The following is a 56,138-nucleotide window of genomic DNA, read 5'->3' on the forward strand; positions in this document are numbered from 1 at the left end:
TAGGTCATCGTCAAGATTCATTTCGCAAAACCCCTATCTGCGCATGCAGGTAGGGGTTTTGTCTTTGTGGGCAAAAAGCATGGCCTGCCACTGCTTCTCTCTGTGGGTGGCGATACAAGGACTCTCCTGCAGGCCCTTTTCCTATGCAAGCCAACAGCCCATGGCTATCATGCCTGCCTTATTCCAAGTCGAGACTGGCATGCTGAAGTTGTTGAATCTCCTCAAGGACGGTCGGTTCCATTCCGGAGAAGCTCTGGGGGCAGCCCTAGGGGTGAGTCGCAGCGCAGTTTGGAAGCAGCTGCAGCATCTGGAAAGTGAGCTGAACCTCACCATTCACAAGGTTCGTGGGCGCGGTTACCAGTTGGCCGCGCCACTGGCTTTGCTTGAGGCGCAGGCAATCGCCGAGTTCGCCGTGGGCGAACAGTGGCCGGTATTCATCCACGAAACCATCGATTCGACCAATGCCGAAGGCTTGCGCCTTGCCAGTGAAGGACAGGCGGCTCCATTCCTGGTTCTAGCTGAGCGCCAGAGCGCCGGACGCGGTCGGCGTGGCCGGCAGTGGGTCAGCCCATTTGCTGAAAATCTCTATTACAGCCTGGTGCTGCGCGTCGATGGAGGCATGCGTCAGCTCGAGGGGTTGAGCTTGGTAGTGGGGTTGGCGGTCATGCGCACCTTGCAGGCGTTCGGTGTAAAGGATGTCGGGCTCAAATGGCCCAACGATGTGCTGGTGCGTGGGCAGAAAATCACCGGGATTCTCCTGGAGTTGGTGGGCGATCCTGCAGATGTCTGTCATGTGGTGCTAGGCATTGGTATCAATGTAAACATGCAGGTAAACGAACAGGTCGATCAGCAGTGGACCTCCATGCGGCGTGAGGTTGGTGCAGCCATAGATCGCAATCACTTGGTAGCGCTGCTCAGTCAGCAGCTACAGCACGAATTGGCGCGCCATCGCCGCTACGGCTTTGCTGCATTCCAGGAGGAGTGGGAGCAGGCGCACTTGTGGCAGGGGCGCAATGTATCGCTGGTTGCTGGTAGTACACGTATTGATGGCGTGGTTCTTGGCGTCGACGGGCAGGGTGGTTTGCGCCTTGAGGTGGACGGGATGGAAAAGAGCTTCAGTGGTGGTGAGCTCAGTTTGAGGTTGCGTGATGATTCTTGAGCTCGATTGCGGTAACAGCTTCATCAAGTGGCGGGTGATCCATGTCGCCGATGCTGTGATTGAAGGTGGTGGGATCGTCGATTCCGATCAGGCGCTGGTGGCCGAAGTGGCTGCGCTCGCTTCAGTGCGCCTTACGGGTTGCCGTATTGTCAGTGTGCGCAGCGAAGAAGAAACCGATGCGCTTTGCGCGTTGATTGCTCAGGCATTTGCCGTGCAGGCGAAGGTTGCCCACCCTGTCCGTGAAATGGCAGGTGTGCGCAATGGCTATGACGACTATCAGCGTCTGGGTATGGATCGTTGGCTGGCGGCGCTGGGGGCATTTCACCTGGCCAAGGGCGCGTGCCTGGTGATTGACCTGGGTACCGCGGCCAAAGCGGACTTCGTGTCTGCAGATGGCGAGCATCTGGGGGGCTACATCTGCCCGGGTATGCCATTGATGCGTAGCCAGCTGCGCACTCACACCCGTCGTATCCGCTATGACGATGCCTCCGCGGAGCGCGCATTGAACAGCTTGTCACCAGGTCGCTCGACTGTCGAAGCGGTGGAACGCGGTTGCGTATTGATGCTCCAGGGCTTTGCCTACACCCAGCTTGAGCAGGCTCGTGTGCTATGGGGTGAGGAGTTCACCGTGTTCCTCACTGGCGGTGATGCGCCGCTGGTGAGGGAGGCCCTGCCACAGGCGCGGGTCGTGCCTGACCTGGTTTTCGTTGGCCTGGCAATGGCCTGCCCATTGGATTGAGGTGCCTATGCGCTGGTTGTTTCTGCTGTTACTGGTGCTCAACGTCTTTTATTACGTATGGCATCAGCAGGAAGCCCCGCTGAAGGTCAAGGAAGTCGCCCCATTGTCGCTGTACAAGGGGAATCAGCAAGAAATCCGACTGTTGCGTGAGACAGGTGTGTCGGCACCGCCCAAGCGTCGTGATGAATGCCTGGTAGTCGGAGGCGTGAAGGGGCAGGAGCAGTTGGATGCGCTGCGTCAGCGCCTGCTGAGTCTGGATATTGCCACCTCGCCGGTGGCAGGACAGCTGCCTGGGGCGGATGGTCGCTGGCTCAAGGTTTCTCCGGAAAGCGAGCGTTTGTTGGACCAAACGGTGCTCTTGGCTCTTTCCAATGATTTCAAAGACTTAAAACATAAAATTATTTTCTGCCAAGGTATTGCAACTGGCGAATAGCTTGATAGAATGGCGCCCGCTTCACAGGGAACACCACTCAGGTGGTAGAGCTGGAAGCGGTGTCAAAGCAGCTAAGTTTCAGATTTGATTGAAAAAATTTGAAAAAACGCTTGACACTAGGACGGCAGACAAATAGAATGCCGGCCACATCTGGAGGGATTCCCGAGCGGTCAAAGGGGACGGACTGTAAATCCGTTGCGAGAGCTTCGAAGGTTCGAATCCTTCTCCCTCCACCAGTTTTAGCGAGAGCCGCAAGCTCCGCGGGTATAGTTTAGTGGTAGAACCTCAGCCTTCCAAGCTGATGATGCGGGTTCGATTCCCGCTACCCGCTCCAAGTTTGCCGGATTTTGCACAAAGTGTTTCGCTCTTGTAGCTCAGTTGGTAGAGCACACCCTTGGTAAGGGTGAGGTCAGCGGTTCAAGTCCGCTCAAGAGCTCCATATAAACAAGGCAGATATGAAAATATCTGCCTTTGTTTTATCAGCGCAAGACTATTTCTTCTGCGGAGGATTGTATCGATGGCTAAGGAAAAGTTTGATCGTTCCCTTCCCCACGTTAACGTCGGCACTATCGGCCACGTTGACCACGGTAAGACCACTCTGACCGCAGCTCTGACTCGCGTTTGCTCCGAAGTTTTCGGTTCGGCAATCGTTGAGTTCGACAAGATCGACTCGGCTCCGGAAGAAAAAGCGCGCGGTATCACCATCAACACCGCTCACGTTGAGTACAACTCGACCATTCGTCACTACGCTCACGTTGACTGCCCAGGTCACGCTGACTACGTGAAGAACATGATCACCGGTGCTGCCCAGATGGACGGCGCGATCCTGGTTTGCTCGGCCGCCGATGGTCCGATGCCACAAACCCGTGAGCACATCCTGCTGTCCCGTCAGGTGGGCGTTCCGTACATCGTGGTCTTCCTGAACAAGGCTGACCTGGTAGATGACGCTGAGCTGCTGGAACTGGTCGAGATGGAAGTTCGCGACCTGCTGTCCACCTATGACTTCCCAGGCGACGACACCCCGATCATCATCGGTTCGGCTCGTATGGCGCTGGAAGGCAAAGACGACAACGAAATGGGCACTACCGCTGTTAAGAAGCTGGTAGAAACTCTGGACAGCTACATTCCTGAGCCAGTTCGTGCTATCGACCAGCCGTTCCTGATGCCGATCGAAGACGTGTTCTCGATTTCGGGTCGTGGTACCGTTGTTACCGGTCGTATCGAGCGTGGTATCGTCCGCGTTCAGGATCCGCTGGAAATCGTTGGTCTGCGTGACACCACCACCACCACCTGCACCGGTGTTGAGATGTTCCGCAAGCTGCTGGACGAAGGTCGTGCTGGCGAGAACTGCGGCGTTCTGCTGCGTGGCACCAAGCGTGACGACGTTGAGCGTGGTCAGGTTCTGGTCAAGCCAGGTTCGGTCAAGCCGCACACCAAGTTCACCGCAGAAGTCTACGTCCTGTCGAAGGAAGAAGGCGGCCGTCACACGCCGTTCTTCAAAGGCTACCGTCCACAGTTCTACTTCCGTACCACTGACGTGACCGGTAACTGCGAACTGCCGGAAGGCGTTGAAATGGTAATGCCAGGTGACAACATTCAGATGACTGTTACCCTGATCAAGACCATCGCAATGGAAGACGGTCTGCGCTTCGCTATCCGTGAAGGCGGTCGTACCGTCGGCGCCGGTGTCGTAGCAAAAATTATTGAATAAGTAGTTGATTTACTTGATCAGGCCGGTATAATGGCCGGCCTGATACAGCGTTACAGGTCAGTAGCTCAATTGGCAGAGCGACGGTCTCCAAAACCGTAGGTTGGGGGTTCGATTCCCTCCTGACCTGCCATTTCACCTCGGTGTGATGGCTTTCTTCTTACAGGATCCTCCTCGATGACCCCCAAAACTGAAGCCCAAGAATCGCGTTTTGATCTGTTCAAGTGGCTGGCTGTAGTGGCTTTGGTGGTTGTTGGTGTCGTGGGTAATCAATATTACTCCGCCTCTCCAATTCTGTATCGCGTTCTTGTGCTTCTCGTCCTTGCTGCTGTCGCGGGCTTTGTAGCTCTGCAGACTGCGAAGGGCAAGTCGTTCTTTGCGTTGGCGAAGGAAGCTCGTACCGAGATTCGTAAAGTCGTGTGGCCGACCCGCCAGGAAACCACCCAGACCACGCTGATTGTCGTGGCTGTCGTGCTGGTTATGGCACTGCTGCTGTGGGGGCTCGACTCCCTGCTCGGCTGGGCGGTCTCCTTGATCGTTGGCTAAAGGTGTCCCGTGGCTAAGCGTTGGTATGTTGTGCATGCTTACTCGGGTTACGAGAAGCATGTAATGCGCTCCCTCATCGAGCGCGTCAAGCTGGCTGGCATGGAAGACGGTTTCGGCGAGATCTTGGTCCCGACCGAAGAAGTCGTCGAAATGCGCAACGGCCAGAAGCGCAAGAGTGAGCGTAAATTCTTCCCTGGCTATGTACTGGTCCAGATGGAGATGAATGAAGGGACTTGGCACTTGGTCAAGGATACCCCTCGCGTGATGGGCTTTATCGGCGGTACTGCTGACAAGCCTGCGCCGATTACCGATAAAGAAGCTGAGGCCATCCTGCGTCGCGTTGCCGACGGTAGCGATAAGCCGAAGCCCAAGACGCTGTTCGAGCCAGGTGAAGTGGTTCGAGTCATTGATGGTCCGTTCGCTGACTTCAATGGTAGTGTCGAAGAAGTTAACTACGAAAAGAGTCGCCTGCAGGTTGCGGTGCTCATTTTCGGTCGCTCTACTCCGGTGGAGCTCGAGTTCAGCCAGGTCGAAAAGGTCTAGGCGGACGAAGCATCCCATACCCCGCAGCCCTGTGTGCTGCGGGGTTTTGTCGTCACTGGGATAAAACGCAAGTCATCCGGGGAGCCATCAGGCGTTCGTACCCGATTTTGGAGTAGCTCATGGCTAAGAAGATTCAGGCTTACATCAAGCTGCAAGTTAAGGCCGGCCAGGCCAACCCAAGCCCACCCGTTGGTCCAGCTCTGGGTCAACATGGTGTGAACATCATGGAATTCTGCAAGGCCTTCAACGCCCGTACCCAGGGTCAAGAAGCCGGCCTGCCGACTCCAGTGATCATCACTGTCTACAGCGACCGTAGCTTCACCTTCGAGACCAAGAGCACCCCTGCCTCGGTTCTGCTGAAGAAAGCTGCTGGCCTGACCAGTGGTTCGGCTCGCCCGAACACCGTTAAAGTCGGTACCGTTACCCGTGCTCAGCTGGAAGACATCGCGAAAGCCAAACAGGCTGACCTGACTGCCGCTGACCTGGACGCTGCTGTACGCACCATCGCTGGCTCTGCCCGCAGCATGGGCCTGAACGTGGAGGGTGTGTAATGGCTAAGCTGACCAAACGCCAAAAGGCAATCGCCGAGAAAATCGAAGCAGGCAAGGCCTACAACTTCGAAGAAGCGGCAACTCTGCTGGCCTCGCTGCCTGCTGCCAAGTTCGTCGAGTCCTACGACATCGCCGTTAACCTCGGTGTTGACCCGCGTAAATCCGACCAGGTCGTACGTAGCGCTACCGTGCTGCCACACGGCACTGGCAAGACCGTTCGCGTTGCTGTCTTCACCCAGGGTCCAGCTGCTGAAGCTGCTCTGGCTGCCGGCGCTGATCGCGTAGGTATGGATGATCTGGCTGCCGAAATGAAAGGCGGCGACCTGAACTATGACGTCGTTATCGCATCGCCTGATGCCATGCGCGTTGTAGGTCAGCTGGGTCAGGTTCTGGGTCCTCGCGGCCTGATGCCTAACCCGAAAGTTGGTACCGTGACCCCAGACGTAGCCACTGCCGTGAAAAACGCCAAGGCTGGTCAGGTTCGCTACCGTACCGACAAAAACGGTATCATCCACACCTCCGTTGGCAAGATCGGCTTTGAAGCTGACAAGCTGAAGGAAAACGTTGAAGCCCTGATCGCTGACCTGAAGCGTATCAAGCCAGCTTCCTCGAAAGGTATCTACGTTAAGCGCGTTACCCTGAGCACCACCATGGGCCCAGGTCTGGTCATCGATCAGAGCTCGCTGAACGTGTAAGAACATGGCGGCGCGACCAGTCGCGCCGCCAGCAAAAATTGGGGTCCCTGCCTGGCGGGGGCTATCCAAGACCGTAGGCGGCGCAAGCCTTAAAATATCAGCCCACGCAGATGGTGCTCCCGATTCGTTACCGAATCAGACACCAAAACGACATCCGGCCTCGGCCAGATGAAACGGTAAAAACCAGGAGTAAACCCGTGGCAATTAAACTCGAAGACAAGAAGGCCATCGTCGCTGAAGTCAACGAGGCTGCCAAAGTCGCTCTGTCCGCTGTCGTGGCTGATGCCCGTGGTGTGACTGTAAGCGCAATGACCGGACTCCGTAAAGAGGCCCGCGAAGCTGGCGTATACGTACGTGTAGTGCGTAATACCCTGCTCAAGCGCGCTGTTGAAGGCACCGAATTCTCGATCCTCAACGACGCGTTCAAAGGCCCGACCCTGATTGCTTTCTCCAACGAACACCCGGGCGCTGCTGCTCGTCTGTTCAAAGAGTTCGCCAAGGGTCAGGACAAGTTCGAGATCAAGGCAGCTGCGTTTGACGGCAATTTCATTGCAGCGAACCAGATCGACGTGTTGGCTACCCTGCCGACCCGCGACGAAGCTATTGCACGACTGATGAGCGTTATTCAAGGCGCCACCAGCAAGCTGGCTCGTACTCTGGCAGCCATTCGCGACCAGAAAGAAGCTACCGCCGCCTAAGGCGTGCGAACTCTTTCAAAATCATACGTTTAATTTGATGGCTGCGTAGGCTGTCACCCCAATACAGGATTGAGTCATGTCTCTGACTAACGAACAAATCATCGAAGCAATCGGCCAGAAAACCGTTCTGGAAGTTGTTGAGCTGATCAAAGCAATGGAAGAAACCTTCGGCGTTACCGCTGCTGTTGCCGCTGCTGGCCCAGCTGCTGCTGCTGCCGTTGTTGAAGAGCAGACCGAGTTCAACGTTGTTCTGGTTGAAGCCGGCGACAAGAAAGTGAACGTGATCAAAGCCGTTCGCGAACTGACCGGTCTGGGCCTGAAAGAAGCCAAAGAGAAAGTCGATGGCGCTCCTCAGGTTGTAGCTGAAGGCGTTTCGAAAGAAGCCGCTGAAGACGCTAAGAAGAAGCTGGAAGAAGCAGGCGCTAAAGTCGAGCTGAAGTAATCTCGACCTTGCGATGCCAGCCTGAGCGTTGAGCGAAAGGCTGATGGCTGGTGGCTTATGCCACCGGCCTTTTTCCGTTATTGGTGGCCGGTCAGGCCGGTCCCGATAACGAGCTGCAAGACACCCATGTGGGTGGCGCAAACCAAGGGGTTTGCACGATTTTCTGGCTGCTCCCGCCGGGAGAAGCCAAACAAGCAGGTGACCAAGCTGGGGAACGCTGATGGCTTACTCATACACTGAGAAAAAACGTATCCGCAAGGACTTTAGCAAGTTGCCGGACGTCATGGATGTGCCTTACCTCCTGGCCATCCAGCTGGATTCGTATCGCGAATTCCTGCAAGCGGGAGCATCCAAGGATCACTTCCGCGACGTCGGCCTGCACGCGGCCTTCAAATCGGTATTCCCGATCATCAGCTACTCCGGCAATGCTGCCCTGGAGTACGTAGGCTATCGCCTGGGCGAACCCGCCTTCGATGTGAAGGAATGTGTCCTGCGTGGCGTGACCTTCGCGGTCCCACTGCGGGTCAAGGTGCGCCTGATCATCTTCGACAAGGAATCGTCGAACAAAGCGATCAAGGACATCAAAGAGCAAGAAGTCTACATGGGTGAAATCCCCCTGATGACTGAGAACGGTACCTTCGTTATCAACGGTACCGAGCGTGTGATCGTTTCCCAGCTGCACCGTTCGCCTGGTGTGTTCTTCGACCACGACCGTGGCAAGACCCACAGCTCGGGCAAGCTGCTGTACTCCGCTCGCATCATCCCTTACCGCGGTTCCTGGCTGGACTTCGAGTTCGACCCGAAGGACTGCGTGTTCGTGCGTATCGACCGTCGCCGCAAATTGCCGGCCTCGGTGCTGCTGCGCGCCCTGGGTTACAGCACTGAAGAAGTGCTGAATACCTTCTACACCACCAACGTGTTCCACATTTCCGGCGAAAAACTCAGCCTGGAACTGGTGCCACAGCGTCTGCGTGGTGAAGTTGCAGTCATGGACATCCATGACGAAACCGGCAAAGTCATCGTCGAGCAAGGCCGCCGTATTACCGCGCGCCACATCAACCAGCTCGAGAAGGCCGGCGTCAAGCAACTGGACGTTCCAATGGAATACGTCCTGGGCCGCACTACCGCCAAGGCTATCGTGCATCCGGCTACCGGCGAAATTCTCGCCGAATGCAACACCGAGATGACCACCGAGCTGCTGATCAAGGTCGCCAAGGCGCAGGTTGTCCGTATCGAGACCCTGTACACCAACGACATCGATTGCGGTCCGTTCATCTCTGACACTCTGAAGATCGATACCACCAGCAACCAGCTGGAAGCTCTGGTCGAGATCTACCGCATGATGCGTCCAGGCGAGCCGCCAACCAAGGATGCAGCCGAGACCCTGTTCAACAACCTGTTCTTCAGTGCCGAGCGTTACGATCTGTCCGCCGTAGGCCGCATGAAGTTCAACCGTCGTATCGGTCGTACCGAGATCGAGGGTTCGGGCGTGCTGAGCAAGGAAGACATCGTCGAGGTTCTGAAGACCCTGGTCGATATCCGTAACGGCAAAGGTATCGTCGACGACATCGACCACCTGGGTAACCGCCGCGTACGTTGCGTCGGCGAGATGGCCGAGAACCAGTTCCGTGTTGGCCTGGTGCGTGTGGAGCGCGCGGTCAAGGAACGCCTGTCGATGGCGGAAAGCGAAGGCCTGATGCCGCAAGACCTGATCAACGCCAAGCCGGTAGCGGCGGCGGTGAAAGAGTTCTTCGGTTCCAGCCAGCTGTCCCAGTTCATGGACCAGAACAACCCTCTCTCGGAGATTACCCACAAGCGCCGCGTCTCTGCACTCGGCCCTGGCGGTCTGACCCGTGAGCGGGCCGGCTTCGAAGTCCGTGACGTACACCCGACCCACTATGGCCGTGTGTGCCCGATCGAGACCCCTGAAGGTCCGAACATCGGTCTGATCAACTCCTTGGCGGCCTACGCCCGCACCAACCAGTACGGCTTCCTGGAAAGCCCGTACCGCGTGGTGAAGGAAGGCGTTGTCAGCGACGACATCGTGTTCCTGTCGGCAATCGAAGAGGCGGATCACGTCATCGCACAGGCTTCGGCCGCGATGAACGACAAGAAGCAACTGATCGATGAGCTGGTAGCAGTTCGTCACCTGAACGAATTCACCGTCAAGGCGCCGGAAGACGTCACCCTGATGGACGTTTCGCCGAAGCAGGTTGTTTCCGTTGCAGCGTCGCTGATTCCGTTCCTCGAGCACGACGACGCCAACCGTGCGTTGATGGGTTCGAACATGCAGCGTCAGGCTGTACCAACCCTGCGTGCCGACAAGCCGCTGGTAGGTACCGGCATGGAGCGCAACGTTGCCCGTGACTCCGGTGTCTGCGTGGTTGCTCGCCGCGGTGGTGTGATCGACTCGGTCGACGCTAGCCGTATCGTTGTTCGCGTTGCCGACGACGAAGTGGAAACCGGCGAAGCAGGTGTGGATATCTACAACCTGACCAAGTACACCCGTTCGAACCAGAACACCTGCATCAACCAGCGTCCGCTGGTGAGCAAAGGTGACAAGGTTCAGCGTGGTGACATCATGGCCGACGGCCCGTCCACCGACATGGGTGAGCTGGCTCTGGGTCAGAACATGCGCATCGCGTTCATGGCGTGGAACGGCTTCAACTTCGAAGACTCCATCTGCCTGTCCGAGCGTGTGGTTCAGGAAGATCGCTTCACCACCATCCACATTCAGGAACTGACCTGTGTGGCGCGTGACACCAAGCTCGGCCCAGAGGAAATCACTGCGGACATCCCGAACGTGGGTGAAGCCGCACTGAACAAGCTGGACGAAGCCGGTATCGTTTACGTAGGTGCTGAAGTTGGCGCTGGCGACATCCTGGTTGGCAAGGTCACGCCAAAAGGCGAAACCCAACTGACTCCGGAAGAAAAACTGCTGCGCGCAATCTTCGGTGAGAAGGCCAGCGACGTTAAGGACACCTCCCTGCGTGTGCCAACCGGCACCAAGGGTACTGTCATCGACGTACAGGTCTTCACCCGTGATGGCGTGGAGCGCGATAGCCGCGCGCTGGCCATCGAGAAGATGCAGCTCGACGAGATCCGCAAGGACCTCAACGAAGAGTTCCGCATTGTTGAAGGTGCAACCTTCGAGCGTCTGCGTTCTGCCCTGAACGGTCAGGTGGTTGATGGTGGTGCGGGCCTGAAGAAAGGCACCGTGATCACTGACGAGGTGCTGGACGGTCTGGAGCACGGCCAGTGGTTCAAACTGCGCATGGCTGAAGATGCACTGAACGAGCAGCTGGAAAAGGCTCAGCAGTACATCGTCGACCGTCGCCGTCTGCTGGACGACAAGTTCGAAGACAAGAAGCGCAAGCTGCAGCAGGGCGATGACCTGGCACCGGGCGTACTGAAGATCGTCAAGGTTTACCTGGCAATCCGCCGTCGCATCCAGCCGGGTGACAAGATGGCCGGTCGTCACGGTAACAAGGGTGTTGTCTCGGTCATCATGCCGGTTGAAGACATGCCGCACGATGCCAACGGTACTCCGGTTGACGTCGTACTGAACCCGCTGGGTGTACCTTCGCGTATGAACGTTGGTCAGATCCTTGAAACCCACCTGGGCCTCGCGGCCAAGGGCCTGGGCGAGAAGATCGACCGCATGCTCGAAGAGCAGCGTAAAGCCGCTGAGTTGCGCGTGTTCCTGACCGAGGTCTACAACGAGATCGGCGGTCGTCAGGAAAACCTCGACGAGTTCACCGACGAAGAGATCCTGGCCCTGGCTAACAACCTGAAGAAAGGCGTGCCGATGGCTACCCCGGTCTTCGATGGTGCCAAGGAGCGCGAGATCAAGGCCATGCTGAAGCTGGCCGACCTGCCAGAGAGCGGCCAGATGGTGCTGTTCGACGGCCGTACCGGCAACAAGTTCGAGCGTCCTGTGACCGTTGGTTACATGTACATGCTCAAGCTGAACCACTTGGTGGACGACAAGATGCACGCGCGTTCCACTGGTTCCTACAGCCTGGTTACCCAGCAGCCGCTGGGTGGTAAGGCACAGTTCGGTGGTCAGCGTTTCGGGGAGATGGAAGTGTGGGCGCTGGAAGCATACGGCGCGGCATACACCCTGCAAGAAATGCTCACAGTGAAGTCGGACGACGTGAACGGCCGTACCAAGATGTACAAGAACATCGTGGATGGCGATCACCGTATGGAGCCGGGCATGCCCGAGTCCTTCAACGTGTTGATCAAAGAGATCCGTTCGCTCGGTATCGATATCGATCTGGAAACCGAATAACACGTGACGCGAAGGGGAGTGGGGCAGGTAATGCCCGCTCCCTGCTCCGCCAGGAGGAAAGGCCTTGAAAGACCTACTGAATTTGCTGAAAAACCAGGGTCAAGTCGAAGAGTTCGACGCCATCCGCATCGGTCTGGCGTCGCCTGAAATGATCCGTTCGTGGTCGTTCGGTGAAGTTAAGAAGCCGGAAACCATCAACTACCGTACGTTCAAGCCTGAGCGTGACGGCCTGTTCTGCGCCAAGATCTTTGGCCCAGTCAAGGACTACGAGTGCCTGTGCGGCAAGTACAAGCGCCTCAAGCACCGCGGCGTAATCTGCGAGAAGTGCGGCGTTGAAGTTGCCCTGGCGAAGGTTCGTCGTGAGCGCATGGCGCACATCGAGCTGGCCTCGCCGGTTGCCCACATCTGGTTCCTGAAGTCGCTGCCGTCCCGTATCGGCCTGCTGATGGACATGACCCTGCGTGATATCGAGCGCGTGCTCTACTTCGAGAGCTATGTCGTTATCGACCCGGGCATGACTACCCTGGAAAAGGGCCAGCTGCTGAACGACGAGCAGTACTTCGAAGCGCTGGAAGAGTTCGGTGACGACTTCGATGCCCGCATGGGTGCCGAGGCTGTCCGCGAGCTGCTGCACGCTATCGACCTGGAGCACGAGATCGGCCGCCTGCGCGAAGAAATTCCGCAGACCAACTCGGAAACCAAGATCAAGAAGCTTTCCAAGCGTCTGAAGCTGATGGAAGCTTTCCAGGGCTCGGGCAACCTGCCTGAGTGGATGGTCCTGACCGTTCTGCCAGTGCTGCCGCCGGACCTGCGTCCGCTGGTGCCGCTGGATGGTGGCCGTTTTGCGACCTCCGACCTGAACGACCTGTATCGTCGGGTGATCAACCGTAACAACCGTCTGAAGCGCCTGCTGGATCTGTCGGCGCCGGACATCATCGTGCGCAACGAAAAGCGCATGCTGCAGGAAGCGGTCGACGCCCTGCTGGACAACGGCCGCCGTGGTCGCGCCATCACTGGCTCGAACAAGCGTCCGCTGAAGTCCCTGGCCGACATGATCAAAGGTAAGCAAGGTCGCTTCCGTCAGAACTTGCTCGGTAAGCGTGTTGACTACTCCGGCCGTTCGGTAATTACCGTAGGTCCGACCCTGCGTCTGCACCAGTGCGGTCTGCCGAAGAAGATGGCCCTCGAGCTGTTCAAGCCGTTCATTTTCGGCAAGCTGGAAATGCGTGGTCTGGCGACCACCATCAAGGCTGCCAAGAAGATGGTCGAGCGCGAGCTGCCAGAGGTTTGGGACGTTCTCGCCGAAGTGATTCGCGAACACCCCGTACTGCTCAACCGTGCACCGACTCTTCACCGTCTGGGTATCCAGGCGTTTGAACCCGTACTGATCGAAGGTAAGGCTATCCAGCTGCACCCGCTGGTCTGTGCTGCGTACAACGCCGACTTCGACGGCGACCAGATGGCCGTTCACGTGCCGCTGACCCTGGAAGCCCAGCTCGAAGCGCGTGCGCTGATGATGTCGACCAACAACATCCTGTCGCCAGCCAACGGTGAGCCAATCATCGTTCCGTCGCAGGACGTTGTACTGGGTCTGTATTACATGACCCGTGAAGCGATCAATGCCAAGGGCGAGGGTCGCGTGTTCGCCGACCTGCAGGAAGTCGACCGCGTATTCCGCGCCGGCGAAGCCGCCCTGCACGCGAAAATCAAGGTTCGTATCAACGAAACCGTGAAAGAGCGTGATGGCTCGGTGGTCAAGAACACCCGCATCGTCGACACCACCGTCGGCCGTGCGCTGCTGTTCCAGGTTGTGCCAGCAGGTCTGCCGTACGACGTGGTCAACCAGCCGATGAAGAAAAAGGCGATCTCCAAGCTGATCAACCAGTGCTATCGCGTGGTTGGTCTGAAAGAGACCGTTATCTTCGCCGACCAGCTGATGTACACCGGTTTCGCTTACTCGACCATTTCCGGCGTTTCCATCGGTGTTAACGACTTCGTTATCCCGGACGAGAAAGCCCGCATCATCGGTAACGCTACCGACGAAGTGAAGGAAATCGAGAGCCAGTACGCCTCCGGTCTGGTAACCCAGGGCGAGAAGTACAACAAGGTCATCGACTTGTGGTCGAAGGCGAACGACGAAGTGTCCAAGGCGATGATGGCCAACCTCTCGAAAGAGAAGGTCATCGACCGCGAAGGCAAGGAAGTCGAGCAAGAGTCCTTCAACTCGATGTACATGATGGCTGACTCGGGTGCGCGGGGTTCCGCAGCCCAGATCCGTCAGCTGGCCGGTATGCGTGGTCTGATGGCCAAGCCGGACGGCTCCATCATCGAGACGCCGATCACTGCGAACTTCCGTGAAGGTTTGAGCGTACTTCAGTACTTCATCTCGACTCACGGTGCTCGTAAGGGTCTGGCGGATACCGCACTGAAAACCGCTAACTCCGGTTACCTGACTCGTCGTCTGGTGGACGTTGCCCAGGATCTGGTTGTGACCGAGATCGACTGCGGCACCGATCAGGGCCTGGTGATGACGCCACACATCGAAGGCGGCGACGTTGTAGAGCCGCTGGGTGAGCGTGTATTGGGTCGTGTCATCGCCCGTGACGTGTTCAAGCCAGGCACCGAGGACGTTATCGTTCCGGCCGGTACCTTGGTCGACGAGCAGTGGGTTGAGTTCATCGAGCTGAACAGCATCGACGAAGTGATCGTGCGTTCGCCGATCAACTGCGAAACCCGCTACGGCATCTGTGCCAAGTGCTACGGTCGTGACCTGGCTCGCGGTCACCAGGTGAACATCGGTGAAGCTGTCGGCGTTATCGCTGCCCAGTCGATCGGTGAGCCGGGTACCCAGCTGACCATGCGTACGTTCCACATCGGTGGTGCCGCAAGCCGTACTTCGGCTGCCGACAGCGTCCAGGTGAAGAATGGCGGTATGGTGCGTCTGCACAACCTGAAGCAGGTTGAGCGTGCCGACGGTAACCTGGTTGCCGTATCGCGTTCGGGTGAGTTGGCGATTGCCGACGAGTTCGGTCGTGAGCGTGAGCGCTACAAGCTGCCTTACGGTGCGGTGATTTCGGTCAAGGAAGGTGAAAAGGTCGAAGCTGGCGCCATCGTCGCCAAGTGGGACCCGCACACTCACCCGATCGTTACCGAGCTGAAAGGTACCGTGACCTTCGTGGGCATGGAAGAAAACATCACCATCAAGCGTCAGACCGATGAACTGACTGGCTTGACCAACATTGAAGTACTGGACGTCAAGGATCGCCCTGCCGCAGGCAAGGAAATCCGTCCAGCAATCAAGATGGTCGATGCCTCAGGCAAGGACCTGTACCTGCCAGGTACTGACGTACCTGCCCAGTACTTCCTGCCAGCCAACGCCCTTGTCGGTGTGGCTGACGGTGCGCAGATCGGTGTTGGTGACGTTATCGCGCGTATCCCGCAAGAAACGTCGAAGACCCGTGACATTACCGGTGGTCTGCCGCGTGTTGCCGACCTGTTCGAAGCGCGTCGTCCGAAAGAAGCCTCGATTCTGGCTGAAGTCAGCGGCACCATCGCATTCGGTAAAGAGACCAAGGGCAAGCGTCGCCTGGTGATCACTCCGACCGACGGTAGCGATCCGTACGAAGAGCTGATTCCGAAGTGGCGCCACCTGAACGTCTTCGAAGGTGAACAGGTAAACCGCGGCGAAGTTATCTCCGACGGCCCGAGCGATCCGCATGACATCCTGCGTCTGCTGGGTGTGAGCGCGCTGGCGAAGTACATCGTCAACGAGATCCAGGATGTTTACCGTCTGCAAGGCGTGAAGATCAACGACAAGCACATCGAGACCATCCTGCGTCAGATGCTGCGCAAGGTCGAGATCTCCGAGTCGGGCGATTCCAGCTTCATCAAGGGCGACCAGATGGAACTGACCCAGGTGCTGGTAGAGAACGAGCGTCTCGCTAGCGAGGACAAGTTCATCTCCAAGTTCACCCGTGTGTTGCTGGGTATCACCAAGGCCTCGCTGTCCACCGAGTCGTTCATCTCCGCGGCTTCCTTCCAGGAAACCACCCGCGTACTGACCGAAGCGGCTGTAACCGGCAAGCGCGACTACCTGCGCGGCCTGAAAGAGAACGTGGTCGTGGGTCGTCTGATCCCGGCTGGTACTGGTCTGGCCTACCACAGCGAGCGTAAGCGTCGCCGTGATGCCGACAAACCGCTGCGTGTAAGCGCCAGTGAAGTGGAAGCTGCACTGACCGAAGCGCTGAATTCCAGCGGTAACTAAGTACAGGGCAAGGCCCCGGCAAGCCTCGGGCGAGCATCGGCGACATGAAATGTTGCCGATGATCGGGCGGGGAGGGCCGGGGCCTCGTCTTGACTGGGTGCAAGATCCTCTTTAGACTTTTGTACCCTTAAATTTGGTGAGGCTCCGTCTCGCCAATTTTTGGCTTTCTTGCAAGACAATAGAGTCGCAAGACAATCAGTGGAGCTAGTAGATGGCAACTATCAACCAGCTGGTACGTCAGCCGCGTAAGCGTTCGGTCGAGAAGTCCGACGTTCCTGCGCTGCAGAACTGCCCGCAGCGTCGTGGCGTGTGCACCCGTGTGTACACCACCACGCCGAAAAAACCTAACTCGGCACTGCGTAAAGTATGCCGTGTGCGTCTGACCAACGGTTTCGAGGTTTCCTCGTACATCGGTGGTGAAGGCCACAACCTGCAAGAGCACAGCGTCGTCCTGATTCGTGGCGGCCGTGTAAAAGACTTGCCAGGTGTTCGTTACCACACCGTTCGCGGCTCTCTGGATACTTCGGGCGTTAAAGGCCGTAACCAGGGTCGTTCGAAGTACGGTACCAAGCGTCCGAAGTAATCGGTCGTTTGCAGACATCCATTTTTTTGAGTCGATAAGAGTAAGGTCGGGCGTGGGTCGAATGACCTGGTCCCGGGCTAACCTGAAGACCGTTTGAGGGCTTATCATGCCAAGACGTCGTGTAGCAGCAAAACGTGAGATCCTTGACGATCCGAAGTACGGATCCCAGATCCTCGCGAAGTTCATGAACCACGTGATGGAAAGCGGCAAGAAGGCCGTAGCCGAGCGCATCGTTTACGGTGCCCTGGATACCGTCAAAGCACGCAAGAACAGCGACCCCCTGGAAATCTTCGAGAAAGCTCTCGACGCCATCGCTCCGCTGGTCGAAGTAAAGTCCCGTCGTGTCGGCGGTGCCACTTACCAGGTTCCGGTTGAAGTTCGTCCATCCCGTCGTAACGCTCTGGCAATGCGCTGGCTCGTAGACTACGCCCGCAAGCGCGGCGAGAAGTCGATGGCTCTGCGTCTGGCCGGCGAGCTGCTGGATGCTGCCGAAGGCAAGGGTGCTGCAGTCAAGAAGCGTGAAGACGTTCACCGTATGGCTGAAGCCAACAAAGCGTTCTCGCACTACCGCTTCTAATTCAAGCATCAATCTTTTTGCGAGGGCTTTATGGCTCGTACTACAGCAATTAACCGCTACCGTAACATTGGTATCTGTGCCCACGTTGACGCGGGCAAGACCACCACTACCGAGCGGATCCTGTTCTACACAGGTCTGAGCCACAAAATGGGCGAGGTGCATGACGGCGCCGCGACCACCGACTGGATGGTGCAGGAGCAGGAGCGGGGTATCACCATTACCTCCGCTGCCGTTACCACCTTCTGGAAGGGTTCCCGTGGTCAGTATGACAACTACCGCGTAAACGTCATCGATACCCCTGGCCACGTTGACTTCACCATTGAAGTAGAGCGTTCGCTGCGTGTACTCGACGGCGCGGTCGTTGTGTTCTGTGGCACCTCCGGCGTTGAGCCGCAGTCCGAAACCGTATGGCGTCAGGCCAACAAGTACGGCGTTCCGCGTGTTGTTTACGTGAACAAGATGGACCGTGCTGGTGCAAACTTCCTGCGCGTCGTAGGTCAGATCAAGAACCGTCTGGGTCACACTCCGGTTCCTGTTCAGCTGGCCATCGGTTCGGAAGATAACTTCCAGGGTCAGGTTGACCTGATCAAGATGAAGGCTATCTACTGGAACGACGACGACAAGGGTACTACCTACCGCGAGGAAGAAATTCCTGCGGATATGGTCGAGCTGGCTAACGAATGGCGCAACAACATGGTTGAAGCCGCCGCCGAAGCCACCGAAGAGCTGATGAACAAGTACCTTGAAGAAGGTGAGCTGTCCGTCGAAGAGATCAAGGCAGGCCTGCGCGCGCGCACCCTGGCCAGCGAGATCGTTCCGGCTGTCTGCGGTTCGTCGTTCAAGAACAAGGGTGTTCCCCTGGTTCTCGATGCCGTTATCGACTTCCTGCCAGCTCCGACCGAGATCCCTGCGATCAAGGGTATCCACCCTGACCTGATCGACGTGCCTAAGGACGAAGTCAAGCCAGAGCAGTTCGACGAGCGTCATGCTGACGACGACGAGCCGTTCTCGGCCCTGGCCTTCAAGATTGCCACCGACCCGTTCGTTGGTACTCTGACCTTCGTTCGCGTTTACTCGGGCTTCCTGACCTCCGGTGACTCCGTCATCAACTCGGTCAAAGGCAAGAAAGAGCGCGTTGGTCGTATGGTCCAGATGCACGCCAACCAGCGTGAAGAGATCAAAGAAGTACGTGCAGGCGACATCGCTGCTCTGATCGGCATGAAGGACGTCACCACTGGTGATACCCTGTGCAACGCCGACAAGCCGATCATCCTTGAGCGTATGGACTTCCCTGAGCCTGTGATTTCGCTCTCTGTAGAGCCGAAAACCAAGCAGGACCAGGAGAAGATGGGTATCGCACTGGGCAAGCTGGCTCAGGAAGACCCATCGTTCCGCGTCAAGACCGATGAAGAAACCGGTCAGACCATCATCTCCGGTATGGGTGAGCTGCACCTGGATATCCTCGTTGACCGCATGAAGCGCGAATTCAACGTCGAAGCCAACATCGGCAAGCCGCAGGTTTCGTACCGCGAGAAGATCACCAAATCCAACGTCGAGATCGAAGGCAAGTTCGTTCGTCAGTCGGGTGGTCGTGGTCAGTTCGGTCACTGCTGGGTTCGCTTCTCCGAGCCGGACGTGGACGACAAGGGCAACATCACTGAAGGTCTGGTGTTCTCCAACGAAGTCGTTGGTGGTGTGATTCCTAAGGAATACATCCCTGCGATCCAGAAGGGTATCGAAGAGCAGATGAAAAACGGCGTTGTTGCCGGTTATCCTCTGATCGGCCTGAAGGCCGCGGTATTCGACGGTTCGTACCACGACGTCGACTCCAACGAAATGGCGTTCAAAATCGCTGCTTCGATGGCGACCAAGCAACTGGCCCAGAAGGGCGGTGGCGTGGTTCTCGAGCCGATCATGAAAGTCGAAGTTGTAACCCCGGAAGACTACCTGGGTGACGTGATGGGTGACCTGAACCGTCGTCGTGGTCTGGTCCAGGGTATGGATGAGTCGGTCTCTGGCCGTGTCGTCCGTGCTGAAGTACCGCTCGGAGAGATGTTCGGTTACGCAACCGACGTTCGTTCCATGTCTCAGGGTCGCGCAAGCTACTCCATGGAATTCTCCAAATACGCCGAAGCTCCGTCGAACATCGTCGAAGCACTCGTTAAAAAACAAGGCTAATCCCCTTTAGGCAAGAGGTTCACTGTCGTGGCTAAAGAAAAATTTGATCGTTCCCTTCCCCACGTTAACGTCGGCACTATCGGCCACGTTGACCACGGTAAGACCACTCTGACCGCAGCTCTGACTCGCGTTTGCTCCGAAGTTTTCGGTTCGGCAATCGTTGAGTTCGACAAGATCGACTCGGCTCCGGAAGAAAAAGCGCGCGGTATCACCATTAACACCGCTCACGTTGAGTACAACTCGACCATTCGTCACTACGCTCACGTTGACTGCCCAGGTCACGCTGACTACGTGAAGAACATGATCACCGGTGCTGCCCAGATGGACGGCGCGATCCTGGTTTGCTCGGCCGCCGATGGTCCGATGCCACAAACCCGTGAGCACATCCTGCTGTCCCGTCAGGTAGGCGTTCCGTACATCGTGGTCTTCCTGAACAAGGCTGACCTGGTAGACGACGCTGAGCTGCTGGAACTGGTCGAGATGGAAGTTCGCGACCTGCTGTCCACCTATGACTTCCCAGGCGACGACACCCCGATCATCATCGGTTCGGCTCGTATGGCGCTGGAAGGCAAAGACGACAACGAAATGGGCACTACCGCTGTTAAGAAGCTGGTAGAAACTCTGGACAGCTACATTCCTGAGCCAGTTCGTGCTATCGACCAGCCGTTCCTGATGCCGATCGAAGACGTATTCTCGATCTCGGGTCGTGGTACCGTTGTTACCGGTCGTATCGAGCGTGGTATCGTCCGCGTTCAGGATCCGCTGGAAATCGTTGGTCTGCGTGACACCACCACCACCACCTGCACCGGTGTTGAGATGTTCCGCAAGCTGCTGGACGAAGGTCGTGCTGGCGAGAACTGCGGCGTTCTGCTGCGTGGCACCAAGCGTGACGACGTTGAGCGTGGTCAGGTTCTGGTCAAGCCAGGTTCGGTCAAGCCGCACACCAAGTTCACCGCAGAAGTCTACGTCCTGTCGAAGGAAGAAGGCGGTCGTCACACTCCGTTCTTCAAAGGCTACCGTCCACAGTTCTACTTCCGTACCACTGACGTGACCGGTAACTGCGAACTGCCGGAAGGCGTTGAAATGGTAATGCCAGGTGACAACATTCAGATGACTGTTACCCTGATCAAGACCATCGCAATGGAAGACGGTCTGCGCTTCGCTATCCGTGAAGGCGGTCGTACCGTCGGCGCCGGCGTTGTGGCCAAAATCATCGAGTAATCACTCGACCGATTGAAAAAACCCCCGCTCAGCGGGGGTTTTTTTTATTGGGTTGACACTAATTGGGGGCGTCTATAGAATCACGCCTCCTTTTAGCGGGCGTAGTGCGTCCGTTGGGAACAGCCTGGAGTCTGAAATCCAATGCAAAATCAGCAAATCCGTATCAGGTTGAAGGCTTTCGACCATCGCCTGATCGACCAATCCACCCAGGAAATCGTGGAAACCGCGAAACGTACTGGTGCACAAGTGCGTGGTCCAATTCCACTGCCTACCCGCAAAGAGCGTTTCACCGTTCTGGTTTCCCCGCACGTCAACAAAGACGCGCGTGACCAGTACGAGATTCGCACTCATAAGCGTGTTCTGGACATCGTCCAGCCAACGGATAAAACCGTTGACGCGCTGATGAAGCTTGATCTGGCGGCAGGTGTGGAAGTACAGATCAGCCTCGGCTAAGACTTCGGTCTAGTCGTGTAACGCTCTGAAATGGGCGGCCATAGCGGGTGAAAGCCCCGTACACTCATGAGGTTTACAACATGACTATTGGTGTAATCGGTCGCAAGTGCGGTATGACCCGCATTTTCACCGAAGAAGGTGTCTCCATTCCGGTCACGGTCATTGAGATCGAGCCGAATCGCGTCACCCAGTTCAAAACTGAAGAAACCGATGGCTACCGTGCAGTGCAAGTCACTGTCGGCGAGCGTCGTGCTTCGCGTGTGACTGCCGCTCAGGCAGGCCACTTCGCCAAGGCCAACGTTGCCGCTGGTCGCGGTGTTTGGGAGTTCCGTCTTGAAGAAGGCGATTTCCAGGCTGGCGATCTGATCAAAGCTGAACTCTTCACTGCAGGCCAGCTGGTTGACGTTACTGGTCAGTCCAAAGGTAAAGGCTTCGCCGGTACCATCAAGCGCTGGAACTTCCGTGGTCAGGACAACACCCACGGTAACTCCGTGTCGCACCGTGTTCCTGGTTCCATCGGCCAGTGCCAGACTCCTGGTCGTGTGTTCAAGGGCAAGAAAATGTCCGGTCACATGGGCGCCGAGCGCGTGACTGTTCAGTCCCTGGAAGTAGTTCGCGTAGACGCTGAACGCAACCTGCTGCTGATCAAGGGTGCCGTACCTGGCGCTACTGGCGGCGACGTGGTTGTACGTCCAGCTGTCAAGGCTCGCGGTTAAGGGGAAACTGACATGCAACTTAATGTAAATGACGCTCAGGCGATCGAAGTTTCCGAACTGACTTTCGGTGGCGAATTCAACGAGACGCTGGTTCACCAAGCAGTCGTGGCCTACATGGCTGGCGGCCGTCAGGGTACCAAGCAGCAGAAGACCCGTTCCGACGTGGCTGGTGGCGGTAAGCGCCCATGGCGTCAGAAGGGTACTGGCCGTGCTCGTGCTGGTACCACTCGTGGTCCGATCTGGCGTGGCGGTGGTGTAACCTTCGCAGCTCGCCCTCAAGATCACTCGCAAAAGCTCAACAAGAAGATGTATCGCGCAGCTCTGCGCTCCATCCTCGCTGAGCTGGTGCGTAGCGACCGTCTGGTCGTGGTTCAGGACTTCGCTGTTGAAGCACCGAAAACCAAAGATCTGCTGAACAAGCTGAACGGCATGGGTCTGAGCGACGTGTTGATCGTTTCCGACGCTGTTGATCAGAACCTGTACCTGGCTGCTCGTAACCTGCCGCACGTCGATGTACGTGACGTACAAGGTTCCGACCCGGTCAGTCTGATCGCATACGAGAAAGTGTTGATCACTGTCTCGGCCGTGAAGAAATTCGAGGAGCTGCTGGGATGAACCAGGAACGCGTATTCAAAGTCCTCCTTGGCCCGCACGTTTCCGAGAAGGCTACCGTTCTGGCTGAGAAAAAAGGCCAGTTCGTATTCAAGGTTGCTACTGATGCAACCAAGCTGGAAATCAAGAAAGCTGTCGAAGGCCTGTTCAACGTAAAAGTTGAAAACGTGTCGACTGTTAACGTTCTGGGTAAAACCAAGCGTACCGCACGTGGTCTGGGCAAGCGTAATGACTGGAAGAAGGCGATCGTCTCCCTTCAGCCAGGCCAAGATCTCGATTTCAGCAGCAGTGCTGAGTAAGGAAGGGGTGCATCATGGCAATCGTTAAATGCAAACCGACTTCCCCTGGCCGCCGTTTCGTGGTCAAGGTGGTCAACAAGGAGCTGCACAAAGGCGCTCCTCACGCACCGCTGATCGAGAAAAAATCGAAGTCTGGTGGTCGTAACAACAATGGCCGCATTACCACTCGTCACGTTGGTGGTGGTCACAAGCAGCATTACCGTCTGGTCGACTTCCGTCGCAACGACAAAGATGGCATTCCAGCCACTGTCGAGCGTATCGAATACGATCCAAACCGTACTGCTCACATCGCCCTGCTGTGCTACGCAGACGGTGAGCGTCGCTACATCATCGCGCCTAAAGGCGTGAGCGCTGGCGACCAGCTGATCGCAGGTGCCCTGGCCCCAATCAAGGCCGGTAACTCCCTGCAGCTGCGCAACATTCCAGTAGGTAGCACCATTCACGGCATCGAACTGAAGCCGGGTAAAGGTGCTCAGATCGCTCGTTCCGCTGGTGCTTCGGCTCAGCTGATCGCTCGCGAAGGTGTCTACGTGACCCTGCGTCTGCGCTCTGGTGAAATGCGTAAAGTCCTGGCTGAGTGCCGTGCGACCCTGGGCGAAGTCTCGAACTCCGAGCACAGCCTGCGTTCGCTGGGTAAAGCTGGTGCCAAACGCTGGCGCGGCGTTCGCCCAACCGTTCGTGGTGTTGCCATGAACCCGGTTGACCACCCACACGGTGGTGGTGAAGGTCGTACCTCCGGTGGTCGTCATCCGGTATCGCCATGGGGCTTCCCAACCAAGGGTGCTAAAACCCGTGGTAATAAGCGTACCGACAACATGATCGTCCGTCGTCGCAAGTAACTAGAGGGATACGACAGTGCCACGTTCTCTGAAAAAAGGTCCTTTTATCGATCTTCACCTGTTGAAGAAGGTCGAAGTGGCGGTGGAGAAGAACGATCGCAAGCCAGTTAAAACCTGGTCGCGCCGTTCGATGATCCTGCCACAAATGGTCGGTCTGACCATCGCGGTTCACAACGGTCGCCAGCATGTTCCAGTTCTCGTGAACGAAGACATGGTCGGCCACAAACTGGGCGAGTTCGCCGGTACCCGCACCTATCGCGGGCACGTGGCTGACAAGAAAGCCAAGCGTTAAGGGGTAAGGAAATGGAAGTAGCCGCTAAGTTGTCGGGCGCTCGCATCTCCGCCCAGAAAGCCCGCTTGGTCGCCGACCAGATCCGCGGGAAGAAGGTGGGCGAAGCGCTCAACCTGTTGGCCTTCAGCAGCAAAAAAGCCGCTGAAATCATGAAGAAAGTCCTCGAGTCGGCCGTAGCCAACGCCGAACACAACGAAGGCGCAGACGTTGATGACCTGAAGGTCTCCACCGTCTTCGTCAACGAAGGGCGTTCGCTGAAGCGCATCATGCCACGTGCCAAAGGCCGTGCTGATCGCATCGTCAAGCGGTCTTGCCATATCACTGTCAAGGTTGCGGACAAGTAACGGAGTCGATCAGATGGGTCAGAAAGTACATCCCACTGGCATTCGCCTGGGAATCGTCAAGGAGCACACCTCCGTCTGGTACGCAGACGGTGCTACTTACGCAGATTACCTGTTGAAGGATCTGAAAACGCGTGAGTACCTCCAAGACAAACTAAAAAGCGCGTCCGTAAGCCGTATCGATATTCATCGTCCGGCTCAAACTGCACGCATCACCATCCACACCGCTCGTCCCGGTATCGTTATCGGTAAGAAAGGTGAAGATGTCGAGAAGCTGCGTCAGGACCTGACCAAGCAGATGGGTGTGCCTGTGCACATCAACATCGAAGAGATCCGCAAGCCGGAACTCGACGCTATGCTGGTTGCGCAGAGCGTAGCTCAGCAGCTGGAACGCCGTGTAATGTTCCGTCGCGCCATGAAGCGCGCGGTACAGAACGCCATGCGTATTGGTGCCAAGGGCATCAAGATCCAGGTGAGCGGTCGTCTCGGCGGTGCTGAGATTGCTCGTACCGAGTGGTATCGCGAAGGTCGTGTGCCTCTGCACACCCTGCGTGCCGATATCGACTACAACACCTACGAAGCTCACACCACTTACGGTGTGATCGGTGTGAAGGTTTGGATCTTCAAAGGCGAAGTTATTGGTGGTCGCCAAGAAGAACTGAAACCACAAGCACCAGCGCCTCGTAAAAAAGCTGCTAAGTAAGGGGTACGCCAAATGTTGCAACCAAAGCGTACAAAATTCCGCAAGCAGATGACTGGCCACAACCGTGGTCTGGCACTGCGCGGTAGCAAAGTCAGCTTCGGCGAATTCGCCCTGAAAGCTGTTGCTCGCGGTCGCCTCACCGCTCGCCAGATCGAGTCCGCACGTCGTGCGCTGACCCGTCACGTTAAGCGTGGCGGTAAGATCTGGATCCGTGTGTTCCCGGACAAGCCGATCTCCAAAAAACCTCTTGAGGTTCGTATGGGTAAAGGTAAGGGCTCCGTGGAATACTGGGTTGCCCAGATTCAGCCAGGCAAAGTCCTGTACGAGATCGAGGGTGTTTCTGAAGAGCTGGCGCGCGAAGCTTTCGCCCTGGCTGCTGCAAAGCTGCCTCTCGCCACCTCCTTTGTTAAGCGGACGGTGATGTGATGAAAGCGAATGAACTTCGTGAAAAATCGGCACAGCAACTGAACGAGCAACTGCTCGGCTTGCTGCGCGACCAGTTCAATCTGCGTATGCAGAAAGCAACTGGCCAGTTGGGGCAGTCGCACCTGCTCTCGCAAGTTAAGCGTGACATCGCTCGCGTGAAAACTGTGCTCAACCAGCAGGCAGGTAAGTGATCATGGCTGAAGCTGAAAAAACCGTCCGTACGCTGACTGGCCGTGTCGTCAGCGACAAAATGGACAAGACCATCACCGTTCTGATCGAGCGTCGCGTAAAGCACCCGATCTACGGTAAATACGTTAAGCGTTCGACTAAGCTGCACGCGCACGACGAAGCCAACCAGTGCAAGATCGGCGACAAGGTTTCCATCCGTGAAACCCGTCCGCTGGCCAAGACCAAGTCCTGGGCACTGGTTGAAGTCCTCGAACGCGCTGTTGAAGTCTAAGGGCTAGGGGTCGGAGAAATTTTATGATTCAGACTCAATCCATGCTCGATGTGGCCGATAACAGCGGCGCTCGTCGCGTCATGTGCATCAAGGTACTCGGCGGTTCGCACCGCCGTTACGCCGGTATCGGTGACATCATCAAAGTAACCGTCAAGGAAGCAATTCCGCGCGGTAAGGTCAAAAAAGGCCAGGTGATGACCGCAGTCGTCGTACGTACCCGTCATGGTGTTCGTCGCGCTGACGGTTCCATCATTCGTTTCGACGGCAACGCTGCTGTTCTGCTGAACAACAAGCAAGAGCCGATCGGCACTCGCATCTTCGGGCCAGTGACCCGTGAACTTCGTACTGAGAAGTTCATGAAGATCGTCTCGCTCGCCCCTGAAGTGCTGTAAGGAGATCCGACATGCAAAAGATTCGTCGTGACGACGAGATCATCGTGATCGCCGGCAAAGACAAAGGTAAGCGCGGTAAGGTGCTGAAGGTTCTGGCTGATGACCGTCTGGTTATCGGTGGCGTGAACCTGGTCAAGCGTCATACCAAGCCTAACCCGATGGCGGGCGTACAGGGCGGTATCGTCGAGAAAGAAGCGCCTCTGCACGCTTCCAACGTTGCCATCTTCAACGGTGAAACCAACAAGGCTGACCGCGTTGGTTTCAAAGTAGAAGACGGTAAAAAAATTCGTGTCTTCAAGTCGACCCAAAAAGCGGTTGATGCTTGAACACTGCTAGGTAGAAGACCATGGCACGACTGAAAGAGATTTACCGGAACGAAATCGCTCCTAAGCTTAAGGAAGAACTTAAGCTGTCGAACGTGATGGAAGTTCCGCGCGTTACCAAGATCACCCTGAACATGGGTCTGGGCGAAGCGATCGGCGACAAGAAAGTCATCGAGCACGCTGTTGCCGACCTGGAAAAGATCACCGGTCAAAAGCCGGTCGTGACTTTCGCTCGCAAATCCATCGCTGGCTTCAAAGTCCGCGAAGGCTGGCCGATCGGCGTCAAGGTGACCCTGCGTAGCGACAAGATGTACGAATTCCTGGACCGCCTGCTGGCGATCTCCCTGCCTCGGGTTCGCGACTTCCGCGGCCTGAATGCCAAGTCCTTCGATGGTCGTGGCAACTACAGCATGGGCGTGAAAGAGCAGATCATCTTCCCGGAAATCGACTACGACAAGATCGATGCTCTGCGCGGTTTGGACATCACCCTGACCACCACTGCTCGTTCGGACGACGAAGGCCGCGCTCTGCTGCGTGCTTTCAAGTTCCCGTTCCGCAACTGATTGGAGTAGGAAAATGGCCAAGAAGAGCATGAAAAACCGCGAGCTGAAGCGTCAGCTCACGGTAGCAAAGTTCGCCAAGAAGCGTGCTGAGCTGAAAGCGACCATCGTCAACCTGAACGCCTCTCCAGAAGAGCGTTTCGCTGCCGTTGTCGCTCTGCAGAAGCAGCCACGCGACGCTAGCGCCTCGCGCCTGCGCAACCGTTGCCGCCTGACCGGTCGTCCTCACGGTGTATACCGTAAGTTCGGCCTGGGCCGTAACATGCTGCGTCAAGCTGCAATGCGCGGTGACGTACCAGGCCTGGTCAAGGCCTCCTGGTAATCGCTGCAGGCAAGGCGCGGGTGGAAGGGGAGCAATCTTCCGACCGCCGGTGACCTTGCCAACAAACAAGCCCCTATATGGGGCTTGTTTCGTTTCTGCCTTGTGTCTAGAATGACCGGCTCACCTGAGCCTGGGTTTTTGCCCAAACCGTTCGGGTGGTTGTCATAGCCGCAAGGCTAATAATTCTTGTATCAGGAGCATCTAGCCCATGAGTATGCAGGACCCGTTAGCGGACATGCTAACTCGCATCCGTAATGCCCAGATGGCTGAAAAGTCCGTCGTAAGCATGCCTTCCTCTACCCTGAAGGTCGCGGTTGCCAAAGTTCTGAAGGACGAAGGTTACATCGCTGGCTACCAGGTAACTGGTGAGGCCAAGCCTTCCCTGTCGATCGAACTGAAGTACTTCGAAGGCCGTCCGGTCATCGAGGAACTGAAGCGCTCCAGCCGTCCAGGCCTGCGCCAGTACAAGGCCGTCACCGATCTGCCGAAAGTACGTGGCGGTCTGGGCGTGTCTATCGTCTCCACCAACAAAGGTGTGATGACTGATCGCGCTGCGCGCGCTGCCGGTGTCGGCGGCGAAGTTCTGTGCACAGTGTTCTAAGGGGGGATAGACATGTCTCGCGTCGCTAAGAACCCCGTTAAGCTGCCATCCGGTGTCGAAGTCAAATTCGCCGGTCAGCAGCTTTCGGTGAAGGGTGCCAAAGGTACTCTCGAACTGAACGTTCACTCGTCTGTTGAAGTTACCGAAGAGTCTGGTGAGCTGCGTTTCGTCGCTCGCAATGGTGACCAGCAAGCTCGTGCCATGGCCGGTACCACCCGCGCTCTGGTCAACAACATGGTCCAAGGCGTAAGCCAAGGCTTCGAGCGCAAGCTCCAGCTGGTCGGTGTTGGTTACAAGGCACAGGCTAAAGGCACCGTCCTGAACCTGGCCCTGGGCTTCTCTCACCCAGTGGACTACGAACTGCCAGCCGGTATCACCGCTGAAACACCTAGCCAGACCGACATCCTGATCAAGGGTATCGACAAGCAGCTGGTAGGTCAGGTGGCCGCTGAAATCCGCGACTTCCGTCCGCCAGAGCCTTACAAAGGTAAAGGTGTGCGTTACGCGGACGAAGTAGTCCGTCGTAAAGAAGCCAAGAAGAAGTAGGGCCTAGTAAATGACCGACAAAAAAGTTATTCGACTGCGTCGCGCTCGCAAAGCACGTCTCAAGATGCACGAACTCGAAGTCGTGCGCCTGTGCGTGTTCCGCTCCTCGCAGCACATCTACGCCCAGGTCATTTCGGCCGACGGCAGCAAGGTTCTGGCAAGCGCCTCGACCTTGGACAAAGACCTGCGTGATGGCGCCACTGGCAACATCGACGCGGCCACTAAGGTTGGCAAGCTGGTAGCTGAGCGTGCGAAAGCCGCCGGTGTATCTCAAGTTGCCTTTGACCGTTCCGGCTTCAAGTACCATGGCCGCGTCAAAGCGCTGGCTGATGCTGCTCGTGAAGGCGGGCTGGAGTTCTAAGTTATGGCAAATAACGATCAAAAGCGCGACGAAGGCTACATCGAGAAGCTGGTTCAAGTTAACCGCGTTGCCAAAACCGTAAAAGGCGGCCGTATCTTCACCTTCACCGCGCTGACCGTGGTTGGTGATGGTAAAGGTCGTGTTGGCTTCGGCCGTGGCAAGTCGCGCGAAGTACCAGCCGCGATCCAGAAAGCCATGGAAGCTGCTCGCCGCAACATGATCCAGGTTGACCTGAAGGGCACCACCCTGCAGTACGCCACCAAGGCTGCCCACGGCGCCTCGAAGGTTTACATGCAGCCTGCCTCGGAAGGTACCGGTATCATCGCCGGTGGCGCAATGCGTGCTGTCCTGGAAGTTGCTGGTGTTCAGAACGTTCTGGCCAAGTGCTACGGTTCGACCAACCCAGTGAACGTGGTTTACGCCACCTTCAAGGGTCTGAAAGCCATGCAATCTCCTGAATCCATTGCCGCCAAGCGTGGCAAGAGCGTCGAGGAGATCTTCTGATCATGGCAACCGTAAAAGTAACGCTGATCAAGAGCGTCTCGGGCCGTCTGCCTAACCACAAGCTGTGTGTTAAAGGCCTGGGTCTGCGTCGCATCGGTCACACTGTAGAAGTCCAGGATACTCCCGAGAACCGCGGGATGATCAACAAGGCTTACTACATGCTGAAGGTCGAGGGCTAATCGATGAAACTCAATGATCTGAGTCCAGCGCCGGGTTCCCGTCGCGAGAAGCATCGTCCAGGTCGTGGTATCGGTAGCGGTCTGGGTAAGACCGGCGGCCGTGGCCACAAAGGTCAGACTTCCCGTTCGGGTGGTTCGATCGCTCCTGGCTTCGAAGGCGGTCAACAGCCGCTGCACCGTCGCCTGCCGAAGTTCGGCTTCGTTTCCCTGAAAGCCATGGACCGCGCTGAAGTGCGTCTGTCCGAGCTGGCCAAAGTGGAAGGCGACGTGATCTCCGTGCAATCCCTGAAGGATGCCAACGTGATCAACCAGCACATTCAGCGTGTGAAAATCATGCTGTCTGGCGAAGTTACTCGCGCAGTCACCATCAAGGGTATCGCAGCCACCAAGGGTGCGCGTGCGGCTATCGAAGCAGCTGGCGGCAAATTCGAGGAATAAATGGCTAAGCAAGGTGCTCTCTCTTCGCTCGGTAAGGGCGGGATGTCGGAACTCTGGGCTCGTCTGCGCTTTCTGTTCATGGCGATCATCGTCTATCGGATAGGTGCGCATATCCCGGTTCCCGGCATCAATCCGGACCGTCTGGCGGATCTGTTTCGGCAGAATGAGGGGACCATTCTTAGCTTGTTCAACATGTTTTCCGGTGGCGCGCTCGAGCGCATGAGCATCTTTGCACTGGGGATCATGCCGTACATCTCGGCATCGATCATCATGCAGTTGATGACGGCGGTCAGCCCGCAACTGGAGCAGTTGAAGAAGGAAGGTGAAGCTGGCCGTCGCAAGATCAGCCAGTACACCCGCTACGGCACCGTTATCCTGGCACTGGTCCAAGCCATTGGCATGTCCATTGGCCTGGCCAACCAGGGCGTGGCGTTTTCTGCAGGCCTGGGCTTCCACGTCGTCGCTGTTTCCACTTTCGTGGCAGGCGCGATGTTCATGATGTGGCTGGGCGAGCAGATCACCGAGCGCGGTGTGGGCAACGGTATCTCGATGTTGATCTTCGCAGGTATCGTTGCCGGTCTTCCGAGAGCAATCGGGCAGTCTTTCGAGTCTGCACGCACAGGCGATATCAACATTTTCGCCTTGGTCGCCATCGGTTTGCTGGCAGTAGCGATTATCGGTTTTGTGGTGTTCATTGAGCGTGGTCAGCGTCGTATCGCCGTTCATTACGCCAAGCGTCAGCAGGGCCGCAAGGTCTTCGCTGCGCAGACTAGCCACTTGCCGCTGAAGGTGAACATGGCGGGGGTTATCCCGGCCATTTTCGCGAGCAGCATTTTGCTGTTCCCGGCTTCGCTGGGTGCCTGGTTTGGTCAGTCCGAAGGTATGGGCTGGCTGCAGGACATCTCGCAGTCGATCGCTCCTGGTCAGCCGTTGAACATTCTGCTGTTTAGTGCAGGGATCATTTTCTTCTGCTTCTTCTACACAGCGTTGATGTTCAACCCGAAAGACGTAGCGGAAAACCTGAAGAAGTCCGGTGCCTTTATTCCGGGTATCCGTCCTGGTGAGCAGTCGGCGCGCTACATTGATGGCGTTCTGACCCGTTTGACCATGTTCGGTGCTCTTTACATGATGGCCGTCTGCCTTCTGCCCCAGTTCCTGGTGGTGGCAGCAAATGTGCCGTTCTACCTTGGCGGGACCTCGTTGCTGATTGTGGTAGTGGTTGTGATGGACTTCATGTCCCAAGTACAATCGCACCTCGTTTCGCACCAGTACGAATCCCTGATGAAGAAAGCCAACCTGAAAGGCTACGGTGGCAGCGGTTTGCTGCGCTGATACGCCCCTAAGGTTCGAGGAGTCGGTAATGAAAGTTCGTGCATCGGTGAAAAAGCTGTGCCGTAACTGCAAGATCATCCGTCGCGAAGGCGTCGTACGAGTGATCTGCAGCGCGGAACCGCGTCACAAACAGCGCCAAGGCTGAGTGTGATCTGCGCTTCAAACCCAGCAGCTAGTGTGCTGCTGGGTTGATTATTCGTTTCTACAGCGATATTATCTCGCGCCCTATTTCTTGGCTTCCGGGGCGTAGGTAGCTGTCAATTGGAGTCCCACTGAATGGCCCGTATTGCAGGCGTCAACATTCCAGATAACAAGCATACTGTTATCTCGCTGACCTACATCTATGGTGTCGGTCGCACAACTGCACAGAAGATTTGTGCAGACGCTGGTGTAAACCCAGCCGCTAAGATCAAGGATCTGAGCGACGAGCAAATCGAAACCCTGCGTGGCGAAGTCGCGAAGTTCACCACCGAAGGTGACCTGCGTCGTGACATCAACATGAAGATCAAGCGCTTGATGGACCTGGGTTGCTACCGCGGCCTGCGTCATCGTAAAGGTCTGCCGGTTCGCGGTCAGCGCACCAAGACCAACGCACGCACCCGTAAGGGCCCGCGTAAGCCGATCCGCAAGTAATCGCCCAGGAATATAGACATGGCAAAACCTGCTGCTCGTCCTCGTAAGAAAGTCAAAAAGACAGTGGTTGATGGCATCGCCCACATCCATGCTTCTTTCAACAACACCATCGTGACCATCACCGACCGTCAGGGCAATGCTTTGTCCTGGGCGACCTCCGGTGGTTCGGGTTTCCGTGGTTCGCGCAAATCCACCCCGTTCGCAGCTCAGATCGCTGCTGAGCGTGCTGGTCAAGCTGCGCTGGAATACGGTCTGAAGAACCTCGACGTTAACGTCAAGGGTCCAGGTCCAGGTCGTGAGTCCGCCGTTCGTGCATTGAACAGCTGCGGCTACAAGATCGCCAGCATCACCGACGTGACGCCAATCCCGCACAACGGGTGCCGTCCGCCGAAGAAGCGTCGCGTGTAATCAGGAGACAGAAGAATGGCACGTTACATTGGTCCAAAATGCAAACTGTCTCGTCGTGAAGGCACCGATCTGTTCCTGAAGAGCGGCGTTCGCGCTCTGGAATCGAAGTGCAATATCGAAGCAGCCCCAGGTATCCACGGCCAGCGCCGTGGCCGTCAGTCCGACTACGGCACCCAGCTGCGTGAGAAACAAAAAGTCCGTCGTATCTACGGTGTTCTGGAGCGTCAGTTCCGCGGTTACTACCAAGCTGCTGCCTCGAAAAAAGGCGCAACCGGTGAGAACCTGCTGCAACTGCTCGAGTGCCGTCTGGATAACGTCGTTTACCGTATGGGCTTCGGCTCGACTCGTTCCGAGTCCCGTCAGCTGGTTTCGCACAAAGCGATCAGCGTCAACGGTAAGACTGTAAACATTCCATCCTACCAAGTTCGTCCGGGTGACGTGGTCGCAGTCCGCGAGAAATCGCTGGGCCAGTTGCGCATTGTTCAAGCCCTTGAACTGTGCGCCCAGCGTGGCCGCGTTGAGTGGGTTGATGTGGATGCTGCTAAAAAGTCGGGCGTTTTCAAGAACGTTCCTGCTCGCAGCGACCTGTCTGCCGACATCAACGAAAACCTGATTGTCGAGCTCTACTCCAAGTAAGGGCTAGAAAATAGGTGCATCCATGCAGATTTCGGTAAATGAGTTCCTGACTCCCCGCCACATTGATGTGCAGGTAGTCAGTCCGACCCGCGCCAAAATTACGCTCGAGCCTCTCGAGCGTGGTTTCGGCCATACCCTGGGCAACGCGCTGCGCCGCATCCTGTTGTCCTCCATGCCTGGCTGTGCAGTAGTCGAGGCCGAGATCGATGGCGTACTCCATGAGTACTCCGCGATCGAAGGTGTTCAGGAAGACGTAATTGAAATCCTGTTGAACCTGAAAGGTCTCGCTATCAAACTGCATGGTCGTGACGAAGTTACGCTGACCTTGTCGAAAAAGGGTTCGGGGGTGGTTACCGCTGCCGATATTCAGCTGGATCACGATGTCGAGATCGTCAACCCCGATCACGTAATCGCGAACCTGGCGTCGAACGGCGCTCTGAACATGAAGCTCACTGTAGCTCGTGGTCGTGGTTACGAGCCGGCCGACTCCCGTCAAACCGACGAAGACGAAAGCCGTAGCATTGGCCGTCTGCAGTTGGACGCCTCCTTCAGCCCGGTGCGTCGTATCGCCTATGTGGTCGAGAACGCCCGTGTTGAACAGCGTACCAACCTGGACAAACTGGTCATTGATCTGGAAACCAACGGCACCCTGGATCCTGAAGAGGCTATCCGCCGCGCTGCGACCATTCTGCAACAGCAGTTGGCCGCGTTCGTCGACCTCAAAGGTGACAGCGAGCCTGTCGTAGTCGAGCAGGAAGACGAGATCGATCCGATCCTGCTGCGTCCGGTTGACGACCTGGAACTGACTGTACGTTCGGCCAACTGCCTCAAGGCGGAGAACATCTACTACATCGGCGACCTGATTCAGCGTACCGAAGTAGAGCTGTTGAAGACTCCTAACCTGGGTAAGAAGTCCCTGACTGAAATCAAGGACGTTCTGGCCTCTCGTGGTCTGTCTCTCGGCATGCGCCTCGACAACTGGCCGCCTGCAAGTCTTAAGAAAGACGACAAGGCGACCGCCTGATCGTCGTAATCACCGAACGTAGTGTTTGGTAAGGAATGAATCATGCGTCATCGTAAAAGTGGACGTCACCTGAGCCGCACCAGCTCTCACCGCAAGGCTATGTTCCAGAACATGGCAGTGTCGCTGATCGAGCACGAGCTGATCAAAACCACCCTGCCGAAAGCCAAGGAACTGCGCCGCGTTGCCGAGCCGCTGATCACCCTGGCCAAGGAAGACAGCGTTGCTAACCGTCGTCTGGCCTTCGACCGTACCCGTTCGAAGTCCGCTGTTGGCAAACTGTTCAACGACCTGGGCAAGCGTTACGCCACCCGTCAGGGCGGCTACCTGCGCATCCTGAAGTGCGGTTTCCGCGCTGGCGACAACGCGCCTATGGCGTACGTCGAGCTGGTTGATCGTCCGGTCGGCGGTGCTGTAGAAGCTGCTGAGTAAGACGTTCTGTCTGCTACAGAAAACCGGGCCTAGTGCCCGGTTTTTTGTTTTTACATCTATTGTTTATTTCTATTGATGTAAGTCATGTAATGAATTTGTCCCTTTAATCTTGCTCGTCAATACTCTCTCTACAGCCGATTAGCCGGCCCTTGAAGACCGAAAAGGAGAGCCCATGAGCAAGATTCTCACCACCGCCAGCGGTGCACCTGTAGCCGACAACCAGAACTCCCGCTCCGCCGGCCCGCGCGGTCCGCTGTTGCTCGACGACTTCCACCTGATCGAGAAGCTCGCCCATTTCAATCGCGAGAACATTCCTGAGCGCCGCGTCCATGCCAAAGGCTCGGGCGCCTACGGTAACTTTACCGTTACTCACGATATCACCGGCTATACCAGCGCCAAGCTGTTCGAAGAGGTCGGTAAACAAACCGAGACTTTCTTGCGTTTCTCCACCGTTGGTGGCGAGCGCGGCTCTGCAGATACCGAGCGTGACCCGCGTGGCTTCGCGGTGAAGTTCTACACCGAGGAAGGCAACTGGGACATCGTCGGTAACAACACGCCAGTGTTCTTCATTCGCGATCCACTGAAATTCCCGGACTTTATCCACACCCAGAAACGCCACCCGCAGTCCAACCTGAAGAACGCTCAGATGATGTGGGATTTCTGGTCGCACTCCCCAGAAGCGCTGCATCAGGTCACCATCCTGTTTTCCGACCGTGGCATTCCGGACGGCTACCGTCACATGCATGGCTTCGGCAGCCACACCTACAGCCTGATCAATGCAAAGGGCGAACGCACTTGGGTCAAGTGGCACTTCAAGACCCAACAAGGCATCAAGAACCTCACCCCGGCAGACGCTGCACGCCTGGCAGGTACCGACCCGGATTACGCTCAGCGCGACCTCTTCGAGGCCATTGGGCGTGGCGACTACCCGCGCTGGACTGTCTGCATTCAGGTGATGAGCGAAGCCGAGGCTGCCAGCCGCGACGAGAACCCATTCGACGTGACCAAAACCTGGTCGCAGAAGGATTATCCGCTCATCGAGGTGGGTGTGCTGGAGCTCAACCGTAACCCACTCAACTATTTTGCAGAGGTCGAGCAGGCCGCGTTCGGCCCGAGCAATATGGTGCCCGGCGTCGGTCTTTCACCGGACCGCATGCTGCAAGGCCGTGTATTCGCCTACGCCGACGCGCACCGCTATCGCGTGGGCACCAACCACCAGCAATTGCCAGTCAACGCGCCACGTTGCCCGGTCAACAGCTATCAGCGCGACGGCTCGATGGCCACCGGCAGTTACGGTAGTGCACCGAACTACGAGCCAAACAGCTACAGCGATGCCCCGAAACAGTCGCCACGTCATGCTGAGCCAGCATTGGCAATGAATGGTGCGGCTGATCGCTACGATCACCGCGAGGACACCGACTACTTCAGCCATGCTGGCGCCTTGTTCCGTTTGATGAGCGATGAGCAGAAAGCCCTGCTGATCAGCAACATCGCCGGTGCCATGGCCGGTGTCAGCGAAGACGTGATTCAGCGTCAGCTACAGTACTTCTTCAAGGCGGATCCGGCCTATGGCGAAGGGATTGCGAAGGCTTTGGGCATCAATCTCGCCTAAGTCGAAGTGATAAGAAGAACCGCCCTCATTTGGGCGGTTTTTCAATGAATATCACTACTGTTTAACCGATTTTTTGCGTCTGATTGCGCGTTTTTCAGTGACCATAGGCAAAAGCTGGTTCACACTATGTGGCATAGACGTTTTCACATGGAGAATCAGGGCGATGCAAGGCCACCCGGATGTAATCAACTATCTCGTCACGCTGCTGAAGGGCGAACTGGCGGCACGCGACCAGTACTTCATTCATTCGCGCATGTACGAAGACTGGGGCCTGTCCAAGCTCTACGAGCGCATCAACCACGAGATGGAGGAAGAGACGCAGCACGCCGATGCCCTGATGCGTCGTATCCTCATGCTCGAAGGGACCCCTGACATGCGTGCGGATGACCTGGAGGTCGGTAGCACCGTGCCGGAAATGATCGAGGCAGACCTCAAGCTCGAATACAAGGTGCGCGGTGCGCTTTGTAAAGGCATCGAGCTATGCGAACTGCACAAGGACTACGTCAGTCGTGACATCCTGCGTGCGCAGCTGGCCGACACCGAAGAAGATCACACCTACTGGCTTGAGAAGCAGCAGGGCCTGATCAAGGCCATTGGGCTGGAAAACTACCTGCAGTCGCAGATGTAAGTTACCCACAGGCTCAAGTAAAAGCCCCTGGCACCCTCGGTACCAGGGGCTTTTTCATTGCGCTGGCAACACTTAGGCCCGATCCCGCTCCAGCAATGGTTTCAGGTAATGGCCGGTATATGACTGCTTCATCTCGCTCAGCTCTTCTGGCGTACCGCAGGCAATGATCTGCCCACCCTTGGAGCCGCCCTCAGGCCCCAGGTCAACCAGCCAGTCGGCAGTCTTGATCACATCCAGGTTATGCTCGATCACCACCACGGTATTGCCGTGGTCGCGCAGGCGATGCAACACATCCAGCAGTTGCTGGATATCGGCAAAGTGCAGACCGGTAGTAGGTTCGTCGAGGATGTACAAGGTCTTGCCGGTATCGCGCTTGGACAATTCGCGCGACAGCTTCACCCGCTGCGCCTCACCGCCGGACAACGTGGTCGCTGATTGCCCCAGTTTGATGTACGACAGGCCCACATCCATCAACGTTTGCAGCTTGCGCGCCAGCGCCGGCACCGCATCGAAGAACTCTCGGGCATCCTCGATGGTCATTTCCAGCACCTCGTGGATGTTCTTGCCCTTGTACTTGATCTCCAAGGTTTCGCGGTTGTAGCGCTTGCTCTTGCACACGTCACACGGCACGTAGATGTCCGGCAGGAAGTGCATTTCCACCTTGATCAGGCCATCGCCCTGGCAGGCCTCGCAACGGCCCCCCTTGACGTTGAATGAGAAACGCCCCGGACCATAACCCCGCGAGCGTGACTCCGGTACACCGGAGAACAGCTCGCGGATCGGCGTGAAGATGCCGGTGTAGGTCGCCGGGTTGGAGCGTGGTGTGCGGCCGATCGGGCTCTGGTCGATATCCACCACCTTGTCCAGGTGCTGCAGGCCGTCCATGCTGCTGTGCGGTGCGGCTTCCAGACTGCTTGCGCCATTGAGTGCCGTGGCGGCCAAGGGGAAAAGGGTGTTGTTGATCAGCGTCGATTTGCCCGAGCCGGATACACCAGTCACGCAGGTCAGCAGGCCGATCGGTACTTCCAGGTCGACGTTCTGCAGGTTGTTGCCACGCGCGCCTTTGAGCTTGAGCTGCAGCTTCTTGTTGCGCGGCGTGCGCTTGGCCGGCACGACGATCTTCTTGCGCCCGGACAGGTACTTGCCAGTCAGCGAATCGGGATGGTTCATGACCTCCTGGGGCGAGCCCTCGGCGACGATCTGCCCACCGTGAACACCGGCGCCTGGGCCGATATCGACCACGTAGTCGGCCAGCCGAATGGCGTCCTCGTCGTGTTCCACCACGATCACCGTGTTGCCCAGGTCGCGCAAATGGTTGAGGGTGGCCAACAGGCGGTCGTTGTCGCGTTGATGAAGGCCGATGGACGGTTCATCGAGGATGTACATCACCCCCACCAGACCGGCGCCGATCTGGCTGGCGAGTCGGATACGTTGCGCTTCACCGCCGGACAGGGTGTCGGCGCTACGATCCAGGGTCAGGTAGTCGAGGCCGACATTGACCAGGAACTGAAGTCGTTCGCAGATTTCCTTGAGGATTTTTGCCGCGATTTCGCCACGGCGGCCGGTGAGGGTCAGTTGACCAAAGTAGTTGCTGGCTTCACCAATCGGCAAATTGGTTACCGCCGGCAGGGTTTTCTCGCCCACCCACACATGGCGCGCCTCGCGGCGCAGGCGCGTACCCCGGCAATCCGGGCACGGTTGCGTACCAAGGAATTTGGCCAGTTCTTCACGCACTGTGGCCGATTCGGTTTCACGGTAGCGGCGCTCAAGGTTCGGCACAATGCCTTCGAACGGGTGCGATCGCTTGACGATATCGCCTCGGTCGTTGAGGTACTTGAAATCGACACTCTGCTTGCCGCTGCCCTGCAGGATCACTTTCTGGTGTTCGGCTGACAGCTCGCCGAAAGGCTCCTCCAGGCTGAAGCCATAGTGCGCAGCCAACGAACCGAGCATCTGGAAGTAGTACACGTTACGCCGGTCCCAGCCGCGGATCGCGCCTTCGGCCAAGGTCAGTTCCGTGTTGACCAAGCGTTTGGTGTCGAAGAACTGCTTGACCCCCAGGCCGTCGCAAGTCGGGCAAGCGCCCGCCGGGTTGTTGAAGGAAAACAGCTTCGGTTCCAGCTCGCTGATTGCGTGGCCGCACACCGGACAGGCGAAGCGCGCGGAGAAGATCGTCTCTTCGCCTTGTTCGTCGTCCATCGGTGCCACCAGGGCAATACCGTCGGCCAGCTTCAACGCGGTTTCGAACGATTCGGCCAGGCGCTGTTGCAGGTCGGCGCGGACTTTGAAGCGGTCCACCACCACATCGATGCTGTGCTTCTTCTGTTTGTCCAGCTTGGGCAATTCATCGAGTTCGTAGAGCTTGCCGTTGACCCTGGCCCGCACGAAGCCCTGGGCGCGAAGCTCGTCAAACACCGCCAGGTGCTCGCCCTTGCGCTCGCGCACCACCGGCGCGAGCAGCATCAGCTTGCTGCCTTCCGGGCGCTCCAGCACCAGGTCGACCATCTGGCTGATCGTTTGCGCCTCCAGCGGGATATCGTGGTCCGGGCAGCGTGGAGTACCGACGCGGGCGTACAACAGGCGCAGATAGTCGTAGATTTCGGTGATGGTGCCGACCGTGGAGCGCGGGTTGTGCGAGGTCGACTTCTGCTCGATGGAAATCGCCGGCGACAGGCCTTCGATGGTGTCGACGTCGGGCTTTTCCATCATCGACAGGAACTGCCGGGCGTAGGCCGACAGCGATTCCACGTAGCGGCGCTGGCCTTCGGCGTACAAGGTATCGAACGCCAGGGACGACTTGCCGGAACCGGACAGGCCGGTGATCACGATCAACTTGTCCCGGGGCAGGGTCAGGTCGATGTTCTTCAGGTTGTGGGTACGTGCCCCACGAATCAGGATCTTGTCCACTGCGGCCTCGCTTGGCGGGCATAAACAAGGAAGTATACGGCGCGCCAGTATGACGCGGCAAAGCGTCGCGTAGATGCCGTCAAGCTGTCGGACTGATAGAATCGCCGCCGGTTCACACGAGGTTAATCCATGCACGACACCCACAACGAGCGTATGAGTGGCGGCGAAACCCGCGCCGCTGGCGGCCTTGCCCTGGTCTTTGCCTTTCGTATGCTGGGCATGTTCATGGTCTTGCCGGTACTGGCCACCTACGGCATGGACCTGGCTGGCGCCACGCCTGCCCTGATCGGCCTGGCCATTGGTGCCTATGGCCTGACCCAGGCGGTATTGCAGATCCCGTTCGGGATGATTTCCGACCGCATCGGTCGCCGGCCGGTGATTTATCTGGGGCTGGTGATCTTCGCCCTGGGCAGTGTACTGGCGGCCCAGGCCGACTCTATCTGGGGCGTGATTGCCGGGCGCATCCTGCAGGGCGCGGGGGCAATTTCTGCTGCGGTCATGGCACTGCTGTCGGACCTCACCCGCGAACAACACCGGACCAAGGCCATGGCCATGATCGGCATGAGCATCGGCCTGTCGTTTGCTGTCGCCATGGTCGTCGGTCCATTGCTGACAAGTGCCTTTGGTTTGTCAGGTTTGTTCCTGGTCACGGCTGGGCTGGCCCTGGTCGGCATGCTGTTGATCGCGTTTGTCGTGCCCAGCACCCACAGCATTTTGCAGCACCGCGAGTCGGGTGTGGCGCGCCAGGCCATCGGCCCGACCCTGCGCCATCCGGACCTTCTGCGCCTGGACGTCAGCATTTTCATCCTGCACGCCGTCCTCATGGCCAGCTTCGTTGCGCTGCCGCTGGCGTTCGTCGAGCGTGGCGGCCTGCCCAAGGAGCAGCATTGGTGGGTGTACCTGACCGCGCTGTTCATCTCATTTTTTGCAATGGTCCCGTTCATCATCTACGGCGAAAAAAAGCGCAAGATGAAACGTGTGTTGGCCGGCGCGGTCAGTGTCCTGCTGCTGACGGAGATATACTTCTGGGAGTGGGCTGACGGTTTGCGCGGACTGGTGGTTGGCACCGTGGTATTCTTTACCGCATTCAACCTGCTGGAGGCTTCGCTGCCTTCTCTGGTGAGCAAGGTGTCGCCTGCCGGTGGCAAGGGGACGGCAATGGGGGTGTATTCCACCAGCCAGTTCCTCGGTGCAGCGTTAGGCGGGATCCTTGGCGGCTGGCTGTTCCAGCACGGTGGGCTGAACACGGTGTTCCTCGGTAGCGCGGTGCTGTGTGCTATCTGGCTGATCGTCGCCTTGCGCATGAACGAGCCGCCATATGTGACCAGCCTGCGCATGCCCCTGACGCCTGAGGCGGTCCGGGAAGCCGGCCTGACCGAGCGCCTGATGGCCGTGCCGGGTGTGACCGACGCTGTGGTGGTGGCAGAAGAAGCCGCCATCTATATCAAACTGGATACGAAAATTTTGGACCGTGCGACCCTCGAGCGACTGGTGAATCCAGCCTCTTCGGCGTGCGAAGCCTAGGAGAACGTTATGGCCCGTGGGGTTAACAAAGTCATTCTGGTCGGTACCTGTGGCCAGGATCCCGAAGTCCGCTACCTGCCCAACGGTAACGCCGTGACCAACCTGAGCCTGGCCACCAGCGAGCAGTGGACTGACAAGCAGTCGGGCCAGAAGGTCGAGCGTACCGAGTGGCACCGTGTGTCGCTGTTCGGCAAGGTTGCCGAAATCGCTGGCGAGTACCTGCGCAAGGGTTCGCAGTGCTACATCGAAGGCAAGCTGCAGACCCGCGAGTGGGAAAAAGACGGCATCAAGCGCTACACCACCGAGATCATCGTCGACATCAACGGCACCATGCAGCTGCTCGGCGGTCGTCCGCAAGGCCAGCAGCAGGGCGGCGACCCATACAACCAGGGTGGCGGCAATTACGGTGGCGGCCAGCAGCAACAGTACAACCAGGCACCGCCACGCCAGCAGGCCCAGCGCCCGCAACAGGCCCCTCAGCGCCCAGCGCCGCAACAGCCTGCGCCGCAGCCGGCTGCTGACTTCGACAGCTTCGATGACGATATTCCGTTCTGATCAGAGCGGTAAGGCGTTCAGCAAGACCAGAAACCCAGGGCAGTTGCCCTGGGTTTTTTTATGGGCAGCACCGCGTATCTGGCATCGCTTTCAGTAGAACAACCGCGGCTCCGCCGAATCCAGCAGGCTTGCCAGCTTGGTCAGGGCAAAGCCCAGTGCCTGGCGGCTGGGTGCCATCAGGGCGATGCGCACACCGCTGGTGGGGTGGCTGCGTTCTGGCAGGAACTGGCTGCCGCTGACCACCGTTACGCCGTTATCACGCGCCAGGTTGGCAAACTCGTCGCTGGTCCACGGTTCTGGCAGCTCCAGCCAGATATGGAAGCTGTGAGGCTGGGTGCGGATCTTGTATTGGCCAAGAATCTCCCGGGCCATGTGCTGGCGCGCGGCCGCCTCCTGTTGCTGCATACGCACCAGCTGGTCGGCCTTGCCGCTGTTGATCAGGTTGCTGGCCAGTTGCGCCATCAGTGGCGATGGCATCCACACGCTGCTGCGTACCATCGATGATAACCGCGACAGGGTTTGCGGCGGGGCGTACAGGTAGCCGATGCGCAGTGCCGGCAGCACGCTTTTGGACAGGCTGGTGAGGTACACCGAGCGTTCAGGCGCATACGCTGCAAGCGGCTTGTAGCCCGGGTCGGGCTCGAGAAAACCGTAGATATCGTCATCCACGATGAACAGGTCGAACTCACGGGCGATCTCGGCGATAGCCTGACGCCTTGCTGGGGGCATGATCGAGTTGGTCGGGTTCTGGTGCGTGGTGACGCACACCAGCAGGGAAGGGCGGTGTTCCAGGCAGGCCGCGCGCAATGCCTCCGGGATGAGCCCGTGTTCGTCCATGGCGACGCCGCGCAGGCGCCGGCCCAGGCTGTGGGCCAGGGATATGATGCCCGGGTAGCAGAGCGACTCGCACAGCACCACATCGTCACTCTTCGACAGGCTGCTGATGGCCACCAGCAGCCCATGCTGGGCGCCAGCGGTCAGTACCACCTGCTGCCAGCGAGCATCAGGCAGCCAGCGCTGTATCCAGGTCGCACCGGCTTGTTTGTGGGACGTGTGGCCACCTTCTGTCACATAGTCGAGTACCTGCCCCAAGTCCGAGGAGGCGGCCAGTTCGCGGATAGCCGTGCCTAGCCACTCGCTCATGTGAGCGTCGTTGGGCTTGATGATCGAGAGGTCGATCTGGCTACTTTCGCCGGCAACGGGTGTGGGCACCGACGGGGCGGGTAATGGCTGCCGCAGTTGCCTGACAAATGTGCCTCGGCCTACCTCGCCAGCCACCAAACCACGCTTGGCTGCTTCGTCGTAGGCCCTGCCAACCGTGCCGGGGGTTACATTCAGCGCCTCGGCCAGGTCCTTGAGCGTGGGTAAGCGATCACCTTCTGCAAGCCGACCACGTTCGATGTCCTGTTCAAGGGCATCAGCGATCATCAGGTAAACCGGCTGTGTTTGATGGCTGTATTGGGGAACCCACATGGGAGATGGCACCAGGCTCTGCAAGAGCGCGAAAGCCTAGCATGAAAGCTCGGATGCAGGTAATGATGGTAATTGGTTAAATTGAGTTGAATTTATTTTAGATTGAATCGATTCAATTTTTGAAATTACAATCATCGCACCGATCAGACCGGCCACACTCGGGCTGCGCCTGGCATAACGCTCCACTGGATGGACATCGCTATGGAAATGTTGGGTTCTTACTGGGCGGAGCACTGGTTGCTGGCAGTCCTCATACTTGGCGCGATCGCCTTCGTTGCGGGCTTCGTCGACAGCATTGCCGGTGGTGGTGGTTTGTTTCTGGTGCCGGGTTTTCTGCTGGTTGGCCTGCCGCCCCAAGTGGCACTGGGCCAGGAAAAACTGGTCAGTACCCTCGGCACGCTGGCGGCTATCCGCAACTTCCTGGCCAACAGCAAGATGGTCTGGCAGGTAGCGTTGGTCGGGGTGCCGTTTTCGCTATTAGGCGCCTACCTGGGGGCACACCTGATCGTATCGATCTCGCAGGAAACGGTGGGCAAGATCATCCTGGCACTGATCCCGCTCGGCATTCTCATTTTCCTTACCCCCAAGGATCGTCCGGTCGAGGAGCGCGAGCTGTCTTCGCGAATGCTGTACACCGTAGTGCCGTTGACTTGCCTGGTCATCGGCTTCTATGACGGCTTTTTCGGCCCCGGTACCGGCAGCATGTTCATCATCGCTTTCCATTACCTGCTGCGCATGGACCTGGTCTCCAGTTCAGCCAACTCCAAAACCTTCAACTTCGCTTCCAACATCGGTGCTTTGGTGGCGTTCGTCAGCGCAGGCAAGGTCGTCTACCTGCTGGCATTGCCACTTGTGGCCTGCAACATCCTCGGTAACCACCTGGGCAGTTCCCTGGCCTTGCGTAAAGGCAACGATGTGGTGCGCAAGGCGTTGGTGTTCTCGATGCTCTGCCTGTTCACCAGCCTGGGCGTGAAGTACCTGACCTGACCCATTGATAGGAGATAACGAATGAAAACCGCATTTGTAACCGGTGCTTCCTCAGGCTTTGGCCGCGCCATCTGCTGCACCCTGATCGGCAAAGGCTACCGTGTGGTCGGTGGCGCCAGGCGCATGGACAAACTGAAAGCACTTGAGGACGAACTGGGCGTAAATTTCATTCCGCTGGCGCTGGATGTCACTGACCCCGAATCGCTCGAGAAGGCGGTCGAGCAGCTGCGTGAGGCGTCGCTGCAGATCGATCTGCTGGTCAACAACGCGGGGCTGGCGCTGGGCGTGGATCGAGCCCAAACCAGCAGTGCCGCAAACTGGCAGCAGATGATCGACACCAACATCACCGGCTTGGCCATGGTCACCCACAAGATCCTGCCGCAAATGGTGGAAGCCGATAGCGGCATGATCATCAACATCGGCTCGATTGCCGGCACTTACCCCTACCCGGGCGGTAACGTGTATGGCGCCAGCAAGGCGTTCGTCCGCCAGTTCAGCCTCAACCTGCGTGCCGACCTGGCTGGCACCCGCGTGCGGGTGAGCAACATCGAGCCGGGGCTGTGCTCAGGCACTGACTTCTCGGTGGTGCGCCTCAATGGCGACCTGGACGCCGTGCAGGCCTTGTATCGGGATGTAGAGGCCCTCCTGCCGGAGGACATCGCAGCAACGGTAGCCTGGGTTGCCGAGCAGCCGGCGCATGTGAATATCAATACCATCGAGATCATGCCTGTGGCGCAGAGCAGTGCGGCGCTGAATGTGGTGCGCAACTTGCCACGTGCCTGATCGGGGCCGCACCACTGACCCAGGTCATCGCACCTTCTGGATTCTTGACTAGTCTTATCCTTTGGCGGCCATCAATTGGCCGCCACCGTGACTACCAAGAGGCGCCGGCAATGTTCCGCGCGTCCACCACCTGATCAGGAGTGCACGATGGACCTGAACCGTCGGCAGTTCTTCAAGGTCGCCGCCGTCGGCCTTGGAGGCTCGAGCCTTGCGGCGTTGGGCATGGCCCCAACGCCGGCATTCGCCGAGCAGGTGCGTCACTTCAAGCTGGCGCATACCAAAGAAACCCGTAACACCTGCCCCTACTGTTCGGTCGGCTGCGGCCTGATCCTGTACAGCCAGGGTGATGCGGGGAAGAACGTCAAACAGAACATCATCCATATCGAAGGGGACGCCGACCACCCGGTCAACCGCGGCACACTTTGCCCGAAAGGCGCCGGCTTGCTGGACTTTATCCACAGCCCGAGCCGCCTGCAGTACCCCGAGGTTCGCAAGCCGGGCAGCAAAGAGTGGGTGCGGGTCAGCTGGGACGAGGCGCTGGACCGCGTCGCCGACCTGATGAAGCAGGACCGCGATGCCAACTTCATCGAGAAGAATGCCCAAGGCCAAACGGTCAACCGCTGGCTCACCACCGGTTTTCTTGCCGCTTCCGCTGCTTCCAGCGAGGCTGGCTACCTGACCCACAAGGTCATCCGCGCAACAGGCATGCTGGGGTTCGATAACCAGGCACGTGTCTGACATGGCCCGACGGTGGCAAGTCTTGCCCCGACGTACGGCCGTGGCGCCATGACCAACCACTGGTCCGATATCGCCAACGCGAATCTGGTCCTGGTGATGGGTGGCAACGCAGCAGAAGCGCATCCGTGCGGCTTCAAGTGGGTGACCGAGGCCAAAGCGCACAACAAGGCGCGGCTTATTGTGGTCGACCCGCGGTTTACCCGTACCGCTTCGGTGGCGGACTACTACGCGCCGATCCGGACCGGCACCGATATCGCCTTCATGGGCGGGCTGATCAACTACCTGCTCAGCAACGACAAGATCCAGCACGAGTACGTGCGCAACTACACTGACGTGTCGTTCATCGTCAAAGAGAACTATGGCTTCGAGGATGGCCTGTTCAGCGGCTACGACGAGGCCAAGCGTGTGTACGCCGACAAGTCCGGCTGGGGTTACGAGCTGGGTGAGGACGGCTATGCCAAGGTCGACCCGACACTGCAGCATCCTCGCTGCGTGTTCCAGCTGATGAAGCAGCATTACAGCCGCTATACCCCGGAACTGGCGAGCATGACCTGTGGCATGCCACAGGACGCCATGATGAAGGTCTGGGAAGAGATCGCCTCCTGCTCGGTTCCGGGCAAGACCATGACGATCCTTTATGCGCTAGGTTGGACGCAGCATTCGATCGGTGCGCAGATTATCCGCAGTGCGGCCATGGTCCAGCTGCTGCTCGGCAACGTCGGCATGCCCGGTGGCGGGGTCAATGCCCTGCGCGGGCACTCCAACATCCAGGGCCTGACCGACCTCGGCCTGCTGTCCAATTCGCTGCCGGGCTACCTGACCCTGGCCGGTGACGCCGAGCAGGACTACGCCGCCTACATCGACAAGCGCGCTTCCAAGCCGCTGCGGCCTGGGCAGTTGTCGTACTGGCAGAACTACGGCAAGTTCCACGTCAGCCTGATGAAGGCCTGGTACGGCGCCAATGCCACGGCGGAAAACAACTGGGGTTATGACTGGCTGCCCAAACTCGATGTACCGGCCTACGACGTGCTGCGCATGTTCGAGATGATGGGCCAGGGCAAAGTCAACGGTTATATGTGCCAGGGCTTCAACCCGATCGCCGCGCTGCCGGACAAAAACCGCGTCACTGCGGCACTGGGCAAGCTCAAGTGGCTGGTGATCATGGACCCCTTGGCCACCGAGACCTCGGAATTCTGGCGTAACGTCGGGCCGTTCAACGATGTCGACACGGCCTCTATCCAGACCGAAGTGATCCGCTTGCCCACTACCTGCTTCGCCGAGGAAGACGGCTCGCTGGTCAACAGCAGCCGCTGGCTGCAATGGCACTGGAAGGGCGCAGACGGCCCGGGCGAGACGCGCACCGACGTGCAGATCATGAGCGAGCTGTTCCTGCGCCTGCGCCAACGTTACCAGGCCGAAGGGGGCGCCTACCCTGACGCGATAATGAATATCAGCTGGCCGTACAAGATCCCTGAAGAGCCCTCCCCGGAGGAGCTGGCCAAGGAGATGAACGGCTGGGCGGTGGCCGATGTCACCGACCCGACTGGCGCGGTGATCAAGGCGGGCCAGCAACTGGCGGGCTTCGGTCAGCTCAAGGACGACGGTAGCACCGCGTCTGGCTGCTGGATCTTTGCCGGTAGCTGGACCGAACAGGGCAACCAGATGGCTCGCCGCGACAACAGCGACCCGTATGGCATGCACCAGGTGCAGAACTGGGCCTGGGCCTGGCCGGCCAACCGCCGCATCCTTTACAACCGTGCCTCCAGCGACCCGCAAGGCAAGCCGTGGGACCCGGAGAAAAAGCGCCTGGTATGGTGGAACGGCAAGGCCTGGACCGGCACCGACGTGCCGGACTTCAAGGTCGACTCGCCGCCCGAGGCGGGGATGAACCCCTTCATCATGAACCCCGAAGGCGTGGCGCGTTTCTTCGCCATCGACAAAATGGCCGAAGGCCCGTTCCCCGAGCACTATGAGCCCTTCGAAACACCGATCGGCATCAACCCGCTGCACCCGCAGAACAAGAAGGCCACCAGCAACCCGGCCGGGCGCATCTTCGATTCTGTGTGGGACACCCTCGGCACGCACGATGAGTTCCCTTATGCGGCGACCACCTACCGGCTAACCGAGCATTTCCACTTCTGGAGCAAGCATTGCCGGCTCAACGCCATTGCCCAGCCCGAGCAGTTCGTCGAGATAGGCGAGGTGCTGGCCAACGAGAAAGGCATCAAGGCCGGCGACCGGGTACGGGTGTCGAGCAAGCGTGGGCATATCGATGCGGTGGCGGTGGTGACCAAGCGGATTCGCCCGCTGCAGGTCAATAATCAGACCGTGCACCAAATCGGCATTCCGCTGCACTGGGGCTTCACCGGCGCTACCCGGCATGGCTACCTGACCAATACCTTGGTGCCGTTCCTCGGTGACGGCAATACGCAGACGCCAGAGTCCAAGTCGTTCCTCGTGAAAGTGGAGAAACTCTGATGGCCAGCCAAGACATCATCGCCCGCTCGGCCACCACTACCGTGCCGCCCTCGGTGCGTCAGCAGGAGCAGGTCGCCAAGCTGATCGACACTACCAAGTGCATCGGCTGCAAGGCCTGCCAGGTGGCGTGCTCGGAGTGGAATGAACTGCGTGACGAGGTTGGCCACAACCACGGCACCTACGACAACCCCCAGGACCTCACTGCCGAGACCTGGACACTGATGCGCTTTACCGAGCATGAGCGCGACGACGGCAACCTGGAGTGGCTGATCCGCAAGGACGGCTGCATGCACTGTGCCGACCCAGGTTGCCTGAAGGCATGCCCGAGCCCGGGCGCGATCATCAAGCACGCCAACGGTATCGTCGACTTCAACCAGGACCACTGCATCGGCTGCGGCTACTGCATCACCGGCTGCCCGTTCAACATCCCGCGTATCTCGCAGAAAGACCACAAGGCGTACAAGTGCACCCTGTGTTCCGATCGCGTCAGCGTGGGGCTGGAGCCGGCGTGTGTGAAAACCTGCCCGACCGGAGCGATCGTGTTCGGCAGCAAGGACGAGATGAAAGTGCATGCGGCCGAGCGCATCGTCGATCTGAAGTCGCGGGGCTACGACAAGGCCGGGTTGTACGACCCGGATGGCGTCGGTGGTACCCACGTGATGTACGTGCTGCACCATGCCGACACACCAAAGCTGTATGCCGGCCTGCCGGACCAGCCAGTGATCAGTCCGTTGGTGGGGTTGTGGAAGGGCTTCACCAAGCCGCTGGCGCTGTTGGCCATGGGCGCGGCGGTGCTGGCGGGGTTCTTCCACTATGTGCGGATCGGCCCACAGCGTGTCGAGGAGGATGAACACCCGACACCGCCGGACGAAAGCGTGCATCAAGTGGACCCGTCGGTCCATGTCTATGATCCGAAGCAGCCCGGTGGGCAAGGGGAGCAGCGGCCATGAACGACAACAAACCCATCCTGCGCTACAACGCCAACGAGCGTAGCAACCACTGGGTGGTGGCGATCCTGTTCATCCTGGCTGGGCTGTCGGGGCTTGCGCTGTTCCATCCGGCGCTATTCTGGCTCAGCAACCTGTTCGGCGGCGGGCCGTGGACGCGTATTCTGCATCCCTTCATCGGGGTGGCGATGTTCGTGTTTTTCCTCGGCCTGGTATTGCGCTTCTGGCGGGCCAACTTCATCACCGCCAATGACCGCCTGTGGCTGCGCCGGGTGGACCGGGTAATGCGCAACGAGGAGGAGGGCGTACCGCCGATCGGCAAGTACAATGCCGGGCAGAAGCTGCTGTTCTGGACCCTGCTGGTGTGTATGCTGGTGCTGCTGGTCAGTGGCGTGGTGATCTGGCGCGCATACTTCAGCCATTGGTTTGGCATCGATGCCATTCGCTTGTCTGCGCTGCTGCATGCGCTGGCGGCCTTCGTGCTGATTCTCAGCATCATCGTGCACATCTACGCCGGCATCTGGATCAAGGGCTCGATCGGCGCCATGCTGCATGGCTGGGTCAGCCGCGCCTGGGCCCGCAAGCATCATGAGTTGTGGTACCGCGAAGTGACCGGCGACAAGACGCCGGGTGATCACGGACGAAAAGAAGGATAAGCGCTTGAGCACCCTACTCGAACCCGGGCAGATCGAAGCGTCGGCAGTCACGCCGCCATTTCTGCACCTGCCTGCCGCCAACCTGTTTGAACTGCGTGCCGCGCGCCTGGAGCAACTGGCAGAGGGCAACGCGCTTGGCGACTACCTGAGGTTGATTGCGCGGTTATGCCGCATCCAGCAGCAGCTTGTGGATAACCCGCCCGGCGGCATGCCGGTGGCCGAGGCGCGTCAGCGCCTGTGCATGGATCATGGTTTGCCGCCGCTGGCGGCTGACAGCATGGTGCGTGAAGGGCCATGGCTGGTCTGGTTGCAGGCACTGCTAGAGCACCTCAGCGGCGAAACCCGTGGTCCGATGGGTGAGGCCCTGCAGGTGCTACGAGGCAGTGATGACAATCAGCGCAAGGGCTGGGGCATTGCTTTGCTGGCAGGCCAGTACGATGGTGTGCCTGCAGCACTGGTGCCGTTTCTCGGGGCCGCGTTGCAGGCGGCCTGGTCCAGCTGGTTGCTGGCGCTGCCCGCACACCAGCTCAAGCCTGCCGGCAGCCTGGCCCAATGCCCGGCTTGTGGTTCGCCGGCGATGGCCGGGGTGGTGCGCAACCGTGGAAAGCACAACGGCTTGCGTTACCTGGCCTGTTCGTTGTGTGCCTGTGAGTGGCATGTGGTGCGGGTCAAGTGCGTGTACTGCGAGTCGAGCAAGGACTTGCGTTACACCAGCCTTGAGGATGATCGCCATGCGCCAGGCAAAGCGCCGCTGCGCGCGGAATGCTGCCCAGGGTGCGACAGCTACCTGAAGCAGAACTACCTGGAGAACGATGCGGCGGCCGAGCCGCTGGCCGATGATCTGGCCAGCCTGGCCCTGGATATACGTCTGGACGGGGAGGGCTTCCATCGCCTGGCGCCCAACCTGATGCTCGCGCCCGGTGGCGGGTGAGTGTCTACACTGAAAGATCGACTTGCCTTCTTCGCGGTCAAACCCCTGCCTACAGGTAATTGCGCCAACCCGCTGTACTTGTAGGAGCGGGTTCACCCGTGAATGGGCCAGCACAGACAACGGATCAGTCCAAGGTAGTACCGCATGTCCAACAGCCTTGCCAGCGACACCCCACGCCTGCCGTCCATCGATACCCTCCTTCGCCACCCGGCTTGCCTCCCTCTGATCGATCGCCACGGCCGTGACGCCGTGCTGAATACCCTGCGCCAGTTGCTCGACGACCTGCGCGAGCCCGCCCGTCATGGCGAACTCGGCAGCGCCGAACTGGCTCCGGAAATCCTCCTTGGCCGCAGCGGCGAACGCCTCGCCCTCCAGCAACGCAGCCAGGTTCGCCGCGTGTTCAATCTCACCGGGACCGTGCTGCACACCAACCTGGGCCGCGCCTTGCTACCGGAAGAAGCCATCGAGGCCATGCAGACCGCCGCTCGTTACCCGCTCAACCTGGAATTCGACCTGGCCACCGGCAAACGTGGCGACCGTGATGACCTGATCGAAGGCCTGATTCGCGAGCTGACCGGCGCCGAAGCCGTCACTGTGGTCAACAACAATGCCGCCGCCGTGCTGCTAGCGCTCAACAGCCTGGGCGCGCGCAAGGAGGGCATCATCTCTCGCGGTGAACTGATCGAGATCGGTGGTGCTTTCCGCATTCCCGACATCATGGCCCGTGCCGGCGTCAAGCTGCACGAGGTTGGCACCACCAACCGTACTCACGCCCGCGACTACGAGGCGGCCATCGGCCCGCGCACTGGCCTGCTGATGCGGGTGCATTGCAGCAATTACAGCATCCAGGGCTTCACCACCCAGGTGCCTACTGTCGAGCTGGCACGTATCGCCCACCAACATCAACTGCCACTGCTTGAAGACCTGGGCAGCGGCAGCCTGCTCGACCTTACCCGCTGGGGCCTGCCCGCCGAACCCACGGTACGCCAGGCCCTGGCCGATGGTGCCGATATCGTCACCTTCAGTGGCGACAAACTGCTGGGGGGGCCGCAAGCCGGGATCATCGTCGGCCACAAGGACTTGATCACCAGGATCAAGAAAAATCCGCTCAAGCGTGCGTTGCGCGTCGACAAGATCACCCTCGCTGCACTCGAAGCGGTGCTGGCGCTGTACCGTAACCCCGATCGCCTGGCCGAGCGCCTGCCCAGCCTGCGCTTGCTGACTCGCAGCCAGGCCGAGATTCAGGCCCAGGCCGAGCGCCTGGCGCCTGAGCTCCAGGCGCGCCTCGGCGAGCAATGGGCCATCCGTGTAGAGCCCGCGTTGGGCATGATCGGCAGTGGCAGCCAGCCGGTTGCACGCTTGCCCAGTGCCGCGCTGTGCCTGCGCCCGCAAGTGTCGAAGAAGTTGCGCGGGCGCAGCCTGCATGTGCTGGAGCGAGCCCTGCGTGACCTCCCGGTGCCGGTGCTGGGCCGCATTGATGACGATGCCCTGTGGCTGGACCTGCGCCAGCTGGATGACGAAGCCCAGTGGCTGGCCCAGTTGCCAGCCCTGCAGCTGGGGCCGGTGCAGTGATCGTTGGTACCGCTGGCCACATCGACCACGGCAAGACCGCACTGCTGCTGGCGCTGACCGGCCAGGCCGGCGATCAGCGGCAAGAAGAGCGCGCCCGCGGCATGACCATCGACCTTGGCTACCGCTATGCGGCGCTGAGCGAAGGCGCGCCGCTGACCGGCTTCATCGATGTGCCGGGCCACGAGCGTTTTATCCACAACATGCTGGCCGGCGCCCATGGCATCGACCTGGTGCTGTTGGTAGTGGCGGCCGACGACGGGGTCATGCCGCAGACCCGTGAGCACCTGGCGATCATCGAGCTGCTGGGCATTCCCCAGGCCTTGGTGGCGATCAGCAAATGCGACCGGGTCGAGCCGTCGCGTCTGGCCGAGGTGCAGATGCAAGTCAGTGAATTGCTGGCGCCTGGGCCATATGCCGGTGCGCGGCAGTTTCCGCTGTCGAGCATCAGCGGGGAGGGCGTGGACGCGTTGCGTCAGGCCCTGCTGGAGGCCGAAGCAGGTACACGGCAGCGTAGTGTCGTCGGTGGTTTTCGCCTGGCCGTCGACCGTGCCTTTGCGGTTACCGGCGCCGGTGTGGTGGTCACCGGCACGGCACTGGCCGGGCGGGTCAGTGCGGGTGATACGTTGTTGCTGGGCAAGGCCGGCAAGGTGGTACGCGTGCGTGGCCTGCATGCACAGAACCAGGCCGCGTTGGTGGCAGAAGCAGGCCAACGGGTGGCGCTGAACATCGCTGCCGAGCGCCTGGCCGTGGAGCAGGTGCACCGGGGCGACTGGCTGGTGCCCGAATGGTTGCATGCGCCCAGTGTTCGGGTGGATATCGAGCTAAACCTGTTACCTGGCGAGAAGCGTGCTTTCGAACATTTCAGTGCTGTGCATGTGCACCTCGGCACCCAGGATGTAACGGCCCGGGTCGCCTTGCTCGAAGGCGAAAGCCTGACTGCCGGTCAACGCATGTTTGCCCAGTTGTTGCTCAACGCGCCGTTGCAGGCCGTGCACGGCGACCGCCTGGTGCTGCGCGATCAGCGCGCCCAACGCACACTGGGCGGCGGCAAGGTGCTCGACCCGTTCGCACCAAGCCGCCAACGCCGCAGCGATGCCCGTCTGCAGCAGTTGCAGGTGCTGCGCGATGCAGCGGATCTGGAGCAGGCACTGCCAGCACTGCTCGCCAGTGCACCGGGCGGCATTAGCCCGCAGCGACTCGAGCGGCAGTTCAACCGCCTGCGGGAAACCTGGCAGTTACCGGATGATGTGCGGGTGGTGGCCACCCGGCAGGGCCAACTGCTGTTCGCCAACGCCCAATGGCAGGCGCTCAAGCAGCAGGTTCTGGAACAGCTGGCGCGCTTTCACGAGCAAGAGCCCGACCAGCTCGGCCCGGACCGCGATCGCCTGCGGCGCTTTGTAGCCTTGCCCCTGGAACGGCCGGCTTTCGTCAGCCTGCTGGATGAACTGCTCGACGACAGCGCCATCGCCAGCAGCGGGCCATGGCTGCATCTGCCCGACCACAAGGTGCAGTTGAGCGAAGCCGACAGTGCATTGTGGGCACGTCTGCAGCCGAAGTTGATCGCAGGGCAATACGACCCACCTTGGGTCAGGACGCTGGCGGGTGAGGAGAACCGTGCCGAAGCCGATGTGCGCCTGTTACTGCGCAAGTTGGCCCGGCTGGGTCTGGTGCATCAGGTGGTGCGCGACCTGTTCTATCCAGAGGCGACGCTGCAGCGCATGGCAGCGTTGATGCTGGGGCAGGCCAGCGAAACGCAGATAGTGCAGGTTGCCGCGTTTCGCGATATGTTGGGCATCGGTCGCAAGCGCAGTGTGCAGATTCTGGAATACTTCGACCGCATCGGCCTGACCCGGAGGGTGGCCGACCAGCGTCACATCCGCGCCGACAGCGCCCTGGCCCAACAACAGGCCAGGCACTGAGTTCAAGGAAGGCAATCGCGCCCGGTGGCGCGGCCGGGCTTCAAACCCGGTTGGGGACGGCAGCCGTTCCCGGGCAGGTTCGACTCCCGCTGCCTTCCGCCATTTTTTCACCCTTCAGGGCCTCTTCGCGGGTGAACCCGCTCCTACACAGGAAACGCAATCGTCGTAGGCGCGGGTTTATCCGCGAAGAGGCCCTAAAAGGCGCTGATCAAGCCCGTTCGCCACACAGATCCAGGACAAACCAGCGGTCTGCTGCGTCAGCATCCAACCCTGCGCCCAGTAGCGCCACCATCTTGCCCAGCGCTGCTTCACGGGTCATGCCACCGCCACTGACCAGCCCGGCCCCGCGCAAGCGGTTGCCCGCTGCATAGGTGTCGAACACCACCGAGCCTTCCGGGCACTGGCTGATAGCCGCCAGCATCACGCCGCGCTGGCGCGCTGCGCTCAGCACATTCAGCAGCGCCTGGTCATCCGATGGCCCGGTCCCGCTGCCGTAGCACTCCAGCAGCAAACCCTGCACACCACTGTCTATCAAGGCCTGCAAATGCCCGGCCTGAAGCCCCGGGAATACTGGCACAACCGCCAGGTTGACCGGCTTGCGCGGCTGCTTGTAGCCCAGTTCGGCAGGGATCGTATCGGCCCGCTCAGCGTCACGGTGGCGTGGCAGCGCAGCAAAGGCATCGAACGCTTCGCTGCGTAGCTTCGACGCCCGACAGCCATGCAGCAGCTGACCGTGGAAGTACAGCTGCACGCCATCTTCCAGGCCGTGTTCGAACTGGCGCAATGCGCCGCACAGGTTGTCCCAGGCATCGCTGTCCGGGGCACCTGCCGGCAGCATCGAGCCGGTCAGCACTACTGGTGCTGGCAGGCCCAGCAACAGGAACGACAACGCAGCAGCGCTGTAGGCCATGCTGTCGGTACCGTGCAGCACCAACACGCCATCGTGGCCCGCGACATCCACCGCCGCGACGATGGCATCGCGCATCGCCAGCCAGTTGTGCTGTTGCATATTGGCGCTGTCGAGCAGCGGGTTCAGCTCGTGCAGTGTCCATTGCACCTGGGGTGCATTGGCCATCTGGGCAAAGTGTTCACGCATCCGCGCGTCAAAACCACCGGCCGGTGCCAGGCCTTCGGGTGTTTCGAGCATGCCGATGGTGCCACCGGTATAGAGAACGAGAAGATTCTTTACTGCGCGCATGGAAAGCATCCGTAGCGGTGAGCGGACAAAGAAAAGCCGCCCGCGGAAGGGGCGGCTGGGCAGGGGAGGATATCAGCGCTGCGTCTGAACTTGGCCGACTGCGTTGTCAGTGGCTGTTTCCACCTGCGGATTGGCAGGCCAGGCATTGCGGTCCAGGTCCAGGTCGGCAAACTTGGACGAGTCGAACACAGGCTGCTTTACACCGGCCTTGCGCTGGTCGTCGTAGTCGCGCATGACCCGCAGGCCGACCTTGAACAGCAGGGCCAGGGCCACCAGGTTGACGAAGGCCAGGCAGGTCATGGTGATGTCGGCGAAGGCGAACACGGTCGACAGGTCTTGCATCGAACCCCACACGACCAGTGCCAGCACCAGGCCACGGAACACCATCAACACTGCGCGGTTACGGCTGAGGAATTGCAGGCTGTTCTCGCCGAGGTAGTAGTTGTAGAGGATGCAGGTGAAGACGAACAGCGACAGCGCCACGCTGACGAACACGCGACCCCAGTCACCGACTACGGCGGCCAGCGAGTTCTGGGTCAGGACGATGCCGTCACCTTCGAAGCCCGGGGTGTAGAAGCCCGACAGCAAGATCAGCAAGGCGGTGCAGGTGCAGATCACGAAGGTGTCGAGGAACACGCTGAAGGCCTGGACCACGCCCTGTGCGCCCGGGTGTTTCACCGCGGCCACGGCGGCGACGTTCGGCGCGCTGCCCAGGCCTGCTTCGTTGGCGAACACGCCACGTTTCACGCCCATGACGATGGCGCTGCCGA

The 56,138-nt window shown here is 58.9% G+C and carries 60 protein-coding genes and 5 tRNA genes (1 of these 65 running past the window's edge); 61 read left to right on the forward strand and 4 right to left on the reverse strand.

The window, feature by feature from the left end; all coding sequences use genetic code 11:
- The first annotated feature begins 199 nt into the window (after positions 1-199).
- The 50 genes from birA to bfr all read left to right on the forward strand — a co-directional run bounded on the left by birA (position 200) and on the right by bfr (position 36,700).
- Entirely contained in the window at positions 200-1,159 is a 960-nt protein-coding gene (gene birA, locus AC3WLP_RS15585; RefSeq protein ID WP_011953321.1) for a bifunctional biotin--[acetyl-CoA-carboxylase] ligase/biotin operon repressor BirA, read from the forward strand.
- A complete protein-coding gene (locus AC3WLP_RS15590) occupies positions 1,149-1,898 on the forward strand; it encodes a pantothenate kinase (RefSeq protein ID WP_088513611.1) in 750 nt (249 codons plus the stop codon). The genes birA and AC3WLP_RS15590 overlap by 11 nt, the downstream gene beginning before the upstream one ends.
- 7 nt (positions 1,899-1,905) lie before the next feature.
- On the forward strand, positions 1,906-2,331 hold the full coding sequence (locus AC3WLP_RS15595) for a hypothetical protein (protein ID WP_011953323.1): 426 nt from the start codon (positions 1,906-1,908) through the stop codon (positions 2,329-2,331).
- A 152-nt stretch (positions 2,332-2,483) separates the two neighbouring features.
- Positions 2,484-2,567: transfer RNA gene (locus AC3WLP_RS15600), tRNA-Tyr, on the forward strand.
- 24 nt (positions 2,568-2,591) lie between these two features.
- Positions 2,592-2,665, forward strand: a tRNA-Gly gene (locus AC3WLP_RS15605).
- 29 nt (positions 2,666-2,694) lie between these two features.
- Positions 2,695-2,770: transfer RNA gene (locus tag AC3WLP_RS15610), tRNA-Thr, on the forward strand.
- A 78-nt stretch (positions 2,771-2,848) separates the two neighbouring features.
- On the forward strand, positions 2,849-4,042 hold the full coding sequence (gene tuf / locus AC3WLP_RS15615; RefSeq protein WP_003255489.1) for an elongation factor Tu: 1,194 nt from the start codon (positions 2,849-2,851) through the stop codon (positions 4,040-4,042).
- A gap of 54 nt (positions 4,043-4,096) precedes the next feature.
- Positions 4,097-4,172 (forward strand) — tRNA-Trp (locus AC3WLP_RS15620).
- A gap of 44 nt (positions 4,173-4,216) precedes the next feature.
- Entirely contained in the window at positions 4,217-4,585 is a 369-nt protein-coding gene (gene secE, locus AC3WLP_RS15625; protein WP_003255502.1) for a preprotein translocase subunit SecE, read from the forward strand.
- Between the two features lie 9 nt (positions 4,586-4,594).
- Complete coding sequence (nusG, locus tag AC3WLP_RS15630; protein WP_003255501.1) at positions 4,595-5,128, forward strand: transcription termination/antitermination protein NusG; 534 nt, start codon at positions 4,595-4,597, stop codon at positions 5,126-5,128.
- Between the two features lie 119 nt (positions 5,129-5,247).
- Positions 5,248-5,679 carry a 50S ribosomal protein L11 gene (gene rplK / locus AC3WLP_RS15635; RefSeq protein WP_003255500.1) on the forward strand — a complete coding sequence of 144 codons (432 nt, stop codon included), beginning with the start codon at positions 5,248-5,250 and terminating at the stop codon, positions 5,677-5,679.
- Positions 5,679-6,374, forward strand: coding sequence for a 50S ribosomal protein L1 (gene rplA / locus AC3WLP_RS15640; protein WP_003255499.1), 696 nt, complete (start codon positions 5,679-5,681; stop codon positions 6,372-6,374). The genes rplK and rplA overlap by 1 nt, the downstream gene beginning before the upstream one ends.
- A 197-nt stretch (positions 6,375-6,571) precedes the next feature.
- The gene (gene rplJ / locus AC3WLP_RS15645; RefSeq protein WP_003255497.1) at positions 6,572-7,072 is read left to right on the forward strand and encodes a 50S ribosomal protein L10; all 501 of its coding nucleotides are present in this window, start codon (positions 6,572-6,574) and stop codon (positions 7,070-7,072) included.
- Positions 7,073-7,148: 76 nt separating this feature from the next.
- Positions 7,149-7,514, forward strand: a complete 366-nt coding sequence (gene rplL / locus AC3WLP_RS15650; RefSeq protein WP_003255496.1) for a 50S ribosomal protein L7/L12 — start codon at positions 7,149-7,151, stop codon at positions 7,512-7,514.
- A gap of 220 nt (positions 7,515-7,734) precedes the next feature.
- Positions 7,735-11,808, forward strand: a complete 4,074-nt coding sequence (rpoB, locus tag AC3WLP_RS15655; protein ID WP_003255495.1) for a DNA-directed RNA polymerase subunit beta — start codon at positions 7,735-7,737, stop codon at positions 11,806-11,808.
- Positions 11,809-11,872: 64 nt separating this feature from the next.
- Positions 11,873-16,072 (forward strand): DNA-directed RNA polymerase subunit beta', encoded by a 4,200-nt coding sequence (gene rpoC, locus AC3WLP_RS15660; RefSeq protein WP_014755148.1) that lies wholly within the window; start codon positions 11,873-11,875, stop codon positions 16,070-16,072.
- Positions 16,073-16,283: 211 nt separating this feature from the next.
- The gene (gene rpsL / locus AC3WLP_RS15665) at positions 16,284-16,655 is read left to right on the forward strand and encodes a 30S ribosomal protein S12 (protein WP_003255492.1); all 372 of its coding nucleotides are present in this window, start codon (positions 16,284-16,286) and stop codon (positions 16,653-16,655) included.
- Between the two features lie 106 nt (positions 16,656-16,761).
- Complete coding sequence (gene rpsG, locus AC3WLP_RS15670) at positions 16,762-17,232, forward strand: 30S ribosomal protein S7 (RefSeq protein ID WP_003246741.1); 471 nt, start codon at positions 16,762-16,764, stop codon at positions 17,230-17,232.
- Between the two features lie 30 nt (positions 17,233-17,262).
- On the forward strand, positions 17,263-19,410 hold the full coding sequence (gene fusA / locus AC3WLP_RS15675) for an elongation factor G (RefSeq protein ID WP_003255490.1): 2,148 nt from the start codon (positions 17,263-17,265) through the stop codon (positions 19,408-19,410).
- 27 nt (positions 19,411-19,437) lie between these two features.
- A complete protein-coding gene (gene tuf / locus AC3WLP_RS15680) occupies positions 19,438-20,631 on the forward strand; it encodes an elongation factor Tu (RefSeq protein WP_003255489.1) in 1,194 nt (397 codons plus the stop codon).
- Positions 20,632-20,772: 141 nt separating this feature from the next.
- Complete coding sequence (gene rpsJ, locus AC3WLP_RS15685; protein WP_003186070.1) at positions 20,773-21,084, forward strand: 30S ribosomal protein S10; 312 nt, start codon at positions 20,773-20,775, stop codon at positions 21,082-21,084.
- Between the two features lie 80 nt (positions 21,085-21,164).
- Positions 21,165-21,800: a 50S ribosomal protein L3 gene (gene rplC / locus AC3WLP_RS15690; protein ID WP_003255486.1), complete on the forward strand. Its 636-nt coding sequence runs from the start codon at positions 21,165-21,167 to the stop codon at positions 21,798-21,800.
- 12 nt (positions 21,801-21,812) lie between these two features.
- The gene (gene rplD, locus AC3WLP_RS15695) at positions 21,813-22,415 is read left to right on the forward strand and encodes a 50S ribosomal protein L4 (protein ID WP_003255485.1); all 603 of its coding nucleotides are present in this window, start codon (positions 21,813-21,815) and stop codon (positions 22,413-22,415) included.
- The gene (gene rplW / locus AC3WLP_RS15700; protein ID WP_003255484.1) at positions 22,412-22,711 is read left to right on the forward strand and encodes a 50S ribosomal protein L23; all 300 of its coding nucleotides are present in this window, start codon (positions 22,412-22,414) and stop codon (positions 22,709-22,711) included. The genes rplD and rplW overlap by 4 nt, the downstream gene beginning before the upstream one ends.
- Positions 22,712-22,725: 14 nt before the next feature.
- Positions 22,726-23,550, forward strand: coding sequence for a 50S ribosomal protein L2 (rplB, locus tag AC3WLP_RS15705; RefSeq protein WP_003255483.1), 825 nt, complete (start codon positions 22,726-22,728; stop codon positions 23,548-23,550).
- Between the two features lie 16 nt (positions 23,551-23,566).
- Positions 23,567-23,842 carry a 30S ribosomal protein S19 gene (rpsS, locus tag AC3WLP_RS15710; RefSeq protein ID WP_003255482.1) on the forward strand — a complete coding sequence of 92 codons (276 nt, stop codon included), beginning with the start codon at positions 23,567-23,569 and terminating at the stop codon, positions 23,840-23,842.
- 11 nt (positions 23,843-23,853) lie between these two features.
- Positions 23,854-24,186, forward strand: a complete 333-nt coding sequence (gene rplV, locus AC3WLP_RS15715) for a 50S ribosomal protein L22 (RefSeq protein ID WP_003103908.1) — start codon at positions 23,854-23,856, stop codon at positions 24,184-24,186.
- A 13-nt stretch (positions 24,187-24,199) separates the two neighbouring features.
- Positions 24,200-24,886, forward strand: a complete 687-nt coding sequence (rpsC, locus tag AC3WLP_RS15720) for a 30S ribosomal protein S3 (RefSeq protein ID WP_003255481.1) — start codon at positions 24,200-24,202, stop codon at positions 24,884-24,886.
- A gap of 12 nt (positions 24,887-24,898) precedes the next feature.
- Positions 24,899-25,312 (forward strand): 50S ribosomal protein L16, encoded by a 414-nt coding sequence (gene rplP / locus AC3WLP_RS15725; protein ID WP_003255479.1) that lies wholly within the window; start codon positions 24,899-24,901, stop codon positions 25,310-25,312.
- On the forward strand, positions 25,312-25,503 hold the full coding sequence (gene rpmC / locus AC3WLP_RS15730) for a 50S ribosomal protein L29 (RefSeq protein ID WP_002555481.1): 192 nt from the start codon (positions 25,312-25,314) through the stop codon (positions 25,501-25,503). The genes rplP and rpmC overlap by 1 nt, the downstream gene beginning before the upstream one ends.
- Positions 25,504-25,505: 2 nt before the next feature.
- Entirely contained in the window at positions 25,506-25,772 is a 267-nt protein-coding gene (gene rpsQ / locus AC3WLP_RS15735; protein ID WP_003255478.1) for a 30S ribosomal protein S17, read from the forward strand.
- 23 nt (positions 25,773-25,795) lie between these two features.
- Positions 25,796-26,164, forward strand: coding sequence for a 50S ribosomal protein L14 (gene rplN, locus AC3WLP_RS15740; protein WP_002555479.1), 369 nt, complete (start codon positions 25,796-25,798; stop codon positions 26,162-26,164).
- A gap of 11 nt (positions 26,165-26,175) precedes the next feature.
- Positions 26,176-26,490: a 50S ribosomal protein L24 gene (gene rplX / locus AC3WLP_RS15745; protein ID WP_003255476.1), complete on the forward strand. Its 315-nt coding sequence runs from the start codon at positions 26,176-26,178 to the stop codon at positions 26,488-26,490.
- Between the two features lie 20 nt (positions 26,491-26,510).
- On the forward strand, positions 26,511-27,050 hold the full coding sequence (gene rplE, locus AC3WLP_RS15750; protein WP_003255474.1) for a 50S ribosomal protein L5: 540 nt from the start codon (positions 26,511-26,513) through the stop codon (positions 27,048-27,050).
- Positions 27,051-27,063: 13 nt separating this feature from the next.
- Complete coding sequence (rpsN, locus tag AC3WLP_RS15755) at positions 27,064-27,369, forward strand: 30S ribosomal protein S14 (RefSeq protein ID WP_003255472.1); 306 nt, start codon at positions 27,064-27,066, stop codon at positions 27,367-27,369.
- Positions 27,370-27,577: 208 nt separating this feature from the next.
- Positions 27,578-27,970 carry a 30S ribosomal protein S8 gene (gene rpsH, locus AC3WLP_RS15760; RefSeq protein ID WP_003255471.1) on the forward strand — a complete coding sequence of 131 codons (393 nt, stop codon included), beginning with the start codon at positions 27,578-27,580 and terminating at the stop codon, positions 27,968-27,970.
- Positions 27,971-27,982: 12 nt separating this feature from the next.
- Positions 27,983-28,516 (forward strand): 50S ribosomal protein L6, encoded by a 534-nt coding sequence (gene rplF / locus AC3WLP_RS15765; protein ID WP_003255469.1) that lies wholly within the window; start codon positions 27,983-27,985, stop codon positions 28,514-28,516.
- A 10-nt stretch (positions 28,517-28,526) separates the two neighbouring features.
- On the forward strand, positions 28,527-28,877 hold the full coding sequence (gene rplR, locus AC3WLP_RS15770) for a 50S ribosomal protein L18 (RefSeq protein WP_003255467.1): 351 nt from the start codon (positions 28,527-28,529) through the stop codon (positions 28,875-28,877).
- A gap of 3 nt (positions 28,878-28,880) precedes the next feature.
- The gene (rpsE, locus tag AC3WLP_RS15775) at positions 28,881-29,381 is read left to right on the forward strand and encodes a 30S ribosomal protein S5 (protein ID WP_003255465.1); all 501 of its coding nucleotides are present in this window, start codon (positions 28,881-28,883) and stop codon (positions 29,379-29,381) included.
- A gap of 2 nt (positions 29,382-29,383) precedes the next feature.
- Complete coding sequence (gene rpmD / locus AC3WLP_RS15780; protein ID WP_003255463.1) at positions 29,384-29,560, forward strand: 50S ribosomal protein L30; 177 nt, start codon at positions 29,384-29,386, stop codon at positions 29,558-29,560.
- 3 nt (positions 29,561-29,563) lie between these two features.
- Positions 29,564-29,998: a 50S ribosomal protein L15 gene (rplO, locus tag AC3WLP_RS15785; protein WP_003255461.1), complete on the forward strand. Its 435-nt coding sequence runs from the start codon at positions 29,564-29,566 to the stop codon at positions 29,996-29,998.
- Positions 29,999-31,330: a preprotein translocase subunit SecY gene (gene secY / locus AC3WLP_RS15790; protein WP_003255459.1), complete on the forward strand. Its 1,332-nt coding sequence runs from the start codon at positions 29,999-30,001 to the stop codon at positions 31,328-31,330. It begins immediately after the preceding gene.
- A gap of 28 nt (positions 31,331-31,358) precedes the next feature.
- Positions 31,359-31,475: a 50S ribosomal protein L36 gene (gene rpmJ / locus AC3WLP_RS15795; protein WP_002555468.1), complete on the forward strand. Its 117-nt coding sequence runs from the start codon at positions 31,359-31,361 to the stop codon at positions 31,473-31,475.
- Positions 31,476-31,606: 131 nt separating this feature from the next.
- Positions 31,607-31,963 carry a 30S ribosomal protein S13 gene (gene rpsM, locus AC3WLP_RS15800; RefSeq protein ID WP_003255457.1) on the forward strand — a complete coding sequence of 119 codons (357 nt, stop codon included), beginning with the start codon at positions 31,607-31,609 and terminating at the stop codon, positions 31,961-31,963.
- 18 nt (positions 31,964-31,981) lie between these two features.
- Positions 31,982-32,371: a 30S ribosomal protein S11 gene (rpsK, locus tag AC3WLP_RS15805; protein WP_003255454.1), complete on the forward strand. Its 390-nt coding sequence runs from the start codon at positions 31,982-31,984 to the stop codon at positions 32,369-32,371.
- Positions 32,372-32,386: 15 nt separating this feature from the next.
- Positions 32,387-33,007 (forward strand): 30S ribosomal protein S4, encoded by a 621-nt coding sequence (rpsD, locus tag AC3WLP_RS15810; RefSeq protein ID WP_003255453.1) that lies wholly within the window; start codon positions 32,387-32,389, stop codon positions 33,005-33,007.
- A gap of 22 nt (positions 33,008-33,029) precedes the next feature.
- Positions 33,030-34,031, forward strand: a complete 1,002-nt coding sequence (locus AC3WLP_RS15815) for a DNA-directed RNA polymerase subunit alpha (protein WP_003255452.1) — start codon at positions 33,030-33,032, stop codon at positions 34,029-34,031.
- 42 nt (positions 34,032-34,073) lie between these two features.
- A complete protein-coding gene (gene rplQ, locus AC3WLP_RS15820) occupies positions 34,074-34,460 on the forward strand; it encodes a 50S ribosomal protein L17 (protein WP_003255451.1) in 387 nt (128 codons plus the stop codon).
- Between the two features lie 172 nt (positions 34,461-34,632).
- Positions 34,633-36,072 carry a catalase gene (locus tag AC3WLP_RS15825; protein WP_088513612.1) on the forward strand — a complete coding sequence of 480 codons (1,440 nt, stop codon included), beginning with the start codon at positions 34,633-34,635 and terminating at the stop codon, positions 36,070-36,072.
- A gap of 163 nt (positions 36,073-36,235) precedes the next feature.
- A complete protein-coding gene (gene bfr, locus AC3WLP_RS15830) occupies positions 36,236-36,700 on the forward strand; it encodes a bacterioferritin (protein WP_003255449.1) in 465 nt (154 codons plus the stop codon).
- A gap of 72 nt (positions 36,701-36,772) precedes the next feature.
- Here bfr and uvrA read toward each other — a convergent pair whose 3' ends face one another.
- The gene (uvrA, locus tag AC3WLP_RS15835; protein ID WP_060538760.1) at positions 36,773-39,607 is read right to left on the reverse strand and encodes an excinuclease ABC subunit UvrA; all 2,835 of its coding nucleotides are present in this window, start codon (positions 39,605-39,607) and stop codon (positions 36,773-36,775) included.
- A gap of 129 nt (positions 39,608-39,736) precedes the next feature.
- On the opposite strand from uvrA, the gene AC3WLP_RS15840 reads away from it, so the two are divergent.
- Both AC3WLP_RS15840 and AC3WLP_RS15845 read left to right on the forward strand, forming a co-directional pair.
- The gene (locus AC3WLP_RS15840) at positions 39,737-41,131 is read left to right on the forward strand and encodes an MFS transporter (RefSeq protein ID WP_088513613.1); all 1,395 of its coding nucleotides are present in this window, start codon (positions 39,737-39,739) and stop codon (positions 41,129-41,131) included.
- A 9-nt stretch (positions 41,132-41,140) separates the two neighbouring features.
- Positions 41,141-41,686: a single-stranded DNA-binding protein gene (locus AC3WLP_RS15845; protein WP_003255446.1), complete on the forward strand. Its 546-nt coding sequence runs from the start codon at positions 41,141-41,143 to the stop codon at positions 41,684-41,686.
- Positions 41,687-41,776: 90 nt separating this feature from the next.
- On the opposite strand, the gene AC3WLP_RS15850 is transcribed toward AC3WLP_RS15845, so the two are convergent.
- Positions 41,777-43,159, reverse strand: a complete 1,383-nt coding sequence (locus AC3WLP_RS15850) for an aminotransferase-like domain-containing protein (protein WP_003255445.1) — start codon at positions 43,157-43,159, stop codon at positions 41,777-41,779.
- Between the two features lie 201 nt (positions 43,160-43,360).
- Here AC3WLP_RS15850 and AC3WLP_RS15855 point away from each other — a divergent pair, with 201 nt between their 5' ends.
- The 9 genes from AC3WLP_RS15855 to AC3WLP_RS15895 all read left to right on the forward strand — a co-directional run bounded on the left by AC3WLP_RS15855 (position 43,361) and on the right by AC3WLP_RS15895 (position 54,272).
- Positions 43,361-44,146, forward strand: a complete 786-nt coding sequence (locus AC3WLP_RS15855) for a sulfite exporter TauE/SafE family protein (protein WP_017148059.1) — start codon at positions 43,361-43,363, stop codon at positions 44,144-44,146.
- Between the two features lie 21 nt (positions 44,147-44,167).
- Entirely contained in the window at positions 44,168-44,929 is a 762-nt protein-coding gene (locus AC3WLP_RS15860) for an SDR family NAD(P)-dependent oxidoreductase (RefSeq protein WP_004576896.1), read from the forward strand.
- Between the two features lie 147 nt (positions 44,930-45,076).
- A complete protein-coding gene (fdnG, locus tag AC3WLP_RS15865) occupies positions 45,077-48,145 on the forward strand; it encodes a formate dehydrogenase-N subunit alpha (protein WP_143494999.1) in 3,069 nt (1,022 codons plus the stop codon).
- Entirely contained in the window at positions 48,145-49,095 is a 951-nt protein-coding gene (fdxH, locus tag AC3WLP_RS15870; protein ID WP_011953328.1) for a formate dehydrogenase subunit beta, read from the forward strand. The genes fdnG and fdxH overlap by 1 nt, the downstream gene beginning before the upstream one ends.
- On the forward strand, positions 49,092-49,748 hold the full coding sequence (locus AC3WLP_RS15875) for a formate dehydrogenase subunit gamma (RefSeq protein WP_011953329.1): 657 nt from the start codon (positions 49,092-49,094) through the stop codon (positions 49,746-49,748). The genes fdxH and AC3WLP_RS15875 overlap by 4 nt, the downstream gene beginning before the upstream one ends.
- 4 nt (positions 49,749-49,752) lie before the next feature.
- Positions 49,753-50,679 (forward strand): formate dehydrogenase accessory protein FdhE, encoded by a 927-nt coding sequence (fdhE, locus tag AC3WLP_RS15880; protein ID WP_017148060.1) that lies wholly within the window; start codon positions 49,753-49,755, stop codon positions 50,677-50,679.
- Between the two features lie 144 nt (positions 50,680-50,823).
- Complete coding sequence (gene selA / locus AC3WLP_RS15885; RefSeq protein ID WP_014755157.1) at positions 50,824-52,251, forward strand: L-seryl-tRNA(Sec) selenium transferase; 1,428 nt, start codon at positions 50,824-50,826, stop codon at positions 52,249-52,251.
- Positions 52,248-54,170, forward strand: a complete 1,923-nt coding sequence (selB, locus tag AC3WLP_RS15890; protein ID WP_088513638.1) for a selenocysteine-specific translation elongation factor — start codon at positions 52,248-52,250, stop codon at positions 54,168-54,170. The genes selA and selB overlap by 4 nt, the downstream gene beginning before the upstream one ends.
- A 6-nt stretch (positions 54,171-54,176) precedes the next feature.
- Positions 54,177-54,272, forward strand: a tRNA-Sec gene (locus tag AC3WLP_RS15895).
- Between the two features lie 106 nt (positions 54,273-54,378).
- Here the strand turns inward: AC3WLP_RS15895 and AC3WLP_RS15900 are convergent.
- Entirely contained in the window at positions 54,379-55,377 is a 999-nt protein-coding gene (locus tag AC3WLP_RS15900) for an asparaginase (RefSeq protein WP_011953333.1), read from the reverse strand.
- A 63-nt stretch (positions 55,378-55,440) separates the two neighbouring features.
- Positions 55,441-56,138, reverse strand: the final stretch of a protein-coding gene (locus AC3WLP_RS15905; RefSeq protein WP_004576900.1) for an alanine/glycine:cation symporter family protein. The gene runs 745 nt beyond the window's last position; the window shows 698 of its 1,443 coding nt (coding positions 746-1,443); its start codon lies beyond the right edge, outside the window — the gene reads right to left on this strand; the stop codon is at positions 55,441-55,443.

It is taken from the genome of Pseudomonas sp. FW305-E2 (assembly GCF_058782925.1).

Bases quoted from the DNA above. Each gene is read 5' to 3' on its own strand.
- AC3WLP_RS15595 (WP_011953323.1), top strand. From the start codon at position 1,906: ATGCGCTGGTTGTTTCTGCTGTTACTGGTGCTCAACGTCTTTTATTAC.
- rplL (WP_003255496.1), top strand. From the start codon at position 7,149: ATGTCTCTGACTAACGAACAAATCATCGAAGCAATCGGCCAGAAAACC.
- tuf (WP_003255489.1), top strand. From the start codon at position 2,849: ATGGCTAAGGAAAAGTTTGATCGTTCCCTTCCCCACGTTAACGTCGGC.
- rpsK (WP_003255454.1), top strand. From the start codon at position 31,982: ATGGCAAAACCTGCTGCTCGTCCTCGTAAGAAAGTCAAAAAGACAGTG.
- rpsE (WP_003255465.1), top strand. From the start codon at position 28,881: ATGGCAAATAACGATCAAAAGCGCGACGAAGGCTACATCGAGAAGCTG.
- rpsQ (WP_003255478.1), top strand. From the start codon at position 25,506: ATGGCTGAAGCTGAAAAAACCGTCCGTACGCTGACTGGCCGTGTCGTC.
- rplR (WP_003255467.1), top strand. From the start codon at position 28,527: ATGACCGACAAAAAAGTTATTCGACTGCGTCGCGCTCGCAAAGCACGT.
- AC3WLP_RS15825 (WP_088513612.1), top strand. From the start codon at position 34,633: ATGAGCAAGATTCTCACCACCGCCAGCGGTGCACCTGTAGCCGACAAC.
- rplK (WP_003255500.1), top strand. From the start codon at position 5,248: ATGGCTAAGAAGATTCAGGCTTACATCAAGCTGCAAGTTAAGGCCGGC.
- rpsH (WP_003255471.1), top strand. From the start codon at position 27,578: ATGAGTATGCAGGACCCGTTAGCGGACATGCTAACTCGCATCCGTAAT.
- rplB (WP_003255483.1), top strand. From the start codon at position 22,726: ATGGCAATCGTTAAATGCAAACCGACTTCCCCTGGCCGCCGTTTCGTG.
- AC3WLP_RS15850 (WP_003255445.1), bottom strand. From the start codon at position 43,159: ATGTGGGTTCCCCAATACAGCCATCAAACACAGCCGGTTTACCTGATG.
- rplW (WP_003255484.1), top strand. From the start codon at position 22,412: ATGAACCAGGAACGCGTATTCAAAGTCCTCCTTGGCCCGCACGTTTCC.
- AC3WLP_RS15855 (WP_017148059.1), top strand. From the start codon at position 43,361: ATGGAAATGTTGGGTTCTTACTGGGCGGAGCACTGGTTGCTGGCAGTC.
- rpsJ (WP_003186070.1), top strand. From the start codon at position 20,773: ATGCAAAATCAGCAAATCCGTATCAGGTTGAAGGCTTTCGACCATCGC.
- rplQ (WP_003255451.1), top strand. From the start codon at position 34,074: ATGCGTCATCGTAAAAGTGGACGTCACCTGAGCCGCACCAGCTCTCAC.
- rplE (WP_003255474.1), top strand. From the start codon at position 26,511: ATGGCACGACTGAAAGAGATTTACCGGAACGAAATCGCTCCTAAGCTT.
- rpsG (WP_003246741.1), top strand. From the start codon at position 16,762: ATGCCAAGACGTCGTGTAGCAGCAAAACGTGAGATCCTTGACGATCCG.
- rpsC (WP_003255481.1), top strand. From the start codon at position 24,200: ATGGGTCAGAAAGTACATCCCACTGGCATTCGCCTGGGAATCGTCAAG.
- rpsD (WP_003255453.1), top strand. From the start codon at position 32,387: ATGGCACGTTACATTGGTCCAAAATGCAAACTGTCTCGTCGTGAAGGC.
- rplF (WP_003255469.1), top strand. From the start codon at position 27,983: ATGTCTCGCGTCGCTAAGAACCCCGTTAAGCTGCCATCCGGTGTCGAA.
- rpsN (WP_003255472.1), top strand. From the start codon at position 27,064: ATGGCCAAGAAGAGCATGAAAAACCGCGAGCTGAAGCGTCAGCTCACG.
- secY (WP_003255459.1), top strand. From the start codon at position 29,999: ATGGCTAAGCAAGGTGCTCTCTCTTCGCTCGGTAAGGGCGGGATGTCG.
- AC3WLP_RS15900 (WP_011953333.1), bottom strand. From the start codon at position 55,377: ATGCTTTCCATGCGCGCAGTAAAGAATCTTCTCGTTCTCTATACCGGT.
- rpsM (WP_003255457.1), top strand. From the start codon at position 31,607: ATGGCCCGTATTGCAGGCGTCAACATTCCAGATAACAAGCATACTGTT.
- AC3WLP_RS15860 (WP_004576896.1), top strand. From the start codon at position 44,168: ATGAAAACCGCATTTGTAACCGGTGCTTCCTCAGGCTTTGGCCGCGCC.
- fdxH (WP_011953328.1), top strand. From the start codon at position 48,145: ATGGCCAGCCAAGACATCATCGCCCGCTCGGCCACCACTACCGTGCCG.
- rpmJ (WP_002555468.1), top strand. From the start codon at position 31,359: ATGAAAGTTCGTGCATCGGTGAAAAAGCTGTGCCGTAACTGCAAGATC.
- fusA (WP_003255490.1), top strand. From the start codon at position 17,263: ATGGCTCGTACTACAGCAATTAACCGCTACCGTAACATTGGTATCTGT.
- rplN (WP_002555479.1), top strand. From the start codon at position 25,796: ATGATTCAGACTCAATCCATGCTCGATGTGGCCGATAACAGCGGCGCT.
- AC3WLP_RS15840 (WP_088513613.1), top strand. From the start codon at position 39,737: ATGCACGACACCCACAACGAGCGTATGAGTGGCGGCGAAACCCGCGCC.
- rplD (WP_003255485.1), top strand. From the start codon at position 21,813: ATGCAACTTAATGTAAATGACGCTCAGGCGATCGAAGTTTCCGAACTG.
- rplO (WP_003255461.1), top strand. From the start codon at position 29,564: ATGAAACTCAATGATCTGAGTCCAGCGCCGGGTTCCCGTCGCGAGAAG.
- rplP (WP_003255479.1), top strand. From the start codon at position 24,899: ATGTTGCAACCAAAGCGTACAAAATTCCGCAAGCAGATGACTGGCCAC.
- AC3WLP_RS15845 (WP_003255446.1), top strand. From the start codon at position 41,141: ATGGCCCGTGGGGTTAACAAAGTCATTCTGGTCGGTACCTGTGGCCAG.
- bfr (WP_003255449.1), top strand. From the start codon at position 36,236: ATGCAAGGCCACCCGGATGTAATCAACTATCTCGTCACGCTGCTGAAG.
- rplV (WP_003103908.1), top strand. From the start codon at position 23,854: ATGGAAGTAGCCGCTAAGTTGTCGGGCGCTCGCATCTCCGCCCAGAAA.
- rpmD (WP_003255463.1), top strand. From the start codon at position 29,384: ATGGCAACCGTAAAAGTAACGCTGATCAAGAGCGTCTCGGGCCGTCTG.
- AC3WLP_RS15590 (WP_088513611.1), top strand. From the start codon at position 1,149: ATGATTCTTGAGCTCGATTGCGGTAACAGCTTCATCAAGTGGCGGGTG.
- rplC (WP_003255486.1), top strand. From the start codon at position 21,165: ATGACTATTGGTGTAATCGGTCGCAAGTGCGGTATGACCCGCATTTTC.
- rplA (WP_003255499.1), top strand. From the start codon at position 5,679: ATGGCTAAGCTGACCAAACGCCAAAAGGCAATCGCCGAGAAAATCGAA.
- rplX (WP_003255476.1), top strand. From the start codon at position 26,176: ATGCAAAAGATTCGTCGTGACGACGAGATCATCGTGATCGCCGGCAAA.
- rpmC (WP_002555481.1), top strand. From the start codon at position 25,312: ATGAAAGCGAATGAACTTCGTGAAAAATCGGCACAGCAACTGAACGAG.
- secE (WP_003255502.1), top strand. From the start codon at position 4,217: ATGACCCCCAAAACTGAAGCCCAAGAATCGCGTTTTGATCTGTTCAAG.
- selA (WP_014755157.1), top strand. From the start codon at position 50,824: ATGTCCAACAGCCTTGCCAGCGACACCCCACGCCTGCCGTCCATCGAT.
- AC3WLP_RS15875 (WP_011953329.1), top strand. From the start codon at position 49,092: ATGAACGACAACAAACCCATCCTGCGCTACAACGCCAACGAGCGTAGC.
- birA (WP_011953321.1), top strand. From the start codon at position 200: ATGCTGAAGTTGTTGAATCTCCTCAAGGACGGTCGGTTCCATTCCGGA.
- AC3WLP_RS15815 (WP_003255452.1), top strand. From the start codon at position 33,030: ATGCAGATTTCGGTAAATGAGTTCCTGACTCCCCGCCACATTGATGTG.
- rpoB (WP_003255495.1), top strand. From the start codon at position 7,735: ATGGCTTACTCATACACTGAGAAAAAACGTATCCGCAAGGACTTTAGC.
- rpsL (WP_003255492.1), top strand. From the start codon at position 16,284: ATGGCAACTATCAACCAGCTGGTACGTCAGCCGCGTAAGCGTTCGGTC.